At 55.7% G+C, this 56,306-nt stretch carries 59 protein-coding genes, 1 tRNA gene and 1 other RNA gene (2 of these 61 only partly in view); 25 read left to right on the top strand and 36 right to left on the bottom strand.

Going from position 1 to position 56,306, the window contains the following annotated elements; genetic code table 11:
* From KO486_RS07985 to KO486_RS07955, 7 genes are all read left to right on the top strand, one after another.
* Positions 1-174 carry the 3' portion of a YeeE/YedE thiosulfate transporter family protein gene (locus KO486_RS07985; protein WP_216036714.1) on the top strand. It extends 261 nt beyond the left edge of the window, so the window shows 174 of its 435 coding nt (coding positions 262-435); its start codon lies off the left edge, out of view; its stop codon occupies positions 172-174.
* 3 nt (positions 175-177) lie between these two features.
* Positions 178-609: a DUF6691 family protein gene (locus KO486_RS07980; RefSeq protein WP_216036713.1), complete on the top strand. Its 432-nt coding sequence runs from the start codon at positions 178-180 to the stop codon at positions 607-609.
* Positions 609-1,211, top strand: a complete 603-nt coding sequence (locus tag KO486_RS07975; protein ID WP_252734622.1) for a hypothetical protein — start codon at positions 609-611, stop codon at positions 1,209-1,211. The genes KO486_RS07980 and KO486_RS07975 overlap by 1 nt, the downstream gene beginning before the upstream one ends.
* A gap of 41 nt (positions 1,212-1,252) precedes the next feature.
* Positions 1,253-2,134 (top strand): MBL fold metallo-hydrolase, encoded by an 882-nt coding sequence (locus KO486_RS07970; protein WP_216036712.1) that lies wholly within the window; start codon positions 1,253-1,255, stop codon positions 2,132-2,134.
* Between the two features lie 15 nt (positions 2,135-2,149).
* Positions 2,150-3,823, top strand: coding sequence for a bifunctional protein tyrosine phosphatase family protein/NAD(P)/FAD-dependent oxidoreductase (locus KO486_RS07965; RefSeq protein ID WP_216036711.1), 1,674 nt, complete (start codon positions 2,150-2,152; stop codon positions 3,821-3,823).
* A gap of 54 nt (positions 3,824-3,877) precedes the next feature.
* Positions 3,878-5,590: a sulfate permease gene (sulP, locus tag KO486_RS07960; protein ID WP_216036710.1), complete on the top strand. Its 1,713-nt coding sequence runs from the start codon at positions 3,878-3,880 to the stop codon at positions 5,588-5,590.
* Positions 5,591-5,653: 63 nt separating this feature from the next.
* Positions 5,654-6,550: an MBL fold metallo-hydrolase gene (locus tag KO486_RS07955; RefSeq protein ID WP_216036709.1), complete on the top strand. Its 897-nt coding sequence runs from the start codon at positions 5,654-5,656 to the stop codon at positions 6,548-6,550.
* Here the strand turns inward: KO486_RS07955 and KO486_RS07950 are convergent.
* From KO486_RS07950 to KO486_RS07885, 14 genes are all read right to left on the bottom strand, one after another.
* Positions 6,547-7,605 (bottom strand): YeeE/YedE family protein, encoded by a 1,059-nt coding sequence (locus tag KO486_RS07950; RefSeq protein WP_216036708.1) that lies wholly within the window; start codon positions 7,603-7,605, stop codon positions 6,547-6,549. The two genes, KO486_RS07955 and KO486_RS07950, sit on opposite strands and share 4 nt — an antisense overlap.
* 68 nt (positions 7,606-7,673) lie before the next feature.
* Positions 7,674-8,897 (bottom strand): 5-aminolevulinate synthase, encoded by a 1,224-nt coding sequence (gene hemA / locus KO486_RS07945; RefSeq protein ID WP_216036707.1) that lies wholly within the window; start codon positions 8,895-8,897, stop codon positions 7,674-7,676.
* A 20-nt stretch (positions 8,898-8,917) separates the two neighbouring features.
* Positions 8,918-9,349, bottom strand: a complete 432-nt coding sequence (locus KO486_RS07940; protein ID WP_216036706.1) for a DUF302 domain-containing protein — start codon at positions 9,347-9,349, stop codon at positions 8,918-8,920.
* 90 nt (positions 9,350-9,439) lie between these two features.
* Complete coding sequence (locus KO486_RS07935; protein ID WP_216036705.1) at positions 9,440-10,708, bottom strand: NAD(P)/FAD-dependent oxidoreductase; 1,269 nt, start codon at positions 10,706-10,708, stop codon at positions 9,440-9,442.
* A 26-nt stretch (positions 10,709-10,734) separates the two neighbouring features.
* Positions 10,735-11,442 carry a c-type cytochrome gene (locus KO486_RS07930; RefSeq protein WP_216036704.1) on the bottom strand — a complete coding sequence of 236 codons (708 nt, stop codon included), beginning with the start codon at positions 11,440-11,442 and terminating at the stop codon, positions 10,735-10,737.
* Positions 11,439-12,701 carry a c-type cytochrome gene (locus KO486_RS07925; RefSeq protein ID WP_216036703.1) on the bottom strand — a complete coding sequence of 421 codons (1,263 nt, stop codon included), beginning with the start codon at positions 12,699-12,701 and terminating at the stop codon, positions 11,439-11,441. Before KO486_RS07925 ends, KO486_RS07930 begins: the two co-directional genes overlap by 4 nt.
* Complete coding sequence (soxC, locus tag KO486_RS07920) at positions 12,685-13,965, bottom strand: sulfite dehydrogenase (protein ID WP_216036702.1); 1,281 nt, start codon at positions 13,963-13,965, stop codon at positions 12,685-12,687. Before soxC ends, KO486_RS07925 begins: the two co-directional genes overlap by 17 nt.
* A gap of 8 nt (positions 13,966-13,973) precedes the next feature.
* On the bottom strand, positions 13,974-15,677 hold the full coding sequence (gene soxB / locus KO486_RS07915; RefSeq protein ID WP_216036701.1) for a thiosulfohydrolase SoxB: 1,704 nt from the start codon (positions 15,675-15,677) through the stop codon (positions 13,974-13,976).
* Between the two features lie 99 nt (positions 15,678-15,776).
* Positions 15,777-16,562 carry a sulfur oxidation c-type cytochrome SoxA gene (gene soxA, locus KO486_RS07910; RefSeq protein ID WP_252734678.1) on the bottom strand — a complete coding sequence of 262 codons (786 nt, stop codon included), beginning with the start codon at positions 16,560-16,562 and terminating at the stop codon, positions 15,777-15,779.
* A gap of 94 nt (positions 16,563-16,656) precedes the next feature.
* Positions 16,657-16,986: a thiosulfate oxidation carrier complex protein SoxZ gene (gene soxZ, locus KO486_RS07905; RefSeq protein ID WP_216036699.1), complete on the bottom strand. Its 330-nt coding sequence runs from the start codon at positions 16,984-16,986 to the stop codon at positions 16,657-16,659.
* An 18-nt stretch (positions 16,987-17,004) separates the two neighbouring features.
* Positions 17,005-17,421, bottom strand: a complete 417-nt coding sequence (gene soxY, locus KO486_RS07900; protein WP_216036698.1) for a thiosulfate oxidation carrier protein SoxY — start codon at positions 17,419-17,421, stop codon at positions 17,005-17,007.
* Between the two features lie 27 nt (positions 17,422-17,448).
* Positions 17,449-17,919 carry a sulfur oxidation c-type cytochrome SoxX gene (gene soxX / locus KO486_RS07895; RefSeq protein ID WP_216036697.1) on the bottom strand — a complete coding sequence of 157 codons (471 nt, stop codon included), beginning with the start codon at positions 17,917-17,919 and terminating at the stop codon, positions 17,449-17,451.
* Between the two features lie 104 nt (positions 17,920-18,023).
* Positions 18,024-18,587: a thioredoxin family protein gene (locus KO486_RS07890; protein WP_216036696.1), complete on the bottom strand. Its 564-nt coding sequence runs from the start codon at positions 18,585-18,587 to the stop codon at positions 18,024-18,026.
* Between the two features lie 14 nt (positions 18,588-18,601).
* Positions 18,602-19,339 (bottom strand): cytochrome c biogenesis protein CcdA, encoded by a 738-nt coding sequence (locus KO486_RS07885; RefSeq protein ID WP_216036695.1) that lies wholly within the window; start codon positions 19,337-19,339, stop codon positions 18,602-18,604.
* A gap of 46 nt (positions 19,340-19,385) precedes the next feature.
* On the opposite strand from KO486_RS07885, the gene KO486_RS07880 reads away from it, so the two are divergent.
* From KO486_RS07880 to KO486_RS07870, 3 genes are all read left to right on the top strand, one after another.
* On the top strand, positions 19,386-19,772 hold the full coding sequence (locus tag KO486_RS07880) for a hypothetical protein (protein WP_216036694.1): 387 nt from the start codon (positions 19,386-19,388) through the stop codon (positions 19,770-19,772).
* 112 nt (positions 19,773-19,884) lie between these two features.
* The gene (locus KO486_RS07875; RefSeq protein WP_216036693.1) at positions 19,885-20,220 is read left to right on the top strand and encodes a metalloregulator ArsR/SmtB family transcription factor; all 336 of its coding nucleotides are present in this window, start codon (positions 19,885-19,887) and stop codon (positions 20,218-20,220) included.
* 56 nt (positions 20,221-20,276) lie between these two features.
* Positions 20,277-21,332, top strand: coding sequence for a YeeE/YedE family protein (locus KO486_RS07870; RefSeq protein WP_216036692.1), 1,056 nt, complete (start codon positions 20,277-20,279; stop codon positions 21,330-21,332).
* A 40-nt stretch (positions 21,333-21,372) separates the two neighbouring features.
* On the opposite strand, the gene KO486_RS07865 is transcribed toward KO486_RS07870, so the two are convergent.
* The 13 genes from KO486_RS07865 to KO486_RS07805 form a co-directional block, all read right to left on the bottom strand.
* Positions 21,373-21,462, bottom strand: a tRNA-Ser gene (locus KO486_RS07865).
* A 68-nt stretch (positions 21,463-21,530) separates the two neighbouring features.
* Positions 21,531-21,905, bottom strand: a complete 375-nt coding sequence (locus KO486_RS07860; protein ID WP_216036691.1) for a hypothetical protein — start codon at positions 21,903-21,905, stop codon at positions 21,531-21,533.
* A complete protein-coding gene (locus KO486_RS07855) occupies positions 21,905-22,624 on the bottom strand; it encodes an alanyl-tRNA editing protein (RefSeq protein ID WP_216036690.1) in 720 nt (239 codons plus the stop codon). The genes KO486_RS07860 and KO486_RS07855 overlap by 1 nt, the downstream gene beginning before the upstream one ends.
* Complete coding sequence (locus KO486_RS07850) at positions 22,621-25,026, bottom strand: DUF3772 domain-containing protein (RefSeq protein ID WP_216036689.1); 2,406 nt, start codon at positions 25,024-25,026, stop codon at positions 22,621-22,623. The genes KO486_RS07855 and KO486_RS07850 overlap by 4 nt, the downstream gene beginning before the upstream one ends.
* Positions 25,023-26,060, bottom strand: a complete 1,038-nt coding sequence (locus KO486_RS07845) for a cysteine synthase A (protein ID WP_216036688.1) — start codon at positions 26,058-26,060, stop codon at positions 25,023-25,025. The genes KO486_RS07850 and KO486_RS07845 overlap by 4 nt, the downstream gene beginning before the upstream one ends.
* Positions 26,061-26,111: 51 nt before the next feature.
* Positions 26,112-27,245, bottom strand: coding sequence for an NUDIX domain-containing protein (locus KO486_RS07840; RefSeq protein WP_216036687.1), 1,134 nt, complete (start codon positions 27,243-27,245; stop codon positions 26,112-26,114).
* Positions 27,245-27,685 (bottom strand): TrgA family protein, encoded by a 441-nt coding sequence (locus KO486_RS07835; protein WP_216036686.1) that lies wholly within the window; start codon positions 27,683-27,685, stop codon positions 27,245-27,247. The genes KO486_RS07840 and KO486_RS07835 overlap by 1 nt, the downstream gene beginning before the upstream one ends.
* Positions 27,686-27,903: 218 nt before the next feature.
* Positions 27,904-29,313, bottom strand: coding sequence for a deoxyribodipyrimidine photo-lyase (locus KO486_RS07830; protein ID WP_216036685.1), 1,410 nt, complete (start codon positions 29,311-29,313; stop codon positions 27,904-27,906).
* Positions 29,314-29,321: 8 nt separating this feature from the next.
* Positions 29,322-30,305, bottom strand: coding sequence for an acryloyl-CoA reductase (gene acuI, locus KO486_RS07825; protein WP_216036684.1), 984 nt, complete (start codon positions 30,303-30,305; stop codon positions 29,322-29,324).
* Positions 30,306-30,324: 19 nt separating this feature from the next.
* The gene (locus KO486_RS07820; RefSeq protein ID WP_216036683.1) at positions 30,325-31,425 is read right to left on the bottom strand and encodes a dimethylsulfoniopropionate demethylase; all 1,101 of its coding nucleotides are present in this window, start codon (positions 31,423-31,425) and stop codon (positions 30,325-30,327) included.
* Between the two features lies 1 nt (position 31,426).
* Positions 31,427-31,903 carry a DinB family protein gene (locus KO486_RS07815; RefSeq protein ID WP_216036682.1) on the bottom strand — a complete coding sequence of 159 codons (477 nt, stop codon included), beginning with the start codon at positions 31,901-31,903 and terminating at the stop codon, positions 31,427-31,429.
* Between the two features lie 23 nt (positions 31,904-31,926).
* Positions 31,927-32,640 (bottom strand): DUF1326 domain-containing protein, encoded by a 714-nt coding sequence (locus KO486_RS07810; RefSeq protein WP_216036681.1) that lies wholly within the window; start codon positions 32,638-32,640, stop codon positions 31,927-31,929.
* A gap of 12 nt (positions 32,641-32,652) precedes the next feature.
* Entirely contained in the window at positions 32,653-33,405 is a 753-nt protein-coding gene (locus tag KO486_RS07805; protein WP_252734619.1) for a DUF2182 domain-containing protein, read from the bottom strand.
* A gap of 70 nt (positions 33,406-33,475) precedes the next feature.
* Here KO486_RS07805 and KO486_RS07800 point away from each other — a divergent pair, with 70 nt between their 5' ends.
* The 3 genes from KO486_RS07800 (at position 33,476) to KO486_RS07790 (ending at position 35,254) form a co-directional block, all read left to right on the top strand.
* Positions 33,476-34,189 carry a GntR family transcriptional regulator gene (locus tag KO486_RS07800; protein WP_216036680.1) on the top strand — a complete coding sequence of 238 codons (714 nt, stop codon included), beginning with the start codon at positions 33,476-33,478 and terminating at the stop codon, positions 34,187-34,189.
* A gap of 9 nt (positions 34,190-34,198) precedes the next feature.
* Positions 34,199-34,575, top strand: a transfer-messenger RNA (tmRNA) gene (gene ssrA, locus KO486_RS07795).
* 34 nt (positions 34,576-34,609) lie between these two features.
* The gene (locus KO486_RS07790; RefSeq protein WP_216036679.1) at positions 34,610-35,254 is read left to right on the top strand and encodes a DUF1194 domain-containing protein; all 645 of its coding nucleotides are present in this window, start codon (positions 34,610-34,612) and stop codon (positions 35,252-35,254) included.
* Here the strand turns inward: KO486_RS07790 and KO486_RS07785 are convergent.
* The gene (locus tag KO486_RS07785; protein WP_216036678.1) at positions 35,251-35,712 is read right to left on the bottom strand and encodes an Lrp/AsnC family transcriptional regulator; all 462 of its coding nucleotides are present in this window, start codon (positions 35,710-35,712) and stop codon (positions 35,251-35,253) included. The two genes, KO486_RS07790 and KO486_RS07785, sit on opposite strands and share 4 nt — an antisense overlap.
* A 136-nt stretch (positions 35,713-35,848) precedes the next feature.
* Between KO486_RS07785 and cysG the strand changes: the two genes are divergently transcribed.
* From cysG to KO486_RS07755, 6 genes are all read left to right on the top strand, one after another.
* Positions 35,849-37,246 carry a siroheme synthase CysG gene (cysG, locus tag KO486_RS07780; protein ID WP_216036677.1) on the top strand — a complete coding sequence of 466 codons (1,398 nt, stop codon included), beginning with the start codon at positions 35,849-35,851 and terminating at the stop codon, positions 37,244-37,246.
* Position 37,247: 1 nt separating this feature from the next.
* Positions 37,248-37,553, top strand: a complete 306-nt coding sequence (locus KO486_RS07775; protein ID WP_216036676.1) for a DUF2849 domain-containing protein — start codon at positions 37,248-37,250, stop codon at positions 37,551-37,553.
* Positions 37,546-39,210 carry a nitrite/sulfite reductase gene (locus KO486_RS07770; RefSeq protein WP_216036675.1) on the top strand — a complete coding sequence of 555 codons (1,665 nt, stop codon included), beginning with the start codon at positions 37,546-37,548 and terminating at the stop codon, positions 39,208-39,210. The genes KO486_RS07775 and KO486_RS07770 overlap by 8 nt, the downstream gene beginning before the upstream one ends.
* Positions 39,200-39,922: a phosphoadenylyl-sulfate reductase gene (locus KO486_RS07765; RefSeq protein WP_216036674.1), complete on the top strand. Its 723-nt coding sequence runs from the start codon at positions 39,200-39,202 to the stop codon at positions 39,920-39,922. Before KO486_RS07770 ends, KO486_RS07765 begins: the two co-directional genes overlap by 11 nt.
* Before the next feature lie 19 nt (positions 39,923-39,941).
* Complete coding sequence (locus KO486_RS07760; protein ID WP_216036673.1) at positions 39,942-40,358, top strand: DUF934 domain-containing protein; 417 nt, start codon at positions 39,942-39,944, stop codon at positions 40,356-40,358.
* Positions 40,359-40,434: 76 nt separating this feature from the next.
* Entirely contained in the window at positions 40,435-41,301 is an 867-nt protein-coding gene (locus tag KO486_RS07755; protein ID WP_216036672.1) for a ferredoxin--NADP reductase, read from the top strand.
* 69 nt (positions 41,302-41,370) lie between these two features.
* On the opposite strand, the gene KO486_RS07750 is transcribed toward KO486_RS07755, so the two are convergent.
* Entirely contained in the window at positions 41,371-42,408 is a 1,038-nt protein-coding gene (locus tag KO486_RS07750; RefSeq protein ID WP_216036671.1) for a hypothetical protein, read from the bottom strand.
* 214 nt (positions 42,409-42,622) lie between these two features.
* Between KO486_RS07750 and infC the strand changes: the two genes are divergently transcribed.
* A complete protein-coding gene (gene infC / locus KO486_RS07745; RefSeq protein WP_216037534.1) occupies positions 42,623-43,174 on the top strand; it encodes a translation initiation factor IF-3 in 552 nt (183 codons plus the stop codon).
* 97 nt (positions 43,175-43,271) lie between these two features.
* Here infC and KO486_RS07740 read toward each other — a convergent pair whose 3' ends face one another.
* From KO486_RS07740 to KO486_RS07730, 3 genes are read right to left on the bottom strand one after another with little or no spacing between them, the layout of a single operon-like run.
* Positions 43,272-44,261, bottom strand: a complete 990-nt coding sequence (locus tag KO486_RS07740; RefSeq protein ID WP_216036670.1) for a molybdopterin biosynthesis protein — start codon at positions 44,259-44,261, stop codon at positions 43,272-43,274.
* Between the two features lie 3 nt (positions 44,262-44,264).
* Positions 44,265-45,245 carry an XdhC/CoxI family protein gene (locus KO486_RS07735; protein ID WP_216036669.1) on the bottom strand — a complete coding sequence of 327 codons (981 nt, stop codon included), beginning with the start codon at positions 45,243-45,245 and terminating at the stop codon, positions 44,265-44,267.
* Complete coding sequence (locus KO486_RS07730) at positions 45,242-46,555, bottom strand: LysM peptidoglycan-binding domain-containing protein (protein WP_303435074.1); 1,314 nt, start codon at positions 46,553-46,555, stop codon at positions 45,242-45,244. Before KO486_RS07730 ends, KO486_RS07735 begins: the two co-directional genes overlap by 4 nt.
* A gap of 98 nt (positions 46,556-46,653) precedes the next feature.
* Between KO486_RS07730 and KO486_RS07725 the strand changes: the two genes are divergently transcribed.
* Together KO486_RS07725 and KO486_RS07720 are read left to right on the top strand one after the other, a co-directional pair.
* Positions 46,654-47,214, top strand: coding sequence for a TIGR00730 family Rossman fold protein (locus tag KO486_RS07725; protein WP_216036668.1), 561 nt, complete (start codon positions 46,654-46,656; stop codon positions 47,212-47,214).
* A gap of 255 nt (positions 47,215-47,469) precedes the next feature.
* A complete protein-coding gene (locus KO486_RS07720; protein WP_252734618.1) occupies positions 47,470-48,888 on the top strand; it encodes a pyridoxal-dependent decarboxylase in 1,419 nt (472 codons plus the stop codon).
* 360 nt (positions 48,889-49,248) lie between these two features.
* Here KO486_RS07720 and KO486_RS07715 read toward each other — a convergent pair whose 3' ends face one another.
* Positions 49,249-49,848, bottom strand: a complete 600-nt coding sequence (locus tag KO486_RS07715) for a superoxide dismutase (RefSeq protein ID WP_216036667.1) — start codon at positions 49,846-49,848, stop codon at positions 49,249-49,251.
* A gap of 237 nt (positions 49,849-50,085) precedes the next feature.
* Here KO486_RS07715 and KO486_RS07710 point away from each other — a divergent pair, with 237 nt between their 5' ends.
* From KO486_RS07710 to KO486_RS07700, 3 genes are read left to right on the top strand one after another with little or no spacing between them, the layout of a single operon-like run.
* Positions 50,086-51,975, top strand: a complete 1,890-nt coding sequence (locus KO486_RS07710) for a glycosyltransferase family 2 protein (protein ID WP_252734617.1) — start codon at positions 50,086-50,088, stop codon at positions 51,973-51,975.
* Entirely contained in the window at positions 51,972-52,994 is a 1,023-nt protein-coding gene (locus KO486_RS07705) for a glycosyltransferase family 2 protein (protein ID WP_216036666.1), read from the top strand. Before KO486_RS07710 ends, KO486_RS07705 begins: the two co-directional genes overlap by 4 nt.
* On the top strand, positions 52,991-53,818 hold the full coding sequence (locus tag KO486_RS07700) for a sulfotransferase domain-containing protein (protein ID WP_216036665.1): 828 nt from the start codon (positions 52,991-52,993) through the stop codon (positions 53,816-53,818). Before KO486_RS07705 ends, KO486_RS07700 begins: the two co-directional genes overlap by 4 nt.
* Before the next feature lie 43 nt (positions 53,819-53,861).
* Here KO486_RS07700 and KO486_RS07695 read toward each other — a convergent pair whose 3' ends face one another.
* From KO486_RS07695 to KO486_RS07685, 3 genes are all read right to left on the bottom strand, one after another.
* Positions 53,862-54,893 (bottom strand): ATP-grasp fold amidoligase family protein, encoded by a 1,032-nt coding sequence (locus KO486_RS07695; RefSeq protein WP_216036664.1) that lies wholly within the window; start codon positions 54,891-54,893, stop codon positions 53,862-53,864.
* A 111-nt stretch (positions 54,894-55,004) separates the two neighbouring features.
* Positions 55,005-55,529 carry a sarcosine oxidase subunit gamma family protein gene (locus KO486_RS07690; protein ID WP_216036663.1) on the bottom strand — a complete coding sequence of 175 codons (525 nt, stop codon included), beginning with the start codon at positions 55,527-55,529 and terminating at the stop codon, positions 55,005-55,007.
* Positions 55,522-56,306, bottom strand: the 3' portion of a protein-coding gene (locus KO486_RS07685) for a sarcosine oxidase subunit alpha family protein (RefSeq protein WP_216036662.1). 2,224 nt of this gene lie beyond the right edge of the window; only the last 785 of its 3,009 coding nucleotides appear in the window; the start codon falls outside the window, past its right edge — the gene reads right to left on this strand; the stop codon is at positions 55,522-55,524. The genes KO486_RS07690 and KO486_RS07685 overlap by 8 nt, the downstream gene beginning before the upstream one ends.

Raw genomic sequence — 56,306 nt, 5'->3', positions numbered from 1 at the left:
GTTGTTGGCGGCTTTCTTGTCGGGATCGGCGTGACCTTCGGGGCTGGCTGTACATCTGGTCACGGTGTCTGTGGCATGGCGCGGCTTTCGCCCCGCTCAATCGCTGCAACCATCACGTTTATGATTACGACCGCGATCACCGTCTATGTGATCCGTCACGTGTTAGGAGCTTAACCCATGCGCATGATTACTCTTTATCTGATCGGTTTGGTCTTCGGCATCGGCATATCGATTTCTGGCATGGCGAACCCTGCCAAAGTGCTGAACTTCTTTGATTTTGCAGGCACTTGGGACCCAAGTCTTGCCTTCGTCATGGGGGGCGCTGTGGTTGTTGCCTTTATCGGTTACCGGTTTGTGCTTAAGCGTCCTGCACCAATCATGTCCGAACGGTTCATGCTGCCCACACGCAGCGATCTTGACGGCAAACTGATCGGTGGCTCTGCCCTGTTCGGGGTTGGCTGGGGGATTGCCGGGTTCTGCCCGGGTGGCGCCCTGCCTGCGATTGGCACTGGTAACATCAACGTTCTGATCTTCATGGCCGCGCTTGTCGCTGGGATATTTGCAGCCAAGGCGCTGCAATCCATGAATACAACCAAACAGGCCGCGTGATGAACTGGCTCACCAACAGCCCCGTTCGCAATGGCGTTGCTTTGGTGGTCGTCGTTGGTCTAGGTCTTGGCGGGGCTCATCTTGCCTCGTCAGACCAAGCTGCAGGGCATCACGACCGCATGATGAACAGTCACGTGCATGATGGCGCAGGCCATGATGAAGTCACGATGCCCGGATTGCGAGGCGAAAACGCAAGCCCGCAGGAAAGTGCAGAGCTTGAGGTCTTGTTTCGCAACTTCGACACGATCACGCGCGACGTTGAGAACTTGCCAGACGGCATACGCACGGTCACGCGGTCGTCAGACCAAACCGTGATGGATCACTTGGTGAACCACGCCGTTGGCATGATCGATCGGGTTGGCCAGATGGACGACCCAAAGATCAGAATTCAAAGCCCGACGCTGGATATCTTCTTTCTGCGTGGGGACCGGATCCTCTCTTATATCGAGATGACGGACGACGGCTTGGTCATCGTTCAGACCTCAGAGGATCCAGAAATTGTGGCGGCCCTACAGACACACGCCGCCGAAGTGACCGCCATGTCCGATCGCGGCATGCAGGCGGTGCACGAAATGATGATGGAACGCGGGATCAGCCACTAGATAGCTGAGCTGCCCGCTAGAACTAAAATGGAGAAACACAAATGACTTATCCAATCGACATGTCCGTCAAACCTGATGTTTCGGCACACTTTGACGAAATGACAAACACGATCACCTACATCGTGAAAGACCCCAACAGCAATCACTGCGCTATCGTGGATAGCGTCATGGATATCGATTACGCAGCTGGCCGCATCACCTATGAAGCCGCTGACCGCCTGATCGAAGAAATCAACTCCCGTGGTTTGACTGTGGACTGGATCATCGAAACGCACGTCCATGCGGACCACCTGAGTGCGGCCCCCTACTTGCAAGACAAGCTGGGCGGCAAAATCGGCGTCGGTGAAAAGATCATGGTCGTTCAAGAAACGTTCGGCAAAGTCTTCAATGAAGGCACCGAATTTGAACGTGACGGGTCCCAGTTTGATGCGCTGTTCAAAGACGGCGACACTTATATGATCGGCTCCATGCAGGCGTTTGCCATGTATACGCCGGGTCACACGCCTGCGTGCATGGTGCATGTTGTCGGGGATGCGGCCTTTGCGGGCGACACATTGTTCATGCCCGATGGCGGCTCTGCACGTGCAGATTTCCCGGGCGGCGATGCGGCCACGCTTTATGATAGCATCATGAAGGTTCTGTCCCTGCCTGACGAAACACGCCTGTTCATGTGCCACGACTACGGCCCGAATGGTCGCGCAATCGAATGGGAAACCACAGTAGCCGAGCAAAAGGCAGAGAACATCCACGTTGGTGGCGACAAAACCCGTGAAGATTTCATCAAGTTCCGCACTGAGCGCGATGAACAGTTGGCCATGCCAAGACTGATCATCCCGTCCCTTCAAGTGAACATGCGTGCCGGAGAAGTCCCAACGGATAAGGACGGCAATCCGATGCTCAAAGTACCGGTCAACGCTCTTTAATCAGGAATAAATAACATGGAACTCAAACCCCTCACGGCGAACCTATCTGTTAGCCCGCAAATCCTGCCGTCCGAGCTGAAGGCAATCAAAGATGCCGGATACCGCGCCATCATCTGTAACCGTCCCGACGGCGAAGGCGCTGATCAGCCAACCTTTGACGAAATCTCTAAGGCGGCCAAAAAGCTGGGGCTTGAGGCCACATATATTCCGATCGTTGCAGGCAAAGTCTCTGACGAGGATGCGTCGGACTTTGACAGTGCATTGAACACCCTGCCCGGCCCAGTGCTTGCGTACTGCCGGACGGGGACCCGTTCCGCGACGTTATGGTCGCTATCACAGGCTGAGCAGCGCAGTGTTGCTGATATCCTCGCGGCGACCAAAGGTGCGGGCTATGACATGGGCGGCGTTGTGCGCCGCATCGTCAATGGCGGCAAAACGCCAACTGATACAGGCGACGCCAGCTATAGCGTTGTGATTGTTGGCGCCGGCGCGGGTGGCATTGCCGCCGCAGCCAGCCTGAAGTCCCGTAAACCCGATCTTGAAATCGCGATCATCGACCCTGCCGACATTCACTATTACCAGCCAGGATGGACAATGGTGGGCGGCGGTATCTTTGACCCCGAGGACACATCGCGCACCTTGGGGTCTCTGATCCCCAAAGGCGTTCACTGGATCAAATCTGCGGTTGCCGCGTTTGAACCGGAAAACAACGCCGTGATCCTCGATGGCTGTCGTGTGGTGAAATATGACCGCCTGATCGTTTGTCCTGGTATCAAGCTGGATTGGAACAAGATCGAAGGTCTTGTCGAAACACTTGGTCAGAACGGCGTGACATCCAACTACCGCTACGACCTTGCACCCTACACGTGGAAGATGGTTGAGGGCATGAAGGAAGGCCGTGCGATCTTTACGCAGCCCCCTATGCCGATCAAATGCGCAGGTGCGCCACAAAAGGCGATGTATTTGTCTGGTGACGCATGGCACCGCCGTGGTGTTCTGAACAACATCGACATCCAGTTCAACAATGCTGGCGGCGTGCTGTTCGGGGTAAAAGACTACGTCCCTGCCCTCATGGAATACGTTGAAAAATACGACGCCTCGCTGAACTTCTTCCACAACCTCGTGGCCGTTGATGGCGCTGCCAAGAAGGCATGGTTCGACGTGTCCAAGCCGGACACGCCTGTTGAACGCGTCGAGATGGAATTTGACATGATGCATGTCTGCCCACCGCAAACAGCCCCTGACTTTATCCGCGTGTCGCCTTTGGCGGATGCGGGTGGTTGGGTCGATGTTGACCAATCCACCCTGCGCCACAAGACGTATGACAACGTCTGGTCCTTGGGTGACGTGATGAACGCGCCGAACGCAAAGACGGCTGCGGCTGCGCGCATTCAGGCGCCAGTTGTGGCTGACAACATCATTTCGGACATCAACGGCGGCAATCCCGTTGCGCAATACAACGGCTATGGCTCCTGCCCGCTGACTGTTGAGCGCGGTAAGATCGTTCTAGCTGAATTCGGATACGGCGGCGTTATGCTCCCGAGCTTTCCAAAGTTCATCGTGGACGGCACAAAGCCAAGCCGCGCTGCGTGGTTCCTGAAAGAAAAGATGCTGCCTCCGATCTATTGGAAAGGCATGCTGAAGGGCCGTGAATGGATGGCGAAACCTGAAAAGATCGTCGCCAAGTAAAATCTACTCAGGCCTCCGCGCTCATGCGGGGGCCAGCAATCTACCGAGCACACCATGAAACCTGATCTGACACGCTACCTCCCCATTCTGACGTGGGGGCGGACCTATGATCGTTCTGCCCTGTCCAATGACCTCGTTGCGGCCTTGATCGTTACGATCATGCTCATCCCGCAGTCGCTGGCTTATGCGCTTCTGGCAGGTTTGCCAGCCGAAGCCGGTCTTTACGCGTCTATCGTGCCAATCCTGCTTTATGCGGTGTTCGGAACAAGCCGCGCCTTGGCTGTTGGACCTGTGGCTGTTGTGTCGTTGATGACGGCCGCCGCGCTGAGCAATATCGTCGAGCAAGGCACCATGGGCTACGGCGTTGCGGCGCTGTCACTAGCGGCTTTGTCGGGCATCATCTTGTTGGCGATGGGGCTTTTCCGGCTCGGGTTTATTGCGAATTTCCTGTCTCACCCTGTTATTGCTGGGTTTATCACCGCCTCAGGGATCATCATCGCCGCAAGTCAGCTGAAGCATATCCTTGGGATTGATGCGCACGGTCACAACCTGCTTGATCTTGTGATCTCTCTGGTCAAACACCTGCCCGAGATTAACTGGATCACCACGATCATCGGCATCCTCGCCACTGGGTTCCTGTTCTGGGTGCGCAGTGGGTTGAAGCCCCTTTTGGTCAGCTTTGGTCTGTCCAGCGGATTGACAGGTGTGTTGGTCAAAACAGGGCCTGTTGCTGTTGTCGTTTTTACGACCCTCGCAGTTTGGCTGTTTGGCTTGGCAAACTTTGGCGTCAAAATCGTTGGCGAAGTGCCACAAAGCCTGCCGCCCTTGACCCTACCCTCCTTCTCACCGGCCCTGATTGGGCAACTGCTTGTGCCTGCGTTCCTGATTTCCATCATCGGTTTCGTTGAATCGATCTCTGTGGCGCAAACCCTTGCAGCCAAGAAACGACAGCGCATTGACCCTGACCAAGAACTTATCGGGCTTGGTGCGGCCAACATCGGCGCATCCCTAACGGGCGGCTTCCCTGTTACGGGTGGGTTTTCCCGCTCTGTGGTGAACTTTGACGCCGGCGCTGAAACGCCCGCTGCGGGTGCCTTTACGGCGATCGGTCTAGCCATTGCCGCCCTCGCCCTGACGCCGTTGATCTATTTCCTTCCCAAGGCCACTCTGGCCGCGACGATCATCGTCGCCGTGCTGAGCCTTGTGGACTTCTCGATCCTGAAACGCAGTTGGGACTACTCAAAGGCAGACTTTGCTGCCGTTCTGGCCACCATCCTGATGACCCTCGGGTTGGGCGTGGAGATTGGCGTTTCCGTTGGTGTCGGATTGTCGATCCTGCTCCACCTTTATAAAACATCGCGCCCTCATATTGCAGAAGTCGGCCAAGTCCCCGGCACTGAACACTACCGCAATATCCTGCGCCATGACGTTATCACCGACCCGAGCGTCGTTAGCTTACGGGTGGACGAAAGCCTTTATTTTGCAAACGCCCGTTATCTTGAAAATAAGATCCACAACCGCGTTGCAGGCGACAAAGGCATCCGTCACGTGGTCCTGCAATGCGCTGCGATCAATGAGATCGATTTCAGCGCGTTGGAATCCCTTGAGGCGATCAACGAAGCACTCAAAGAGATGGACGTGAAGCTGCACCTTTCCGAGGTCAAAGGCCCCGTCATGGACCGCCTGGAACGTGGGCATTTCTTGTCGGAACTGACGGGCAAAGTGTTTTTGTCGCAATATGACGCCGCCAAAGAACTGACAGCCTGACATTGACCTAAACGCGCAACCCCCTTACACATTCACTATTCAGAATGTGTGGGAGGACGCAGCATGACCCTTACGAGACGACAGTTCACGACCCTTGGCGCAGCGAGCCTGCTTGCCAGCCCCGCATTTAGCCAAACAATGATCGGCGCAAACAAGATCACATCGATTTCGGACGGCAATCTAACTCTTCCAGCTGGCATGATCTTTGATCACGTCCCCGAAGCCACACTTGCGCCCTTGCGGGAAAAATATGGGCTGACGGACGTTCTGACGCCGCCTTGCAATGTGACGCTGCTGCAAACAGGCGATCGCAATGTGTTGTTTGATGTGGGCGCTGGGTCAGAATTCATGTCCTCGGCTGGGTTCATCCTTGATGCGTTGGATGCAGCGGGCCTTTATCCCGAGGACATCACTGATGTCATCTTTACCCACGCCCACCCCGATCACATCTGGGGTTTGGTTGATGATTTCGACGACCTTCTGTTCCCGAATGCGACCTACATGATCGGACAAAAGGAATGGGACTATTGGACCGACCCGAACACCGTGGACACCATTGATAGCGGGCGCACCACCTTTGCGGTTGGCGCGGCACGCCGCCTTGCGCGGATTGAGGATAACATCACGTTCTTTAACGACGGGGATGAGGTTCTTTCTGGTGTCGCAGCACGTGCCACGTTCGGCCACACGCCGGGGCATATGGCGTTCGAAATACGCAATGGCTCTGATGCGCTGATGGTTCTGGGGGATTGTATCGGCAACCATCACATGGCGTTTGAACACCCCGCTTTGATCACAGGATCAGACCAAAATGGCGACCTTGGCGCTGCCACACGGGTTGCCTTATTGGACCAACTGGCGACGGATCAAATGCAAGTCTTGGGCTTTCACCTTGCGGGCAATGGTATTGGTCGGGTGGAGCGGATGGGCGATGCCTTCCGGTTTGTTCAAGACAGCTAAGCCGTGCGGCGCAGGGCCGTTGATTGCATCAAACGCCGTGTCGCCATAGCGCCGAGCCACATGCAGAACACCGCAACCCATGCTGTAAGCGCAAATATTGCCCCGCCGGACATCCCTGCTCCGACGGCGCAGCCACCCGCAAGCATGCTGCCAAACCCCATCAGTGCCGCCCCGATCAGGTAGAGCTCCATTGGTGTATCCGCGCCGAAGCGTTGGATTTTCCATTCACCTGTCAGCAGTGCGGCAAGCCCCGCGCCCGCGAACACACCCAGTACCAGCCCCACACCAAAGCCCATCGGCATGTCACGCGCCGCGACAAGCCCCATGAGTGTATCCGTTGACGGTCCGGTGAAGGTCACGGACGTAATGGGAACCACTTCAAAAGAAGACTGCGCGACCCAATAGGTGCCAATCCAGCCCAACGCGACGGCAAGTCCAACAAGCCCCGCCGCGATCATATGGGATAAGCGGACCTGTGAGCGCACCGCGTACCAGACCGACGCCGCCAGTGTGACGGCGGCAATGGCGGCTGCTGCCCCCGCGCCTATTCCCAACAAGTTCAACATGTCGCGGGCTTCGCCTCCGGGCACTTGCCACAGGCTCGATAGGGCTTCGCGGGATGGCGCCAAGATGCCTGTCAGCGACGCCTGCGCGACGATTGTGAGAACCAGCCCTGTTACGATGGCTCGCAGATTTCCTGTGGCCGACAACACCAACAGACGGCTTGCACAGCCCCGCGCAAGGATCATGCCAGAGCCAAACATCAGCCCACCAATGATCGCCCCCGACAGGCTGCCGACGTTGGCCAGTTGACGCGCGTCGCTCACGCGCAGCCAATCCATAGCGATTGCGAATTGGACGGAGAAAACTGCTGCGGCAAAAGAGATGAACCAGATGCTCAACCTTGGGCCGGGTGTTGCATCCGCGACCTCAACGGTGGCGGCGCGCAGACAGAACCGTGAATGCTGTGCTGCTGCCCCAAAAAGAATGCCAACCAAGGCCCCGACTGCCAGCAGCACCGCGCCTTCACCGTAGGTTTCTAACAGGTTTTCCATAGCGTACCTTCTGTCTCTAATTCCAAATGGAATACAGAGCGTTAGCGCCGCGCGTTAAGGTAAAACCTTTATTGCGCAGCCATTGGTATCCGCGCCAACTGACACTGCCCCCAAAGATCTTCGAGCGCCGTAATTAGGTGATCAATATCTTGTGCGCTGTGCACTGGTGACGGCGTAATACGCAGCCTTTCTGTGCCCTTTGGAACGGTTGGATAATTGATCGGCTGAATATAAATACCGTGATCGCGCATCAGCACGTCAGACAGGAACTTACATTTCACCGGATCGCCAACCATCACGGGAATGATGTGGCTTGGGTTGTCGATGTGGGGAATGCCAGCCGCTTCTAGGCGTTCACGCACTTCGGCAACTTTGCGTTTTTGATCCGCACGTTCAGCCCCGCTCGTTTTCAGGTGACGCACAGAGGCCGCAGCACCAGCCGCAACAGCAGGTGGTAACGCCGTGGTAAAGATGAACCCGCTCGCGAAGGACCGCACAAAGTCGCACAGCTCGGTTGAGGCCGCGATATAGCCGCCCATAACGCCAAATGCCTTGCCCAACGTGCCTTCAATGACGGTCAAACGATCCATCAGACCGCGTTCTTCGGCAACGCCACCGCCGCGTGGGCCGTAAAGGCCAACGGCGTGGACTTCGTCGAGGTAAGTCATGGCATTGTAACGATCTGCCAGATCGCAAATCTCTTTGATCGGGGCGATGTCGCCGTCCATTGAATAGACCGATTCAAAGGCGATTAGTTTCGGGCGATCAAGCGGTTGCGCGGCCAGCAATTCCTCAAGATGCGCGAGGTCATTATGACGCCAGACCTGACGGTCCGCTTTGGAATGACGAATGCCTTCGATCATGGAGGCGTGGTTTAGCGCATCCGACAGAACCAAACAGTTCGGAATACGTGCCGCCAGCGTGCCAAGGGCCGCCCAGTTGGACACATAGCCACTGGTGAACAACAGCGCTGCTTCTTTGCCGTGCAAATCCGCCAATTCGCGTTCCAACAACACATGGTGGTGGGTCGTGCCGGAAATATTGCGTGTGCCGCCTGCCCCAGCGCCGACGGTATCCAACGCGTTGTGCATTGCGCCTAAAACATCAGGATGTTGGCCCATGCCAAGATAATCGTTTGAACACCAAATGGTGACGTCACGCTTTTGCTCGCCGTTCCGATTGACGGCTTTAGGGAATGCCCCACGTTCGCGCTCTAGATCCGCGAACACGCGGTAGTTGCCTTCGTCGCGCAAGGCGTCAAGTTCGGCGCGAAAAAATCCAGTGTAGTCCATATCAATCCTATGCGCTTAGCTTAGCCACCCAAGGCGTCTTGTGCGATTTCATCCAGAAGCGATTGCACTTTCTGCATCTCGCCTTCGGGGTAATTTCTAAAACCAATCATGACTTCACCTTCACGTTCGGCAACAAAGATACCGTACGGACAATGGGCAATGTTCATTGGGTCCGCTTCCATCACTTCACGTGACAAGGACGCGGAACAGAAGACGAAAATATCAGCTTCGGTGAACAGCTCAACATCGCTGCCGACGTCTTCACCTGTCCGGTTCAGCATTTCGCCCGTGTGGCTGACGTAATCGATAACCAAGCCCTGCCCGATGATCGCATTTTCAACTGCAAAGGTCGCGTCATCAAAGGTTCCATCGAACGTATAATGTGTCGAGCCTTCGGCGGCTGCCATAGTACCAGCCGCAGTAAGACATGCTGCAATAATAAAGTTTTTCATGAGGTCCTCCCTTGTGGCGTTAAGGAACGCTAAATCACTGGGTTGGACCGGACCTTGATCTAGATCAGGGTCCGGTCCGCTTTTTTGGCCTTAGCCGAACATGTCGGCCGTGATGCCGTCATACCAACCTACGGATTCTTCGTAAGTGGCCTGACGCACATCCGCGCTTTCACCCGTTTCAGAGATAAAGCCATCAACCTTGGCGATCTTCTCTTCAGTGGCCTCATATGTCGCGCCGACTTTGACACCGTCGTTGGTGTCGATCAGCGACCAGCATGTGTTGGCGAAACGAGCTGGGAACACAGTGGACCCCGTCAGCGCACCGCGCACAGCATTGGCACAGACTTTGGCCTGAGAGTTGGCGGAGAAGCCGGACTTTGGCATATCACCCTGTGCACAGGCATCGCCCAGCACGTGGATGTTTTCATCCATCTTTGAGGACAGATCGGCCGCGTTAACAGGAGCCCAGTTGCCTTCAGTGATGCCGGCGATGTCAGCAATCTTACCGGCCTTCATGGCTGGGATCACGTTACAGACGTCAACGTTGTTTACATCGCCGTCAATACTCAGCGTCATGGCGGCAGGATCAACTTCGACGTCTGCGCCGCCAAAGTCCGGCCCGACGCGTTCAATCATACCCGCGTAGTGGGTGCTCCAACCTTCTTCAAACAGCCCCTGTTTTGAGAAGTTTTCCTTCGGATCCGCGATCAGGATCTTGGCCGTTGGATTAATCTCTTTCAGGAGGTGCGCGACCATGCTGATCCGCTCATATGGCCCAGGAGGGCAACGGAACGGGTTTGGCGGCGCAACCATCGCATATGTGCCGCCAGCTGGCATCGCTTCGATCTGCGATTTCAGCAGTTCCGTCTGGGAGCCCGCTTTGTAGGCGTGTGGCATCGCGTTCTGCGCGCTCACGTCCCACCCCGCAACCGCACCATCAACAAAGTCGATGCCCGGGCTTAGGATCAGACGATCATAGGGAATGGTGTACCCACCGGCTGTCGTAACGGTCTTGGCATCGCGGTCCACGCCGGTCGCCCAGTCGTGCACAACGTTGATACCAGCAGATGCCAGCGTGCCGTAAGAATGACCCAAGCTGTCGATCTCGCGGAAACCGCCAAGGTACAGGTTCGAAAAGAAGCAGGTGTAATACGCACGTGTCGGCTCAATGAGCGTGACGTCGATTTCACCGTTGCTGTCTTTTGCGATGTAGCGTGCAGCCGTGGCGCCTCCCGCGCCCCCGCCAACAACAACCACACGTGGTTTACCGTGACCATCTGCACGGGCGAACGTCGGCGCAGCGAGAGTACCCGCAGTTGCCGCCGCTGTGCCAATAAAGGCGCGTCTGTTAAATTTCATAGTTTCCTCCCTTTAGTGACGCCGTATTAGTTGACGTCTTCAAAATATGCGGCGAGTGCCGCAATCTCTTCGTTGCTTAGTCGCTGAGCCATCATTTGCATGACGGGATGCGTGCGAACGCCATCCTTGTAGGCATGCATCGCGACAACGAAATCTTCTGTCGGCCAGTGTGTGATACTTGGAATACCTGTCGCTGCTCCGCTTGACTGATGACAAGACGTGCACTCCCCCGACAGGTATTCGCCGTATGCAGGATCCCCGACAATCGCGAGGATTTCTGGCGCAACTTCATGGTCAACGGCAACAGCCGTTGGTGCGGATTCTGGAATGTCCTGCGGGTTGTCCGAGTAAAGGCGCAAATACGCGAGAACATCATCACGTTCTTGCTGGTCCTCGATACCGCGAAAACTCATCCGCGTTTGCGACACAAGTGCGCGCGGATCGTGGATATAGGCGTCCAATGTTTCATAAGTCCAAACCAACCCACCGGTCGCAGCTCGCTGAAGACCGTCTGAATAGCGAAAATCCTCGGATTCAGCTGCAGGTCGATCGAAAATGCCATTCAGATGCGGCCCAACGCGGTTTACTGCGCCTTCACCAACCTGATGACACCCTGAACATTGGCGAAACAAAGTGGCGCCGCGTTCAGCGTCACCCCCTGCCTCTGCATGTGCGACAGTCGCCCCCGTTGAGAGGGCGACAGCCAAAACCGTCGTAATGCGCAGTCCTATCATTCAGCACCGGCGCTCTGAAGATACGCAAGCAATGCGGCGTAATCTTCAGGATTGCGAAGTCCACGGAACGACATTTTCGTGCCAGGCATCGCGGCCCGTGGATCGGCGAGATACGCATCAAGCGCCTCTGCAGTCCAAACGTCACCGGTTTCTGCTGCGTCTTTGAAGACATTGGAATAGCGGAAGCCATCAACACCACCGATTGTGCGACCGATAATCCCGTTCAGCTGTGGGCCTGTGCGATCAGATGCACCAGCACCAATTTCATGGCAAGACTGGCACTGACGGAACACGCCTTGGCCCGCTTCGATCAATGCAGGATCAGCGGCGGCTTCGACAACTTCTGCCTCTTGGGGCGCTTCAGCCGCCATTTCGGTTTCCGTTTCCGGCTCAGCCATTGAGTGCTCGGCAGAGGCTTCTTCTTCGGTTTCCGGGGTCACATCAACAACGGAAGCACGCATTGTGATTTCGACGGTTTCCTTACAGTCGCTCATGCAGGGCTCAGCGCTCCAATGGGCATATTCCAGTTCGGCACGGTCATCCAGAACGAAGCCGCCCGCGTTGGGCATTTCAACGTCAAGGAACGTCTCGTTGCTAAGAACGAAGTCATCATCAACCATGTCGTTGGAATAGAGGATGTAAGCAACGATCGCGTATGTATCGTCCGCTGACAGCGTGCCCGCCGCGCCAAACGGCATGGACCGGTTGATGTAGTCAAACGCGGTGGACAGATATGGCCAGTAAGACCCGACAGTTTTTACAGGGTCTTCATCGGCCAAGGTCCCAAAACCACCCGCAAGAACGGGCCAGTTCCCCGACCCTTCTGCGAAATCACCGTGACAGGACGCGCATTGCTCAACGAAGACTTCTTCGCCGGTCCAAACGTCACCGCTGCCAACAGGCAATCCACGACCATCAGGCAGAACATCAACGTCCCACGCGGCAACTTCTTCTGGCAATGCTTCGCGGCCAAGGTTGAACGGTGCATCAGACGCAGGTGCTGGCTGCGTTAGCCCACCACCGCTTGCGACAGCCGCTTCCAAGGCATCACGCTCAGCCATAAGTTCGGTGATCTCAGCATCGGCAGCCTGAACCTTCGCAGAGGCCGTTTCGGCACCTGCTTGGCTGGAGGCGAGCTGTGCTTCAAGGTTTTCAATGGTTTGCGCACCGTAGTTCTTTGTTGAGATGCCATAAGCCACCCCAACAATAAGTGCCGTTCCACCCAGTGCGGGGGCGAATAAATTAAGAGACTTCGACATTCTCGGCGACCCCTTCTTCGTTTACATACCAAGTCTGGATGCAGTTGTTGTGATAGACAGAATTCTCACCGCGCGCTTCGCGCAGTGCTTCTTTGGTCGGCTGGACGTAACCTGTTTCATCAATCGCACGCGATTGCAGGAACATCGGACTGCCATCCCATTCAATGTCGAGGTAGAAACGGGTCAAGGCTTTGGTATCGCCCTGTTTTCCAAGACGTGCCGTCTGCCAGTTCGCGCCGCCATCAGTTGACACATCAACGCGGGTAATTTTGCCATGGCCGGACCAAGCAAGGCCGGAAATGACCAGCGGACCTGTGCCATGGGTGATCGGCATTTGCGGGCTGGGTGATGTGACAACGGATTTCGCATCCATTTCCCAAGTCCATTTACGCGCTGTACCATCTTCATAAACGTCGGTGTACTTGGACGTCTCTTCGCGGCTTTCAACGGCAGCATCGGTGACTTCCATCCGGCGGATCCATTTGACCCACATGTTGCCTTCCCAACCTGGTACGACGAGGCGAACTGGGTAGCCGTGCTCCATCCGCAAGGCCTCGCCGTTGGCTTTGAATGCAACGAGCACGTCGTCCAAAGCTTTCTCCATGGGAATAGAACGGCCGTTGGACGACGCATCGGCGCCTTCGACGTAGACCCATTTGTCAGACAGATCACCTGCCGCATCGAGGCCCGCTTCGGCCAGCAACGTGCGCAGCGGAACGCCCGTGTATTCCATGTTGTGGATCATACCGTGGGTGAACTGCGCGCCGTTTAGCTGTGCGCCCGCCCATTCCATACCGGTGTTGGCCGCACATTCGCAGAAATACACGTGGTTTTCCCGCGGCAAACGTTCCAAGTCGGCGTAGGTGAAGACCAGAGGACGATCCACCAAGCCGTTGATCATCAAACGATAATCGTCTTTCGTCAGCTCAATTGCACCGGAGTGGTGACGTTCAAACGCGCAGCCCTGCGGTGTGATCGTCCCCTCAAGCGCGTGGATCGGCGTAAAGTTGATCGACGAGATCGGAGACGCAGTCAGCCACGCCACATTGCGGCGCACGACGTCGTCCTCATATTTGATCGGCAGCCCGTATGGCGTTTCATCAACGCCGTAGCCGGTAAAGGTGGCCCAGTCTTGCAGTTCCGTAATCAGCGGATCGGGGGCATCTTGCGCTGCCGCCGTCCCCGCCACTGACCCTGCAGCGACCGCCGCAGAGCCGCGCAGGAATGCGCGTCGGGATGTTTTTGCGAAGTCATCCATGTTCATTGCTCTCCTTATGCACCAACCACGTCGACACTCGTATTCGGTGCCACACTCACGGTGCCTTGATTTTTGATATAATTTTCAACGACATCCCAGATAGGCGGACCTTCTGTGCCTTCGTTGACAGACGCCCAACCCGCGACCATGTAGGTCTTGGTGGGGTCAATGGCTTCACCGGTTTTCAGTAGCGTCAGATTGCTGACCCGCTCACCGATTGGTTTGTTGATATCGATCCGATACCCCATGCCACCAATGCGGACCATGTCGCCGCCTTGCTGGTAATACGGGTCTTCGTTGAACAGATTATCTGCCACATCTTCGAGGATCGTATGAATGAATTCACCCGTCATTTCAGAGCGATAGGCGTTTGGATATGTCATGGAGGTGACGTTCCAAAGGTCTTCACGCGTAATGTCCTGACCCGGCATAATGGACGGCCCCCAACGCACGCCCGGCGACATCGCAATGTCGGCCTCGCGTTCATTGATCAGCGCATCGCAGATCAGATCATCCCATGACCCGTTGAAATTCCCACGACGGTAAAGCGTCGTGTCATCAGCGGTACGGCCCAGCACTTCGGTCAGCTCAGCCTCATAAGGGGCGCGTTGATCGTCGATGACCGCGGTCACTTCGGCGTCGGGTTCGATCACGTCGCTGAAAATCGGGATCAGCTTGTGGCGGAAACCCATCATCTTGCCATCACGAACGTCGAGATCAACGCGGCTGACGAATTTACCGTTAGAACCGGATGCGATGATGATGGTGTCGCCAACCAATACAGGTTCTGGAAGCGCATCATGGGTGTGCCCCGCAAGGATCACGTCGATCCCTGTGACACGGCCGGCCATGGCTTTGTCCACGTCAAATCCGTTGTGAGACAGGCAAACGACCAGCTCGGCCCCTGCTGCGCGCACTTCGTTGACCATTTCCTGCATGCGCTGATCGCGGATACCGAAGGAATACTCAGGGAACATCCAGCCCGGGTTGGCGATTGGCATATATGGGAAAGCCTGACCGATCACAGCGATCTTAACGCCGCCCCGCTCAAAGAACTTATACGGTGCGAAATCTTCTGCTGGTTCGTCCCATTCACTGTCGAAAATGTTCTGGCCAAGGGCTGCGAACGGCAAATCGTTGACGATATCGCGCACACGTCCGCTGCCCAATGTGAATTCCCAATGGAATGTCATTGCATCTGGTTTCAGCATGTTCATGACGTTCACGACGTCCTGACCTTCGGTGTGATAGCAGGTGTAGGACCCGTGCCATGTATCGCCACCATCCAAGAGCAACGCATCAGGGCGCGCTGCACGAATTTGGTTCACAACAGTCGACACGCGGTCCATGCCACCCATCTTGCCATACATCTGGCCGAGGGCAGAAAAATCGTTGTATGTCAGAGCGTAAGCGGACGGACTTCCATCTTCAATACCGTAGGCACGGCGGAAATCTGCGCCTGTAATATGTGGAACGGCGCCTCTGTTACCACCAACGCCGAGGTTAATCTCGGGCTCGCGGAAATAGATCGGTTTTAACTGCGCGTGAATGTCCGTCACGTGGATCAACGAAACATTTCCGAACGTATCAAACTCAAGCAGTTGATCTTGCGTCAGCGCCTGCTGCGCGGCCAATTTGCCCCATTCACCGAAGCCTGATGCGCCGTAGATTGCGCTAGCGGCCATGCTGGCCTGCAAGAAATCCCTGCGTGAGATCATTGTGCTATCCTGTTGGTTAACAGCCCCACATATGCGCAAAGCTGAATGTATTTAATGAAAGAAAGGCCCGCGCAAACCAATGCGCGGGCCTAAGGGAACTTAGTTACGAACGGACGGGCCTTCGATCGAAAGACCGTTGCCGCGTGACATTACATAAAGCTCAAGTGCGACGAACTCTGGGCTGCCAACCGAGTAGGTTTCGGCCCGAGTATCGCGAACACAACCGCGGAAGCGGGAATGCACACCGTTCAAACGTGCGTTTTTCAGACGGTAAGTTGGAAAACCGTTGATCTGACCTTGGCTTAGGTGGTCGGCACGAATGTTGTTGCCATAGTTGTCTTCGTGGCAATTGGCACAAGACAGATCAAGCTGGCCGGTACGGGTGTAATACAGATCACGCCCCATTTCCCATGTCGCTTGAGCTGGCCCGTCAATTGCGACGTTCACCGGCATTCCGCGAGACACGGACGCCAACAAAGCCGTCATGTTCAACAGCTCGGATTTGTCCAAATTCCACTCTTCGGCACCCATCTGCTCTGTGCGGCAGGCGTTGATTTGCATGGAAATTGTGCGGACTTCTTCGGTGGCATCGTTCCACTTCGGATAGGTTGCCGCGACGCCTGCCATTTCTTCAGCGTCACCGTGACAGCTTGCACAGCTTTCGCCTGCCTCGCCCTCAACCGTGTTCCAAAGGTCATGACCGGAATCAACGAAGATCATACCCGGGTTTTCAAAGTCATCCGCTTGAAGCGCTTGAGTTTCGGTTGCCCGATAGACCCAGCCCGAGAAGATTTCATCAAGGTTTTCAAGATGATCCGGAGCCGGAGCCCGAACCGTAATCTCGATTTCACCATCGATAATTAGATTTGCGTCTTCGTCAGCCATGACAGTCCCGAACGGGACCGTCAAAGCTGCACAAATTGACGCAGTTGCTAGAAGTTTGGTTTTCATATTGAAGCCCCTCCCCGGCTGCAAACGATCAGCTGACCGCGATTTCTTTGGTTTCTGTGTAGACGTCACCATCATCATCGTACCAAGTGAAAACAAACGAACCGCTTTCTGGAACAACTGCCTCGAACTCGACGAACGGGTTCGTGGAAATCGCTGGTTCCAAAGTGACGTCAATCACCATCTCGCCGTTAAATTCACATGTGAAACGGTTGATGATTGAGCGTGGGATCGTGTTGCCATCGCCATCTTTGCGCTGACCGGATTCCATTGGATGGGAAATCAGCGTTTTGATTGTGATCGTTTCGCCGGCCGTTGCATCACGAGGGACGCGGACACGGGGTGTTACGTTATCTGCCATTGTCTTAGATCCTCTCGCTTAGCCGCCGCAGCCGCCAATAGTAACTTTAACCTCTTGGGAGGCCTGAACGAAGCTGCCGTCTGGCATCCGTGCGATGGCGACAACGTCTTGCGTGCCGGCCAAACGGATCCGAGTAGACGCAAACTGGGACCCGGCAAGCGGACCAAAGTTAAACGTACCAACAGCGGGTGTTGGGTTGCCTGCGGCCAAGATCATAATGGCTTCTGCGCCGGGTGCATTCACTTCGACGGGCACTGTGTTGCCGTTTTCAGCGATCTCTGGCGCAACCAATGTGATGCCTTCGCTACCGACGTCTGCGCCGCCTGTGAAAGCTGCGATGTCGGCATCGACATCTGCGAATGCTTTGAATGGTAGGACGGTCGCGATTGCGGTGCCCATTGCCATCCACAGCGTATTTCTACGTGTAAAGTTCATGATGTCTCCTGTTGTCGTGAACACTGATTAATCTGTCAGCGTCATTAGATATGCGACTACGTCTTCAATTTCTTGAGCGGTCAAAAGCGGATCAAGTTCGCCCTCAGCGGCGCGACCTGTGTATGCGTCACCTGGACGGGTGAACCCGTCCGTGCGGTAAAATGCTGGCATGACTGACTCTGGGAAAACATTCTTTGCGTTGGCAACGATGCCGCGCAAATCTGCTTCGGTCCAGCGATCACCAGCTCCGTCGAGCATTGGCCCGACTTCACCGTGGAACGGATAGTCTTGAAGTGCTGTTACTTCGTGGCACGCAATACAATTGCCCTTGCCACGAGACACCATTACTTCGAGGCCGCGCGCTGCGTCGCCTGCCTCACCACTTAGCGATACTTCGATTTCGCCGTAGTCACCGAACGTGACGTCGTTCGGAGCCGTCTGCGCGTAGGCAAACGTGCTTATGCTCGCAGCGGCGGCTGCTAGAACAATACGTTTCATGGTCTCTCCCTTGGTCGTCTCCCTGTTGTATACCGTAGCGCACGATCCCGTGAACTCGCAACAACAAAATCGACTTTATGAATATGAATCACCAGTTTGGTAAATTATTCAACAATTCCGCGCTCTTGCAGGATGCGTGCATGGTAGCGCTGGAACGATTCATCCCCTGCGTAGTGGCCTTCGCGAACCCAGTTGAGAAGATTGAGTGTTGTCCACCGACCAAAGGCCCCCGGCAATGTGACGATCGTTGACTGCGAGGCAATCGCGCCTTCTGGCACTTCTGGCGGGAAGAACATCAGCATCGGCGTGAACTGAGCGTTCCAGCGTTCGACCATGTCTTTCTCGGGCAGCGTTGTACCATCGAAATCTGTCACTTCGACATCACCGAACATGTTCAATTGCACGACGTAGAAACTGTCATGCAAGGCCGCATCGATCTCGGGGTCAGGATAGACGTTTTCGTGCATCCGTGTGCAGTAAATGCAGCCGCGTTGTTCAATGATCACCAAAAGCGTCTTGCCTTGTGCGACCGCTTCTTCGTGATCTTCGCGCAAATCTTTAAACGTCTCTTGGATCCAAGCGGCCTCATGTAGACCATCATCCCCGACCTCAGCCGCAAAGACCGGTGTTACCATCAAGGCCGTAGCCAAAAGCAAATTACGAAACATGTCGTGTCCTCCCTCTATCCAATTGTAGCAAAGCCTGGGAACATCTTGATCAGCCAATCCGCGATCAGGTTCACCGAATTTGTCGCGATCAGGATCGCAAAGACGATCAACATCGCGCCCATTACCTTTTCAACATAGCCCAACAGGGCGCGGTTGCGCGCGGCCCAACCAAGGAACGGCCGTGCAAACAAGGCCGCAACAATAAACGGCGACGTCATCCCGAGACCGTAAACAAACAAGAGCGCCCCGCCCTCCCAGATGCTGCCCATGCCACCTGCGATCATCAGGATCGATGCAAGTGCCGGACCGACGCACGGCGTCCACCCAAACCCAAAGGCCAGCCCCATCAGATACGCGCCAACCATCGATGATGGCGCAGCAGAGCTTTCGACCCGTGCTTCACGGTAAAGCAGCGGAATTTTCATAATTCCCAGAAAATGCAAACCAAACAGCGTCAGCACCGCAGCTGCGACCCAGCGCAATTCCTGTTTCCACTGGCCAAACATCCCGCCAACGGCGGTTGCCCCCATGCCCAGCAAGACGAAAATCGTTGTCACACCCAGCGCAAAGGCAATGGCGGAAAAGATGAGACGCCGCTGTGTGCCGGGTGGAAATTGGTCATCCCCGCGCAGCTCACTCATGGACAGGCCAGCCATATAACTCAGGTAAAATGGCACCATCGGCAAAATGCAGGGTGTAAAAAACGACAGCAAGCCCGCAAAGGCTGCTCCCAAAAAGGTGATCTCAAGCACAACCAACATCCTTGCAGCAGTGATTCATTCATATTACAATAGTTGAATGTATAAAGCTTTGGCTACCCTCTTAATTGCACTCGCCCCGTTTGTCGCAGCAGCAGACACACAACTCATGATGGCAGAAGAGCCGGGCTGCATTTGGTGTGCCCGCTGGAACGCCGAGGTCGGCGATGCCTATCACAAGACCCACGAAGGCAATGCTGCCCCACTTCGGCGCGTCGACATTACGGACCCAATTCCAGAAGACATCACATTGGCGCGCTCCGTTAATTTCACACCGACATTTGTGCTGCTCGTTGACGGCACCGAGGTCGGACGGCTTGAGGGTTACGCAGGGGAAGACTTTTTCTGGGGCCTGCTCGGTGTGCTTTTGAACGAGAATGACATCGAATTTGAACAAGCTGACCCTAATTCCGACGGGCAGTTATGACACATTTCGTTAATTATTTGGCTTCCCGCTCTCGCCAAGTCAGCGCCATAGGCGTAAGAGACACCCACCGATTTAGATGAAGTTCGTCCAACAACTTAAGTAGATACCGACGATGGCCCTACCCGTATTCAATGACACCATGAGCGACGATGAGCTCGACACGATGTTGAACAATGCGACAACGGCGACCAACTTTCTCAAGGCTATTGGCCATGAGGGTCGGTTGATGATCCTGTGCCACCTTGTGACGGGCGAAAAATCAGTCACCGAACTCGAAGATCTCATCTCTGCACGCCAAGCCGCCGTGTCCCAACAACTGGGGCGTTTGCGCCTTGAAGGTCTCGTCACACCAAGGCGCGATGGCAAGACCATATACTACAGCTTGACGGATGACCGCTGTAAGCGGATTATCTCTGTAGTCTACGATTTGTTCTGCAATCAGGACTAACTGGTCGCGCTACTACCATTTCACGACCATTGGGAGCCATTTGGGAGGAGACACCGATGCTTGACGCATGGGGTGATGGGAACGTTGCAGCACTTGCTGGGGCGTTCGGGGGGATACTGCTTGGCCTAGCGGCACGGTTGGGACGTTTCTGTACACTTGGCGCAATTGAAGACGTCGTTTACGGCGGCTCGGATTTGCGTATCCGGATGTGGGTACTGGCTATTGGCGCAGCAATTGTAGGCAGCTTTGGCCTTATTGGGCTTGGCCTAATCTCTGCAGAACAGTCTTTTTATCTTGCGCAGTCTTGGTCCCCGATCGCCACAATCGTCGGTGGTTTGGTGTTTGGCTATGGCATGGCCATGGCGGGCAACTGCGGTTACGGCGCGGTCGCGCGCTTGGGCGGCGGTGACCTGCGGTCTTTTGTTATTGTGGTCGTGATGGGAATCTCTGCCTATGCCACTATTTCCGGTCCTGGCGCTGTTTTGCGTGTAGCGTTGTTTCCACCGCAAGGGCCCGCTGACGCTCCGCAAGGAATCGCGCATCTGCTCGGCGGGCTGACGAATGCTCCTGTTGCGGCGGTCGGGATATTGATTGGTCTGTGTATTGTCGGCATCGCGCTTTGGACGCCTACCCTGCGCGGCAAACCAAAAGAGGTGTTCTGGTCTGTCATGGTCTCGTTGGCGATTGTCAGCGCTTGGGCCTCCACCAGTTGGATCGCCGCAAATGGATTTGATGGAGTATCCGTCGTCAGCCACACCTTTGCTGCCCCTGTGGGCGAAACGATCTTTTACATCATGACGTCAAGCGGCCAGACGCTTAGCTTTGCAATTGGTTCAGTTGCGGGCGTTTGGGTTGGGGCTTTCATCGGCAGTCTCATCAAAGGGCATTTCCGCTGGGAAGCTTGTGAAGACCCACGCGAATTGCGCCGCCAGATTATCGGTGCGGCTATGATGGGCGTGGGTGCTGTCGTCGCCTTGGGATGCAGCATCGGCCAAGGCCTGTCAGCCTTTTCGCTTTTGGCGTTTTCCGCCCCGCTGGCGTTTGCCTCTATTGCCGCAGGCTGCTGGATCGGCCTGCGCCACTTGATCGAAGGGTTCTTGCCAGCGGAGTAATCCGACAGCAATTCAGCGGTCTATAACGAATTGGGGGAAGTGGCGGACAGACAGGGATTCGAACCCTGGAGACGGTCTCCCGCCTACACACTTTCCAGGCGTGCGCCTTCGACCACTCGGCCACCTGTCCGTAGGGGGGCGTTTAGCCAATAATGGGTGGGCTTTGCAAGGCCCCTTTGTGCGAAAAATGTTTTATTATCAGCCGTGGCGCATCTGCCGCGACGCAATGAAGAAAAGTAGCGCCAAAACCAGCTCTGAGACGGCGGCGAACAGAATGGAAAACCCAGCTGTTCCGCTCAGGTAATGAAAAACGCCCGTCGCTGCGACGCCGCCCCAGACCCCTGCCCCGATCAGGCATAAAGTTGATGCAACCGGCCCCGCCGCAAGTCCGCGAGCCGCCCAGATCAATGCGCCCAAACCTACGACCACGGGGCCGAGCCGTTGTGCGGCAAATGCCATGTCAGGCGCAGCATCGGGCACATAGAGCGACAGATAAAGCATCGGCGCAAAGATGAGCACCAGACCTAGTAGAGCGGCAAAGATGCCAACGACACTCATCAACGGACGATACATCAGGTTTCCAAATGCAGATACACGCGGCGGTTCTGCTTTCCCTTCTTTTCGACCTTGCCAAGACGAACGGTTCCGATTTCTGACGTGTACCGCACATGAGTCCCGCCACAGGGTTGTAGATCGGCGGTGTTTTCACCTTCGCCAATTCGGACCAGACGCACGCGCCCTGCCCCTTTGGGCGGCTGCACGGACATGGTTTTGACCAATCCGGGATTGGCCGCCAGCTCCGCATCCGTGATCCATTCCGTTGATATCTCGAAATCGCAAGCGATCAGCTTATTCAAGGTCGCCTCAAGCTCGGCTTTGTCTTCAGGCGCTTCGGGCATGTCAAAATCAAGCCGCCCTTTGTCGACGCCAATCGATCCACCGGTCACGGGCAGCGGGATCACGACAGACAACAGATGCAGCGCCGTATGAACGCGCATATGGTGGTGACGGCGTTCCCAATCTAGGGTTTGCGTCACTTTACTACCGACCGGCGGCAGAGGGTTGGGTTCGGCAGGCACAAGAATGATGCTGCCGCCATCGCCTTTGACCGCTGTTGCGATGTCGATCTTGCCGCCTTCCCAGGTCAAGGTTCCGGAATCGCCGGGCTGGCCGCCGCCTGTGGGGTAAAAGATGGTTTCATCCAGAATGATCCCGCCCTCATCTGTCACGGCAAAGACCTCGGCGGAGGCATCGCGCTTATAGGCATCATCAATAAAAAGCGGCTTACTCATGTGTCAGGCTTTTCTTTTGGTGGTGTTTTCTTTGCTGGCTTGCGAGCCGGTTTGGCCCCGAAGTCCAAGGCCTCTGGGTTGCGGAACCAAATGTCACGCTGGCCGAACGGGATTTCTATGCCTTCTTCGACAAAGCGTTTTGCTATCGCGTGGTTCATTTCTGACTTAACGCTGAGGACGTAGTTCACATCCCGCAGGATCGCTCTGATTTCAAAATCAAGGCTGTCTGCGCCAAACCCTTGGAACACTACGGATGGTGGCGGGTTCAACAGGACCATTGGGTGCGCCTCTGCGATCTCTTTGAGGATGCCCGTAACCATTTCGGTATCGGTGCTATAGGCCACCCCAACCGGAACGATAACCCGCCCGACGTTGTTGCCGCGCGTCCAGTTCGTCACCTGATTGCTGACCAAATCCGCGTTGGGCACGATGACGTCGGTGCGATCAAAGGTTTCGATCCGTGTAGAGCGCACAGAGATGTCGCGCACATAGCCCATCTGACCGCCCACCTCGATCCAGTCGCCTTGGCTGATGGGGCGCTCAATCAACAAGATGATACCGGCGACAAAGTTCGACACGATGTTCTGCAAGCCAAAACCAATGCCCACGGACAAAGCCCCCGCGACAATCGCAAGGCCGCTCAGATCAATGCCGGCTGTGGTGATGGCAACCACGGCCGCCAAGAAAATCCCGATGTATCCCATGCCGGACACAACCGCATTTTGCCCGCCTGCATCCATCTTGGTACGCGGCAGAACCGTTGATCGTAACGCGCCCTGCAGCAACCGGGTGATCGTGTACCCAATGACAAAGACCACTGCGAGCAGAAGAAAGCTTGTCGGGGATATTTTCGTGTCTCCAATTGAAAACCCTTCCCGAAAGCGGGTCCACAGCTCTGTGATGTCGGTCATCTGTGCGCCCCAGATCAGTGCCAGAACTGGCAAGGACACAAGGATCAACAAAAAGCCAATCAAAACCGGAATGAGAGCATCTTGGGCGCTGTTTTCGCGTTTTGACAGGAGCGTGTAGACGTCCACTGACAGGCGTTGCAACAAGATCAAAACGCCAAGTACATACAGCGTTTGGGCGGCGGGTTCAGTGATCAACTCGAACGCATTGGAATACCCAAGCGCTGCAAAGATCAAACCAGCAATTGCCGCCACCATCAAACCGCGGCTTATGATCGCCCGCAGCGCGACGCGGAAGGAGCGCGGCGCATCCTCGGCGTCGGGAGATGATGTACGTCTCAGCACATGCCCCAGCCAATAGAGCGTCCAAGCCAAGAGCGCTCCCACAGGGAACAAAATCACCGCGCTCGCTATCGTATTGAGAGCATTGGCATCGGCGTAAGTTCGCACCATGCCAAACGCCATCAGCATATAGCCCAGCGTGATAAAGCGGCGATGCGCACGCGCCGATACTTCTGGCTCAAGGTTAAGAGGATGGCTCTCAGGGGCTGAATTGGTCGGCATCAAGTGGCCTGCCAACCAGTGCGCAAGTATCGGGAGCAACGCCAGCCCCGGGATTGCGTCGATCAGGACCGATGTGCGCCGCCCGAGCATTTCGGTCGTGTCCAGCGCTTGCGCCAAGGCCAACACGCCGAGATACGGCAGGACAACCTGCCCCAAAGACAAAGCAAAGTCCCAAACGCCCTGCCCCCGCAACGATTGCGCCCCAAAAAGTCCAGACACCCAACGCACCCATGCGCGTCCACGCGTAATCAGAACCAGAGCAGCGGCCAACAAGGCCAGTATTGCGGGCAAATTATTGAAAAACTCAGTCTGACGGCTGGGGTTTTCGACCTCACCCGTGATTTCTGCCCCAATAGAAACAAAGGATGTTGATACAGCCGTCCATGCGGTGGACCAGCCAGACGGCACCAAGGGCGACTGGGATCGTTCGGTAAATTCATCGGTCTGACGATCCCGCAGTGATGTATCGATCTCTCCGATCAGGCCATCCGCTTGGGCGTAGGCTTCCGCTGCAAGGACCACGGGGGCTTGAAGCTCACTCAATTGCGCTGTGAGTGTCGCTCGACGGGACGCAATGGCGAGGTCTTCGTCGCTGCCGTCTTCTGGCAAAGCCCCCAGCGCGGTGATCTGGGATTGAACAGTATCAATGCGCCCCGCATTGGCCGACTGAAGTTCCAAGAAGGTATCCCGCCAATCCGCCAAATCAGAACGCAATTCACCCAGTACCGAATTTGACGTTTGCCCGTTTTCAACGGCGACTTCGACACGACCCGCCAAAGCCTCCCACTCTGCCTGATCGGCAAATGTGTCAGCTAGAGTTGTTGTCTCAACAACAGTCGCATCCGTTGTTTCGACGTCAATAACGGCGTCATCCTGCGCAAGGAGCGGAGCAGCCCAAAGCGCGATCAGCAGAGCAAGGACGCGTTTCATACGTCTTCAAATACCGTTGGGATCACAGCCGGTTCTTTGTCCAGCCAGCTTGGCACGGGAAGACCCTTTTCGCGCAGAAAATCAGGGTTATACAGTTTTGATTGATACCGCGTGCCATAGTCACACAGGATCGTCACAATCGTATGCCCCGGCCCCATTTCTTTGGCCATACGCACAGCCCCTGCGATGTTCACACCAGATGATCCGCCAAGGCACAGGCCTTCGGTTTGTAATATGTCAAAGACGTAAGGCAACGCATCCTTGTCATGGATGTTGTAGGCATAGTCCGGCTTCAGGTCTTCGAGGTTCTTGGTAATCCGAACCTGACCGATCCCTTCGTTGATCGACCCGCCGTCGGTCATGCTCAACTCGCCATTTGTGTAATAGTTATAAAGCGCGGCCCCGTCTGGATCCGCGATACCGATTTTCACGCCCTTCGGCTGCAACGCCATAGCGACACCCGCCAAAGTCCCGCCCGATCCAACCGCACAGATAAACCCATCAACGTTGCCGTCCGTTTGCTCCCAAATCTCGGGACCAGTGGTCTCGATGTGGGCCTGACGGTTGGCGACGTTGTCGAACTGGTTCGCCCAGACAACGCCTTCGTTGGTCGTGCGCGCCAGTTCTTTGGCCAAACGTTCAGAATAACGCACAAAGTTGTTGGGGTTGCGATACGGCGCTGCTGGGACTTGCACCAGTTCGGCCCCCGCAAGGCGCAACATCTCTTTCTTTTCCTCGGACTGGGTTTCAGGAATGACGATAACCGTCTTGAACCCCATCGACGCGCCGACAAGCGCCAGACCGATGCCTGTATTACCCGCCGTGCCTTCAACGATCGTCCCGCCGGGGCGCAGCTCGCCTTTGGCGATGGCATCTTTGATGATGTAAAGCGCCGCGCGGTCCTTGACTGATTGACCCGGATTCATGAACTCCGCCTTGCCCAAAATCTCGCATCCGGTTTCTTCGGACGCGGCGCGCAGACGGATAAGGGGTGTACTGCCAACGGTTTCGGCGAGATCGGATCGGATTGTCATATTGGAGCCTTTCACATTTGTAATAAGGTGTAGGCGACAGGTCGGCGGCCTTCAAGCAGCAGCGCGCAAACGGTCACGATTTCGTGCCAGCCAATGCCCCACGACCAGAAGCGGCAAAAGCCGGAATTTGCCAGCATTCAAGGCCTCGTCAAAGTCAGCCCAATCCATAACATAAGACTGGATGTCCTCATCTTCGGTGTCTTCCCCGCCGCGCCCCTCAGCCCCGTCAGGCAGATCACACAGGCCAACATACAGATAAAAATGTTCAGTCGTGGTGCTTGGACTTGGATAAGCCGCCGACACGCAAGTGAGATCACGTAGAGTGATGCCTGCCTCTTCTTTCGCTTCGCGAATTGCGGCCTCTTCTGGAGTCTCACCGGGGTCGATTATCCCGGCGACAGGTTCGATCGTCCAGGGGTTCGCGTCCCCGCGCAAATAAGCGCCCGTGCGAAACTGTTCGACCAACAAGACACGATCACGAACAGGATCGTAGGGCAGGACAATCGTTGCATCCATCCCGACAAAAACAACGCGATTAACAGGCTGTGACATCGCCCCATCAAAACGGCGAAACGCGAGATCCACCTCTTCGACATTAAAAAAACCAGAATAACGGTTTTGCGACTTCAGCAGGCTCACATCCCCCTGCACCATGTCACCGCGCCCCACAGCGGCATTGTGCGCCGTATTCTTAGCCCGCAAACGAGACGCGGCCCGCGCCATCATCTGTTTATAACGTCGGCCCATCGTTTCTGCGGGGGTCTGATCGATCCCTGACATGGCCTCGCGGGCGGTCAGGGTCGTCAATTCGCCCATCGCAGTGATCCAACCACCGCGGTCCCAGCTTTCAGCGGGGGTCCAAAGGCCAGCGTCTGGAAGATAGGCCGCCACGTCACGGGGTTGATGGTCCGCGTCCAGCACAACAAATTCAGTGCGATTATAACCGAAGGCTTTTTCGTAATAGTCCAGTCGGGATAAGGCTTCATCGCTCAGACCGGATACAATCACGCCCTCAGCGACACCGCCTTTGGCTTCGTGCAGAATTGGAAACACCTGCCCTTTGACGCGGCTCACTGTGAAATCGACACGCGTTGCGAATTCAACACGGCTGCGCACATCAAGATCACCACTCACCACTTCTAATAGCGGCATGTGGAGCAGTGTTCCAAACAAGAACAGGTCCATTAAGTGAACCTTTTTCCAAAGAATTCTACGATCATCGCCGCGCCAATCCCACCGATCAACAATGTGGTAATGATCTGTGCGGTCATAATCATAGCACCGTGCTGGACGAACATCTCAAAGACGGCCGTTACGGCCTCACCGGGGCCGTCATAGCGGCGGCGTAAGGATTGATCGAGCATTACAAGAATGGAATTAAAGAAGTTTGCAGAGACAACCAAGGCGATTGTCGCGGTCAGCCCGTAGCTGAACGCTGCCGTATATCCGGTTCCCGCGCGAGACCCTGCAATCGTCCATCCGACCCAAAAGCCAAACACAGTGTTGATCTCTTGAAACCAGCCCAAATTGGTGCCTTCGGGAAACAACGGTACAATCAAGATCGTCGTGTACCACGCAAGCGCCCCGTAAAGGATTGCCCCAACTATTCGTCCCATCGTCGGCATTGTACTGCTCCTTGGTCTTCGCAGGATGCCAGACAATAAAACACTGATCTACGCCAGCTGTGTCAGGTCATCGCGATTTGCGTTCCTTCGCAAATACCCCCCCGCACGCCCTCCACGCAAGAGGCGAGGCAAAAGTTCCGCAATCTAGTGAGGCATCATCAACGCCAGCAGTTGCGAAATGTCCTGCGTTTTGGGGCGGGATTTGCGATTTAACCCGCTCAGGCTGTCCTCGCTTGATACGCGTCGAGCGCACGCGCTCGCCCCTCAGCAAGGCCAACGACCGGTTCTGGGTAAGCGTCATCCTGTGACAAGCCCCAAGCCAACGGGATTGCGTCGTAATAAGACAACGACGTCGCGGACGGGTCACCCTGCCCTTCAGCAATCCAGCTCGGCGCGTATTTACCTTTGGGGTCAAACTTGCTGAGCTGTGTGACGGGATTGAAAATTCGAAAAAACGGTGACGCATCCGGCCCTGACCCAGCGGCCCACTGCCATCCCATTGCGTTGCTCGCGGGGTCCCAATCAATCAGGCAGTCCTCAAACCATGCCTGCCCAATCCGCCAATGGGTCATCAGATGTTTGGTCAGATAAGACGCAACAATCATGCGGCCGCGATTGTGCATGATACCTGTCACATACATCTGCCGCATGGCCGCATCGACAAATGGAACACCCGTGCGCCCCTGTTTCCACGCGATCACCTCTGGTGTGTCTTGGGTGTTCCACGGAAAACTGTCCCAGCCAGTTTTCCAATTGCTGTCCAGAATATGCGGCGTGTGATGCATCAAATGGTAGGCAAACTCGCGCCAGACCAGTTCCTTGCAAAAAACTTCGGCACCAGACACCCCGCGATGGATCGCAGCCCACCCTGCATGCCAACAGGTCGCGGGGCTGATTTCCCCATAGGTCAGGTTTTCTGACAGACCGGATGTGCCATCCACGCTCGGATGATCACGATCTGTCGGGTAATTGGCGGCCTTGTGTTCTATAAATTCGGCCAACCGGTCTTGCGCCGCCGCTTCGCCTACACGCATATGAGGCGCAAGCACATTCGCGCCGCGCTTCATTGCGGCCCCCATTGCCCAATCCGCCAGATCGTCACTGTCAGGAAACACGGCAGGCGCAGGCACGTTTGAGGGCGCAGGCACCGGTGAAGCAACATCACGACTGCGCACGGCCTTCCACATCGGTGTGAAGACCTTGTAGAACCCGCCCGTTTTCGTCTCGACCGTCCATGGCTCAAACAACAAATGCCCGGCAAAAGACCGCGCCTCGATGCCGATTGATTTCAGATTAGATTTGACCTCAGTGTCGCGGGCTTTGGCGGCGGGATCATAAAGCCTGTTCCAGTAGACAGCCTCTGCCCCAGTTTCGGAAATCAGTTGACGCAAAACCTCCAAGGCATCGCCACGCCGCAAGACTAACTGCGACCCGAGGACCCCGAGCGTTGTTGCAAAGACACGTAAACCTTCGCCAAACCGAAATTTAGCGGCAGCCCCAAGACCGTCTATCAACGCATCGTTGATAAAAACAGGAATGACCGGCCGGCCCGACGCAAGTACCGCATTTAATGCGGCATTGTCCGCCAAGCGTAAATCACGTCGAACCCAATAGATGACCGGCTTCATATTATTCCTTAAGCATTTACATCAACGACCACACGGCCCCGAACCTGCCCTTTTAGAATATCACGGCCCAAGGCTGGAAGATCGGACAGAACGGCAGGTTGCACCATCGCATCCAGCTTATCCATCGGCAAATCCTCGGCAATCCGTTCCCACGCGCGCAGACGGTTGTCATAGGGCTGCATCACACTGTCGATGCCGAGCAAGTTAACACCGCGCAGCAGGAACGGAATAACCGTCGCCGGAAGCCCTGCACCACCGGCCAAGCCGACTGCCGCCACCGATGCCCCGTATTTCATCTGACCCAGAACGCGTGCCAGCATTTCGCCGCCAACGGCATCCACACAGCCAGCCCAAGTTTCAGCCTCAAGCGGGCGTTTTGTGGTTTCATTCAGCTCTTCACGGGCCACGATCTGGGTCGCACCAAGTGATTTCAGGTAATCAGCAGTTTCAGGTCGCCCCGTTACGCCTGCAACCTCATGCCCAAGGCCCGCCAATATCGCAGTCGCGACAGACCCAACGCCACCCGCAGCGCCTGTGACCAAGACAGGACCATCTTTGATGCCGTGATCCTCAAGCGCCATGACCGCAAGCATCGCGGTGAAGCCCGCCGTCCCGACGGCCATCGCCTGTTTTGTGTCCAAACCGTTTGGCAGTGGCACAAGCCAATCCGCCTTGACGCGCGCCTTTTGCGAATAGCCGCCCCAATAGGCCTCACCGACACGCCAGCCCGTCAACACGACCTTGTCGCCTGCCTTATAGCGTGGATCATCCGAAGCCTCGACGGTGCCCGCAAAGTCGATACCCGGAACATGCGGGTAGTTGCGCACCAACCCACCGCCTGGCCCAATGCACAGCCCGTCTTTGTAGTTCACCGTGGAATATTCAACTGCAACAGTCACATCGCCCTCAGGCAAGCGATCTTCGCCAATTTGCTGAACAGATGCGCTTGTTTTGCCGTCGTCGTCTTTCTCTACCACCAAAGCGTTGAACATGGGGTTCTCCTTTAACTGTCTAAATCCAAAAGGTTTCGTTCACGACTGCCGGAAACACTCCGGCTTGCGTAACGACATCTACGTCTGTCTTTGGGTCCCAATGGGTCATGCGAACCATGCCGATTGCGACGTTCGTTTCAAAATCAGGCGACCTTGCGGATGAGGTCACGGCCCCAACCTGCATTTGCCCGTCCATTATGGGCCATGCTCGATCGCACGGCGGCAAATCGCCTTCGATCCTCAGTGCGCGAACCTGTTTTACGGGCCCCTCTTTGGACACCCGCAACAAGGCATCGCGCCCCACACAGCCAATTGCAGTTTGTGTTGAACAGAAACGCCCAAGACCTGCCTCGTGGGGGGTATTATCCCGGTTCATGTCATTGCCGTAGGACAACAGGCCACCTTCGATCCGTTCAATCAAGTTCGGGCAGCCCGCATGGACATCCAAATCACGCCCCGCTTCCATCAAAGCATTCCAAAGCGGCATACCGTTTTGGGTCCCTTCGACATACACTTCAAAGCCGCCTTGTTTGGAATAGCCCGACCGCGCAACAACCATCTGCTGGCCTTGAAAATCAAACCGCCCGTAGCGGAAGAACCGCAAGTCCCGCACGGCGTCACCAAAAACACGCGCTGCAAGCTCATCTGCTTTGGGGCCTTGAATGGCCAAGGGCGAAACATCGGGTTCATCCACAAGAACATCCAGACGAAGACCGTAGGCCAACCCCTTGACCCAGTACAATAAATCACTGTCGGCAATCGAAACCCAATAGCGGTCTTCGTCCAGCATAACGGCCACCGGATCGTTCAGCATTCCGCCCGTTTCATCGACCATCGGCACGTAATAGCACATGCTGGGCAGCATCCCGCGCAGATCACGCGGCGTGAGCATTTGCATCAGCCGCCCCGCATCAGGCCCACGAATTTCCACCTGTCGTTCGACAGAGACATCCCACACCTGCACAGCGGACTTCAGGTGGTGATAGTCCTCTATCACACTGCGGAAAACCGTAGGCAATAACATATGGTTATAGACCGTATATCCCTTAACACCTGCCGCCTCGACGCCATCCGAAAACGGTGTGCGGCGCAGACGGCGCGATCCTGCTATCGTTGCCATGTCAGATCTCCGGCATAAGAGGCAGATCACTGCCAATTGGCGTCATACCCGCGGCCGTCATCATTGCGTGAACCTGCCCGCGGTGGTGCGTTTGATGGTTAAACAACTGCATCACACACAGATCCTTTTTCTTTGACATATCAGTTCCATAGACCTTGGAATACCAACTGACATCGCCACTCAGGTCGATCGCTCGCAGCCCGCGTGCCCATTCAACAATAGCCCCATCCATTCGGAACCTCTCAGTTGCCCAATCGGTCGGGTTGGCGGTGTGGCTGACGCCGACATCATCACTGTCTGGGGCGGCGATGGTTGGTTCGAACCTGTTCATCCAAAGTTTGTCGATCCAAAGCAGATGATTGAGCGTGCCGAAAATCGACCCAAAGAACGCGCCGCGATCAAGGCGCAAAGCATCTTCGTCCATCTGCTTAACAAGATCACGCAAACCATTGTTTTGCCAACGGTTATAGCGCGCCATCGTTTGACAAAAAGTCGGCGTTATCACGGCTTGGGACCTTTCCAATCGATGGCACAGATTTCAGCGGATTTACCGGACAAATCCCAAACGCGGCCATAGTCCCGCACCTTGGATTTCAACCCACGCGCCGCAATCACGTCCGAACCCATCCAGTATTTGGTATTCGTCATCACCACAGGTTGATCCGGATCGGCCCCCGTTAGCATTTCGATCTCACCTTGAACCTTGCGCCCGATGTAAAGGCCCCGCTTCGTGCCCTCGCGCATGATATCGACCTTCTCGCGCTCAGCGCCGATGATCTCGCTCACCAGAACGGTGAACAGCCCAGTCGTGCCCCCAGCCGCGCCAGACAGGATCTGCAGCAACCCGTTGTAGGCCTTTTGCGTGGCTTTCTCATCGATATAGACCGCAACCTTCCAGTTGCCTTCGGCCATACGGCCTGGAATCTCGGCCAAAAGCCCAATGTTGATCCCTGAGAGGTCTTCGCCCTCAAAATGCCCCTCATCGATAGCGATTGCCATCCATGCCTTACAGTTGCCCTCGGTCGGCGGATGCTGCCCAAGGCTCACAACGCAGGGGCAAAACACCGTACAATTACAGTTCAAGAACAGCTCGCCCTTGATCGCCCAATCCGTTGGGCGTGACTTACGGCGCAAAGGATGGCTGTCCATCTTACTGTCGATCCGCTGACTTACAGGCAAGCGATCCGCGGGAACCTTGGTCTTTGACTTACTCATTGTTAATCCTTCCTATCCGAAAATCACGACGGCCACTCCGGCGCCGATCAGGGCAACCCCTAAGGGCCGCGTCAGCCAAGCGCCCAAGTCAGGCAGCTTTTCAAACACCATCAGGACTGTCGCCAATCCCATAAACGCAAGGCTCATCACGCCGCCCACAAAGGCAAGCAGCATAAGCGCCCAGCAACATCCAAGACACACAGCGCCCAACCGCACCCCCATGCGCCAAGGCCCATCGGACCAATGCTGCATGAAGAACGCGAATGGCGCGCGGCACTTGCGAACGCAGGCCGCTTTGAACGCGCTGAACTGATAAGCCCCCGCAAGAACCAGCAATCCGCCCGAAAGAACCACACTGACGCTTAGGCCCGTTTGATCCAGCAAACCCAGCCTCCAAAGCGCCATTTGCGCCACCGCTGCAAGGGCCGAAAACACCAACCAAACGGCAAGGTATCCACCCACCAGACGGCCAAAATCACCGCGTGATCCGGGCAGGTCATCAAAGGTGGCAAATGCGGGCAATGCCGTGGGCAACATCATCGCCGCCGACATCAAGGCCCACATCGCCGTAAGTTTTAGCACGCCGGCGGCATCTGGTGTGACGCGACATAGATCAGCCCAAAACTGCGCACCGTAAATCTGTGAAAGCTCTCGCAATTCTGCGGGTATGGCCATCAGATACAAAGCAGCCCAGCCCGCCAACACGATGCCAAACAACACCAGCCAATGCGGTGCGCCCATTCCTCTGATCCATTCAGCGCGCATATGTCCTCCCCGACATGAAGTGCGACTCAATCCTTGCCAAACAAATGTCAGACAATTAAATGTCTGACAAATGAAAAATGCACCAGACCTCTCCGCCCAGATCGCCAAGTCCATTCGTGACGCCATTGTTTCAGGCGATTTGCCTGTAGATGAACGTTTGCCAAGCGAGGCCGAGCTAAGCGAACAATTTGACGTATCGCGCTCAACCGTGCGTGAGGCGCTTAAACGATTGGCGGCGCAATCGCTCATCCGCACCCAGCGGGGCGCAACAGGCGGCGCTTTCGTAAATCGGCTTACGTTTCAAGACGCTTACGGCCAGCAAATCACAACCTCTGCCCTGCTGCTGAGCATGAATGACGTCGATTTCGTCACCGCCTGCGAAGCCCGATTTGCACTAGAACGCGCCTGCGCCCCGCTTTCGGCACAACGCAGAACCGCGGATCACTTAGCGACCATGAGGGCCGAAATCACCCGACAATCCCAACCAGGCCTAAGCGACGAAAGCTTTTGCGCCTCAGACGTCGCGTTTCACCGCGCTTTGGTGGACGGTGCTGGCAATCCGGTCTTGTCGTATCAATTGGCCGGCGCTGTTGAGGCGATCGAACCGTTGATGAACATGATCACCTTCACCGCGCGCAGTCGCGATCACATCGTCGCAATGCACACACACATTGCCGACGCTCTTGAGGCATCTGATGCGAAAACCGTCGATAAGCTCTTGGCGGAACTGGCGGATTATACCACCGAGCTCGGCCAATCCGTGGCCTCGGCCAGCGCAAAGTAGCCCGACTGCCCCCTTGTAAAGCGCCATCAGCCCGCCTATTTATGGAATGTCCTTCGGGACTATGAACATAAACGCGCTCGCAATAAGCGGATCGGACCCGGGGGCGGTACCCGGCGTCTCCACCAACACCCAACCGTCCGTCAGGGCATGCGGGAAACGGCTCATTTGGCCAGTCTGGGGACGAAATAGGATCGACGAACGTCTAAAGGGGTTAGCTTTGTTTCGGTGAGTTACCACCGTTATCGGTACGTTTAAGCTAGTTGCAAATGACAACAATGCTCGGGTTGCTCTCGCTGCGTAAGCAGTGCGAAATATCCAAATTTAAGCCCCTACGCTTTGCAGCCTAGGGCGGGGTTCGCAGGTACCTGGCAACAGAAACCTGCACTTCCCACACCAAGATTTATGCGCCACACTGCCCTGATGAAGGGATGGTTCACTGCATTCATGCTTACGACATCGCAGGCTTTCGCTTGTGACACCGCCCTTCTGTTGACCATCGACGTTTCCAATTCAATCGACGGCGCTGAATACGACCTGCAAACAGACGGGATGGCCGACGCGGTTCTCGGCGCTGAGGTCTCCGAGGCGTTGATCCAAGGACAAGTGGCTGTTGCAGTCATGCAGTGGTCGGGCGTTGGGCACCAAGAGGTGTCGATCCCGTGGCGCCAAATACGCTCAATCTCAGATGTTCAGGACTTTGCCGTGGACGCCCGCACTATGCCGCGTGCCTTTGTGCAGTCTGACACGGCCCTTGGGGACGCGATTTATTTCGCGTTGGATCAGTTCAACAACGCCCCGACCTGCGACCGCCAAGTCATTGATATTTCAGGCGATGGCACACCAAACGCCGGCAGTGACACCCGCACCGCAGCCCGCGAGGCAGAGCGGCGTGGCGTCACCATCAACGGCATCGCTATTGAAAGCATGGGGGTCGCGATCACTACATTTTTCACCCGCGCAGTGATCACCCGCGACGGTTTTGTAATTACAGCGCGGCGGCACCGCGATTACCCCCGTGCGATCCGTGAAAAGATCCTGCGAGAGGTCTCTCGCGTCTTCGGCTAGAGCGGCAAAGCCACCGTCGATTTGATCTCTTCCATGCTGAGAAGCGCCGTGACGTTGAACACCCGCACCTCGGAAATCAGCGCCTGATAAAACACATCGTAAGCACGGGCGTTTTTGACCCGCACTTTCAGGATATAATCAATGTCTCCTGCCAGCCTGTGTGCCTCTTGAACCTCATCGCGTTCCATCAAGGCTTTCAAGAACTTAGCCTGCCAATCCGCTTCGTGTTCCGACGTGCGGATCAGGACGAAAAAACACGCTTCAAACCCCAGCGCTTCGGCATCCAGCATGACCGTTTGCTGGCCAATCACCCCCGCCTCGCGCATTTTGCGAATCCGGTTCCAAACCGGGGTCTTTGAGGACCCAACAGATTTGGCAATTTCGTCCAGAGATTGGCCTGCATCCGCTTGCATGGTGCGTAGGATTTTCCTGTCTAACTCATCTACCCGAACATCCATTCGCTTTTCCTTCCGAAACAGAAATTATCTGACTGACCTCACCAATACGGCGAACAAACGTCCCTTTCAACCGTCCATATAGCGCAATTGACGGAATAATATTCTATATTGACCCCAAGCAACCGGAAAGACCGTCATGAACCACTTCCCTATCTTCCTCGCCACGCAAGGGCGCCGCATTGTCCTTTCGGGCGGTGGCGACGCGGCATTGGCTAAATTGCGCCTGCTGCTGAAGACCGAAGCCAAGGTGACAGTTTTCGCGGCGAACCCCGCCCCTGAACTGCAAGCATGGGCCGCAGCGGATCAATTGACCTTGATCGAACGTTCCATGGATGTGGGCGACACCCTGTGTGCCGCATTGTTCTATGCCGCCGATGAAGATGCGACGGAAGACGCGCGCACAGCTGCCATCGCCCGCGCAGATGGTGCGCTTGTGAATATCGTAGACAATTTGCACGACAGCCAGTTCATCACACCGGCCATCGTTGACCGCGATCCTGTGACCGTGGCCATCGGCACCGAAGGCGCAGCCCCTGTGCTGGCCCGCGCGATCAAAAAAGACCTCGAGGAAAAACTCCCCGCCTCGCTTGGCACGCTCGCCCGCATCGGCAAAGGCTTTCGCGCCATGGCTGAAAAACTGCCATTCGGTGTCGCGCGACGTGATTTCTGGGCGGAATACTACGACACAGCAGGCCCGCGTGCGATTGCACATGGCAAGGCCGAAGTCGAAGTCGCGCTTGATCGGTTGCTGGATAAGCACCTGAACACACAGGCCAAAGCGGGCCATGTTGATCTGGTCGGCGCGGGCCCCGGTGACCCAGACTTGTTGACACTGAAAGCGCGCAAGGCCCTCGATAAGGCCGACGTTGTCATTTACGACCGTCTGGTCACGCCGGAAGTCCTAGAACTGGCCCGCCGCGAAGCGATCATGATCGACGCAGGCAAAGAAGGCTTCGGCAAAGCCATGGCGCAGGACGATATCAACGCGTTGATCGTCGAACATGGTGCGAATGGCCATCATGTTGTGCGCCTTAAGGCTGGCGACCCAACTGTCTTTGGCCGCTTGGACGAAGAAATCGAAGCGATTGAGGCGGCAGATCTGTCTTACACAATCGTGCCCGGCATCACGGCGGCCTCTGCAGCGGTTGCTGGTATCGGCCAAAGCCTGACGAAGCGCGGTCGCAATTCTGCGGTACGTTTCATCACGGGCCACGACACCAAAGGCTACGCGGATCACGACTGGCGCGCACTGGCCGAAGCAGGCCAAGTCGCGGCGATCTATATGGGCAAGAAATCTGCGCGTTTCGTGCAAGGCCGCCTGCTGATGCATGGCGCAAACCCTGACACGCCCGTCACAGTCATCGAAAACGTCTCACGCGCGGATCAGCGCGTCTTGGCGACCACTGTGGCGGAAATGGAACCGACTATTTCTGCTGCGGGGCTGACTGGCCCTGCCCTGACATTCCTGGGGCTCGCGCCCCGTGCGGCCGTCGCCGCGGTATCTTCTTACGACCTACAACAGGAGGCCCTATAAAATGGCCCGCGCATTCACACCTAAAGTGATCACATCCAACCTTTTGATCGAGGGCGATGCGGTTTGGTTCACAGTCAACGACACATGGTCCGGCGATATCGCCGACGCCGAGTTCATGACAGACGAAGCCCATGCCGATCTGCGCCTTCTTGAAGCAAACACACAGAAAAACGTGATGGTTGGTGCTTATTTGGCTGATGCCAAGCTGGGCGAAAACGGCCCAGAGGCCACCCACTTTCGCGAAGAATTCCGCACACGCGGCCCATCCAACTACGCGCACGGCAAACAGGTAGAAACAAATGTATAAATACAACGACTTCGACGAGTCCTTCGTCCGTGAACGCGTCGCGCAATTCCGCGGCCAAGTGGAACGCCGTATTGATGGGTCTTTGACCGAAGACGAATTCAAACCATTGCGTTTGATGAACGGTCTGTACCTGCAGTTGCACGCCTATATGCTGCGCGTGGCGGTTCCTTATGGGACGCTGAACAGCAAACAGATGGATATGCTCGCCCACTTGGCTGAGACATATGACAAAGGCTACGGCCACTTCACCACACGCCAGAACATTCAATACAACTGGCCCGAGTTGAAGGACGTGCCTGACATGTTGTCAGACCTTGCTGACGTGGAAATGCACGCAATTCAGACCTCCGGCAACACGATCCGCAACGTGACGGCTGACCACTTTGCTGGCGCCGCTGCTGACGAGGTCGCTGACCCGCGCCCAGTGGCTGAATTGCTGCGCCAGTGGTCCACAGACCACCCTGAGTTCCAATTCTTGCCGCGCAAGTTCAAGCTTGCTGTGACGGGCGCTGCGGCCGATCGCGCTGTGATCAAAGCCCACGACATTGGTATCCGCATTCTGGAACGCGACGGTGTTCGTGGTTACGAAGTGCTTGTGGGTGGTGGTCTTGGCCGAACACCAATGATTGGCAAAGTGCTGCACGACTTCTTGCCAGAAGCTGACTTGCTGCCCTTCATTGAGGCGACCGTTTCCGTTTGGAACCGTCTTGGTCGCCGCGACAACAAGTATAAGGCACGCATCAAGATCACCGTGCACGAGCACGGCATTGATGAAATCCGCCGTTTGGTGGACGAACGCTTTGCTGAAATTCGACCAACCTTTAACGGCGTTGATCAAGAAATCCTGCGCACGATTGTGTCCCAATTCGCTGCACCAGACTTCAAAACCGCCAGCACGGACGGGTTTGAAGCCGCGCGCCTTGCCAACCCAGCATTTCACAGCTGGACGGATACAAACCTGACGGCGCACCGCGCGGATGGCTATGCAATCGTGTCGATTTCAATCAAGAAACACGGCGACACGCCGGGGGATGCGACCGCAGACCAGATGCGCGTTATGGCTGACCTTGCGCGTAAATACGGCCACGACGAGCTGCGCATCAGCCATGAGCAGAACGTAATCCTGCCGCACGTCCATAAATCCGACCTTCCAGCCCTTTACGGCGAATTGCGGGCCGCTGATCTGGCGACGGCGAACATCGGGCTTGTGTCCGACATCATCGCCTGCCCCGGTATGGATTACTGTGCGCTTGCAACGGCGCGGTCTATTCCAGTGGCACAGCAAATTGCGACCCGCTTTGACGAGTTGAAGATCGAACATGACATCGGTGAGCTGAAGATCAAAATCTCGGGCTGCATCAATGCCTGTGGCCACCACCACGTGGGCCACATCGGTATTCTTGGTCTCGATCGTGCGGGTGTTGAAAACTACCAGATCACTCTGGGGGGCGATCACACAGAAACCGCCACCGTTGGTGAACGCGCTGGACCGGGCTTCTCTGCGGACGATATCGTGCCGGCCATTGAGCGCCTTGTGATTGGCTACATGGATCTGCGCGACAGCGCCGATGAGACCTTTATCCAAACGTACCGACGCCTTGGCGCGGCGCCGTTCAAAGACATTCTTTACCCGAAGGAGGCTGCAAATGCCGCTTGATGGACGCTTAAGGACGCTGAACCGCATTTATGAGGGCAAAGACGCCGTCGATGTGCTCGACTATGGCTTGAAGAGCTTTGATGACACGGCTCTTGTTAGCTCGTTTGGCGCTGAATCCGTCGTGCTTCTGCACATGGCCGCGCAAATCGACCGCGATGTGCCTGTTCTGTTTATCGACACCGAAATGTTGTTCGCAGAAACGCTGACATATCAACGCGACGTGGCCGCCCATTTGGGCCTGCGCAATGTGCAGGTTATTCGCGCCTCCCGTGAGGCCGTTTTTGAGCGCGACAATGAAAACCTGTTGCACCTGCACGACCCTGACGCCTGCTGCCATCTGCGTAAGACGGAACCGCTGGAAAAGGCCCTGCAGGGCTATGACACTTGGATTTCCGGTCGCAAACGGTATCAAAGCGGCAGCCGTGCGGCGCTCGAGTTCTTTGAGATCGAACGCCCGCTGGGCCGCCTGCCTCGTACCAAGATCAACCCACTGGCCCATTGGGACAGCGACGATCTGCGCGCCTATATCAGCGATCACAACCTGCCGCGCCACCCGCTTGTGGCGAAAGGGTTTCCGTCTGTTGGCTGTACACCTTGCACCACCCGCGTCGCGGCTGGTGAAGACCCGCGTGCGGGTCGCTGGCGCGATCAAGGAAAGACGGAATGCGGAATTCATTTTGGCAGTGGCAAAGCCCAACGTCAAAGCGCGTAAGGCGCGAAAGGACAAAACAATGACTGTAATTATTACCGATACGGGATTTGGCGCCGATGATTGGACCACCGAGTTCGTGGCCCTTGATGCACTGGTTGCAAATGACTGCGGCGCAAAAGCCCTTAATCTGGCATCCGACGCTGAACCAAACGACATCGCCGATCGACTTAACCACTTCGAGATGATCCGCGTGGATTTCCCAAGTTTTGCAGACGGCCGTGGCTTTACCATCGCCGCCCAATTGCGCCGCATGGGGTTCACGGGTCGTTTGCGGGCGCGTGGCCATGTGATTGCCGATCAATATGCCATGGCACGGCGGTCCGGTTTTGATGAGGTTGAAATCTCTGATGATCTAGCTGCACGCCAACCAGAACCACAGTGGTTGGCCCGCGCGAATTGGCAAGCCCATGATTATCAGGCGCGCATGCGCGGGTAGTCGCCAGCCCCCCCTTTAACTGACATAGATCAACGCGTAACAGAGGGGCGCGGGCTAAGGCTCGTGCCAAAGACACATGACAGAGATGACGCCCGTGCCAAATTCAACGACTGATACCGCAACCGCACCCAAAGCCGTTCCCGCCCTGCCCGATGCGCAGACGGTAACGGACGTAAAACACTACACTGACCGCCTGTTCAGTTTTCGCTGCACACGCCCCGCGTCTATGCGGTTCCGTTCGGGTGAATTCGTAATGATCGGTCTGATGGGTGATCCCCACCCCGAGACTGGCAAAGTGAAGCCGTTGTTGCGAGCTTATTCGATTGCCTCACCCAGCTGGGATGAAGAACTGGAATTCTACTCCATCAAGGTTCAAGACGGCCCGCTGACGTCTAAATTGCAGCACATCAACGTCGGTGACGAAATCATCCTGCGCCCGAAACCTGTTGGCACTTTGGTGCACGATGCGCTGCTTCCGGGTAAACGCATCTGGTTCTTCGCGACAGGTACTGGCTTTGCGCCTTTCGCGTCCCTTCTTCGTGAGCCACAGACCTATGAAGACTACGACGAAGTCATCATCACGCACACCTGCCGTGAAGCGGGCGAGCTGACCTATGGCCGCGACCTGATCGAGGCTTTGAAGACAGACGAGCTTTTGAACGAAGTGATTGGCGAAGGGTTCTGGAAGAAGATCAAGTACTACCCGACCACGACACGCGAAGAGAGCCCTAAAATGGGTCGCATCACAGACCTGATGAAGTCTGGCGAAGCTTTTGAAGACCTCGGCGTGCCGCCCTTGAACCCAGCAAGCGACCGCGCGATGATTTGCGGCAACATGGCGTTCAACCTCGAACTCAAAGACATGTTCGAAGAGTACGGCCTTGTAGAAGGCGCAAATTCCAACCCGCAGCACTATGTGGTTGAGAAAGCTTTCCTCGACTAAATCATTGGTACAGAATGCAAAAAGGGCCGCTCGATTGAGCGGCCCTTTTCGTTTGTTATGCCGGAAGGCTTACATGCCAATTGCAGCTTTGATCTGATCGATAACGCCAGACACAAGGTCAGGGTTGTCGCCAGCAGCGCTTACAGCGGCCTTAAGCGGTGTGGACACCAATGCGCCAAGGTCAGACCCGTCGATCCATTCGTTTACCTGATCGGCGTTGAATGTTTCTGGTGTCAGCAGGCTTGTAATGTCGATGCCATCAGTTGCGGCGTCGACAGCCGCTTCAGTTGCTGCTTCAGTTGCTGCTTCAGTTGCAGTTTCAGTCGCAGCATCAACAGCTTCTTCAGCAGTGTCCGTAACAACGTCAGTTGCCGCGTCTGCAACGTTTTCAGTTGTGTCAGCAACAACGTCCGCCGCATCGGATGCCATTTCAGTCGCGCCTTCAACAACGTCGCCAGCGGTATCTGTAACAACGTCTGCCGCGTCAGATGCCATTTCGGTTGCGCCTTCAACAACGTCGCCAGCTGCGTCAACAGCGCCTTCAGCTGTGTCAGTCACAACGTCTGCTGCGTCGGATGCCATTTCAGTCGCACCTTCAACAACATCTCCAGCCGCGTCAGTCGCCGCATCAACAGCGCCTTCAGCTGTGTCAGCAACAGCGTCAGCTGCGTCGGATGCCATTTCGGTCGCACCTTCTACAACGTCGCCAGCTGCGTCAGTTGCCGCATCAACAGCACCTTCGGCTGTTTCAACAACAGCATCAGCCGCGTCAGATGCCATTTCAGTCGCGCCTTCAACAACGTCGCCAGCCGCATCAACAGCGCCTTCTGCAACGTCCGTTACAGCGTCAGCCGCGTCAGATGCCATTTCAGTCGCACCTTCCACAACGTCGCCAGCTGCGTCGGTTGCCGCATCAACAGCGCCTTCAGCCATGTCAGCAGCGCCTTCAGCTACGTCGCCAGCCGCGTCCATTGCGCCTTCAGCAGCATCGCCAGCCATTTCAGCCGCGCCGGAAAACACCTGCGCTGGGTTCTTGCCGTTCACGCCCCACTGGAAGCCAAAAAAGCCCAGTACTGCGATAACGATAATTGCGATCGTACCTCTCATGATCTTCGTCCTTTAAATACATGGCCCCCAAACTGGACCTCGGCGCGAGGTATGTCATGCTGCGCGTGCAAAGAAAAGCGGGAAGCGGCGCCCAGCATTCCCCCTATGCGATTGTTCGCGCCTTACTGGGTGATTCCGACGTTTGCGCCTTGAAGTGCGCCCGTCGCGCAGTTAGTTCTAGGCACCAAGGCAAAACAATTTAAGGACAAGTCCAATAGCCCGCAGACCTCATAATGCGCCGCCACAGCGCGACACCGGCCCTCGTATCAATGATCGCATCCGTGCATCCGAAATCCGCCTGATTGGCGCTGAGGGTGAAAATGTCGGCGTTGTTACGCCCGAACGCGCCATGGTAATGGCCGACGAAGCAGGCTTGGACCTGGTCGAGATCTCTCCGAACGCATCGCCGCCCGTGTGTAAAATCATGGACTTTGGGAAATTCAAATACGAAACCCAAAAACGCGAAGCCGAAGCGCGCAAGAAACAAAAGATCATTGAGATCAAAGAGGTCAAATTCCGGCCAAACACAGATACCAATGACTACGACGTCAAAATGCGCAATGTGTTCAAGTTTTTGGATAACGGCGACAAGGTAAAGATTACCCTGCGCTTCCGTGGTCGTGAAATGGCTCACCAGAACCTTGGCCGTGAGTTACTGGAACGTGTTGCAGAAGACACCAAAGAACACGGTAAGATCGAGAACTTCCCGAAAATGGAAGGTCGCCAGATGGTTATGATCATCGGACCGTTGCCGCAAAAAGGCTAAGACGCCTCCCCGTTCGAATTCGAACCAGATCAATTTCGAGAGCGCCGCACTTTGTTGTTCGGCGCTCTTTTCGTTTGCGATTGGTTCTTCGTCGGGCTTAGTCGTTGTTGATCTCGGGCATGGTGCTCAGCAGGCCGCCAACCCCCATTGCGGCAATCACGTCGCCGTTGCAGGGCAAACCGCACAGTATCCGTTCTAATACAAAATCAGCGCCGCTCACCCCAAGAGCACGCGCGCATGTCGGCAAACCGATAACTGGCACATCACGGATGTGGCCCGTGAACAAAAGATGACCGGGGTTTACCGGCATTCCAAAATGCAGAACCTCTCCACCTGCGGCGCGCAGTGCGCTAGGGGCAACGTCATGTTCATCCAAGGTCGCTGCGGCCGTCAAAAGAAAGATCACCTCCCCTTTTGCCCGGGTCAATGCGTCGGTAATTGCGGCGGGGGTATCGTGCGGGATGTCAACAACCTCCTGCAGGGAGCATCCAAGGCGATCCAACCTTTCATCAAGGGAGCGGCGACCATTGGGATGATGGCGCGCGCCCGCATGATGGGTTTCAATCAATGTGGCCCGCGTCAGTTCTGCCGGACGGACTTTCATGGCTGGCGTCGTGCCCGCCACGGCATCACACGCCTGATCCAAACTGTCCCTGCGCACCCCGTAGGACATGACACTGATATTGGCGACAACCACACCAGCCGACACCCGATGCAATTTTGGCAGTGTGGCCAGCGCAATACGTGGTTCAATTCGGTTCAGCGCAGTGAGCCGCTTGGCGTCAAGTTCAAGCAGGCCTGCGCGATGGGCGCGGATGGTGATGGTTCCCTGATTCACCTTACTTAGATAAAGACCTGCACGGTCAGGATTTGGCACCAGCGCCTCAGCCAGTCGGCACGCGGCGTCGTTTTCGGGGATGTCGTCGTCGTCCCGTCGGACAACTGAGACCCTGTGCAAACCGAAGGCCGCAAGAGTTTCCAGATGCCCGTCCCCAAGAACGATTCCTTTGCTCAGACTAGCTATGGGGACGCCATGCGCCAAAATCGCGCCAGCGGCTTCGGCCAATGGAACATCTCCAAACCTCATGACTTAACCCTTATGCAGAATTTGCGTGATTTCGGCCATAATGCTCACCGCGATCTCTGCGGGTGCGCGACCACCGAGGTCCAGCCCAATCGGCGCATGAATTCGTGCAATATCATCGTCATCAAACCCGGCCTCCTTCAGGCGTTCCACTCGTTTTGCATGGGTCCGTGTCGAGCCCAAGCATCCGAGGTAAAACACATCAGTTCTTAAAGCGGCCTTAATCGCGGGGTCATCTAATTTGGAATCGTGGGTTAGCGTTACGACAGCACTGCGGCTGTCCAATTGCGCCGCGTGAAGTGCCGCGTCAGGCCAATCGTCGCTTAGCGCGACATCTGGAAACCTGACAGCGGATGCGAACGCGGGGCGCGGGTCGATCAACACAACATCAAAGCCGCAGGACTTTGCCATTGGAACCAAGTGTTGCGCGATGTGAACGCCCCCCACCACAAACACCCGAAGCGGTGGGTTGTGAATGGCGACAAATGTCTTGTCGCCCTCCTCCAGCCCCGAGCGGTTTGATTTGAACCGATCGGGAAAACGTTCCGGTCCGACCAAAGACCGCGCGCCACTGTTCAGATCGGCGACATAACCGACAGGCAGACGGGTATTGATCGCTGTGCCAAGGTCTTCGAGGACGTCCAATGGCATAGCTCCTTGTCCTGTTCCGCCAACGGGTTCGACCAAGATTTTCACCCGGCCACCGCAGGCCAACCCTACGGCAAAGGCGTCCTCGTCACTGACGCCGTATTCCAGCATTCGAGCCGCGCCGTCCTCCAGCGCATCCAGCGCCTCGGTGACGACAGCGCCTTCGACACAGCCGCCAGAGACCGATCCCATCATGTGTCCATCTTCACGGATCACCAACTGGCTTCCGGCCCCGCAAAGAGCTGAGCCCCAAGTCTCGAGAACAGTCGCTACGGCAACGTTTTGACCCGACCTGGACCACTCAAGAGCATGCTGTAAAACATTGTTATACTTTATCAATTTCCATTTCCCGCGTCGTCGCGTGGCATCGTAAAGACTTGCCCCGGATAGATAAGGTTCGGGTCGCGGATGCTCTCTCGGTTGGCCTCAAAGACCTTCACATATAGCACCCCGCTGCCGTAGCGTTCTTCGGCAATGGCCCATAACGTGGCCCCCGGTTGCACGGTTCGCGTTGCGACCGTGAAGTCTGGGTTTGCGACGTCCGCCGCCATGGCCTCAACGACGTCTTCGGGGGCTTCGCGCAGGAACGGTGTTTCGATGCGGCTTACGACAGCGCCCTGAGCGTCCAATTCGTCAATCCGCAAAGTATATACGCCAGTATCAACGTCCGGCAGATCCCCGCGCCAGCCGCCATCGGCATCTACCGGCAAACGGCTTATGGGCGCGTTGTCGACATAGAACTGAACGAACCCGTCCCCAACGGCACGTCCTTGCAACACGACTTCGCCGTCGGGGTCATAGGTGATCGCATCCAAAGCGACCGAGGACATGACCTCGGGCGGGCTGTTAGATGCGATTGCCGGCTGTACAACGTCCACACCGTCTTCGGTTAAGGCTAAGACCACAGGGGCCGCGGGTGTGACCGTCTCGGGTTGCTCGTCTTCCTCGACTAAAACTGCCTCCGCGGGTTCGGGAAGCTCAGGCTCAGCTTCTGAAGGCTCAGGAAATTGCTCGGGCTCGCTTGTGGTCTCATCCGTCGTTTCCGGCGCTGGTTCCGGTGTTGCTACTGCCGTTACATCCGCAGCCGCAGTTTCTATCGGTGCGGGGTTTGCATCCAGAATGAACCTGCGGTCAGCGAGACGTGCAGCACCGTCAGGATCGCTTTGGAGTTCCATCACCCTTGGGGTTTCGGAATACCCGATGAAACCAATCACAACAAAGGCCCCATCCGCGTCTGCATCCGCCCGTACGAACTCCGTTCCGTCAATCAAGATGGCGACGGGTTTGTTTGGTTCGGACACCCCCGACACCAACAGACTACCGTCCGCTTCGAAACGCCGATCCGTAAGTTCTGGCGCGCGTACAGGCGCTACCTCAACGACATCGCCATCGGTTTCAACTACCGCATCATCGGCTTCAACAGCCACATCATCGGTTGCAGAAACTTCAGGCTCAGGTGCCGGCTGAACATCTTGTTCGGTTGGATCAGCACTGTTTTGGGCAACGGGAACCTCTGTTACTGGCATTTGTTCCACAACGTCGTCTTGATCGGCTGTGGCCAAATCCGGCAGTGGCCGCAAATAGATCGCCACTGCGATTGCAACAACGACAGCCCCGCCGCCAACAATTGAAAGTGTCTTAGTCTGCACGAAAATTCTCCCCACCCGTTGGCAGACACTAGCAACGCAGCTATCACGGGTCAAAGCTGCTGTGCGCAGCATCCGTTAAACGTGACTGGAGCTATTCTGTGGCCGCATTACCTTTTTCCGTTTGTGTTTACTGTGGATCACGCGATGGCGCTGATCCGGCCTATGCCGAAGCCGCCGAAGATGTAGGCGCGATGCTGGCCGCCAAAGGCTGGAGATTGGTCTATGGCGCAGGCGACGTCGGCCTTATGGGCCGCGTTGCCCGTGCGGCACAGGCGGGTGGCGGCGATACGTTTGGCGTCATCCCCCAACACCTGATGGACTGGGAAGTCGGCAAGACAGACCTGACGACCTTCATCATCACCGAGACCATGCACGAACGCAAAAAGGTCATGCTGATGAATGCACAGGCCGTGGTGGTTTTACCCGGCGGCGCTGGCAGCCTTGATGAACTGTTCGAGGCCCTGACATGGCGTCAGCTAGGCCTGCACGACAAGCCTGTGTTTATCCTGAACACCAACGGATATTGGGACAGCCTGCTGGCGTTGCTGGACCAAATTGTCGACCAAGGTTTTGCAGATGCCAGCCTGTTGGAGTTCCTGACAATTGTGCCCGATGTCAACGCTTTGGCTGAGTTGCTGGCTGATCACGCCCGCCCTTAAGGCGCGTGACATAAGCGCCCCAAGCCAACCGCAGCGAACGGCAGCTTTGAGCCCATTGTGATGGATGCTGTGGTCTGCACCAAAGTCCGCTCTTATGGAGACAGCCTTCCAGAGAAAAGCGGTTTTTCATTAAGGTGTGCAGCAGATTAAATCGAAGCATGCTATTGGAAGACCTTAACCCTAAAGCGGCTTGAATCTCAGACCCGTGATGCCCTAAAGCCCCTCAAGACCATCCGTCAAAAAAGGGATCTTGCTATGACTTCAGAAGGAACACATCTGGACCCGAATGACTGGGATGATTTCAGCCTTGAGATGCACAAGTTGATGGATCAGTGCTTAACGCGAATGAAAAGCGCGAGAGATTTTCCGTGGCAACCTAAGCCCGACAATCTTGCGACCTGCCTCTCCTTGACACCCGAGGCCATTGGCGTCGGCCCTAAACAGGCATTCGCGCAGCTGACCGACGACATCATGCCCTACGCAACAGGCAACACGCATCCACGTTTCTTTGGTTGGGTGCATGGGGCCGGACTGCCCGTTTCTGTTGGGGCCGAGTTGGTTGCCGCCACAATGAACAGCAACTGCGGTGGCCGCGATCATGGTGCTATCGAGGTCGAGCGGGCCACGTTGGATTGGCTACTTGGAGTTTCGGGATTGCCCGAGAACGCATCTGCCATACTGACAACCGGCACGTCGCAAGCGACGATCTTAGCCTTGACCGCAGCGCGCAATCATCGATTTGGTCATGATGTTCGAAAGACCGGCATTCAGGAGCTCCCAAGGGTTGCCGTCTATGTGCGCCGGGGGACCCATTCGTGTATCGGTAAGGCGCTTGAGGCCATGGGTTACGGGACAAATTCAATCCATGTTGTCGATACTGACGATGATATGAAAATGGATATTGCGTCATTGAAACGCGCTGTTGAAGAAGACAGATCCGTGGGTCGCGTTCCTTTGGCGGTGATTGGCACAGCGGGCTCGGTTAACACAGGTTCATTTGACAATTTGAACGAGATTGCGGATTTTTGTGCGGATCAAGATGTCTGGCTTCACGTGGACGCCGCCTTTGGATTTTGGACGCGTCTTGCGGATCATCCTTGGGCGCAGCTTGTAGACGGGATGGAACGGGCAAACTCGATTTCTTGTGACTTTCACAAATGGATGTCCGTTCCTTACGACTGCGGGGCCTGCATGATCTATGATCGCACCCTGCACTTTGACACGTTTACGTCACGCCCCAACTACCTTGAACAGCAAAAAGAAGGGCTGGGAGGAGGCGATCTATGGTTCTGCGATTATGGGCTGGAACTGTCGCGCGGATTTCGCGCACTTAAGGTCTGGACCGCGATAAAATCGATCGGAACACAAGCCTTCTCCGCATCCATTTCTGATAACTGCAAGCAAACCGCGTTGATGGCCGAACTGGTCGAGACGTCGGATGTGTTGGACCTTTCATTTCCCGTCGCTTCTAATGTTTGTTGTTTCTATGTCGCCTATGGAGACGTGAACGAAATCGCAGCCGAGCTTCAACTGTCTGGTGATGCAGTGTTCTCGACGACCGTCATCAAAGGTAAGGCTTGTCTCCGTGCGGCCTTGGTCAATCATCGCACAACATCCGAGGATATTCGTCACGCGATCCTCGCCGTTGAAGCTGCTGTCCGACGCCACAGATAACGCGTGGCTCAGGCCAAAGTATTTGAGCATCAGGTCACGTATGCTAGCAAAGAACTTTTTGATTAGGTTCAACGCGATAACGTGCCATTTTGAGCCATAGAAAACACGTCCTGACTTAATCTCATGGAAACGTTTCATTGCCCTTTTGCCCGTGCCAATGTGTTCGCAAAGTCAAACAGCCAATGGCATGCTCGAGCATACTTGGTCTCCCTCTGCAATCGGACGGTGGTATAGGAAAACCCGAAAGCGCCCCTTAGAGTAGCCGCGGCGAAAGCTAACCTGTCCATATAGCGGCCATTCTCCAAACGCAAAAAGGCCCGCCAAACGGGCGGGCCTTTCGTTATTCTGGTCTTCATCTTATCACATGCGGGATGCGACGTTTTCCCAGTTCACAAGGTTGTCGAGGAAGTTTGTGAGGTACTTAGGACGCGCGTTGCGGAAGTCGATGTAGTAGGAATGTTCCCAAACATCACAGCCCAGCAATGCAGTCTGACCAAAGCACAGTGGGTTCACGCCGTTTTCAGTCTTGGTAACAGCCAATGACCCGTCAGCGTTTTTCACAAGCCATGCCCAACCGGAACCGAACTGGCCCGCGCCTGCTGCGGAAAACTGGGATTTGAAATCATCAACGGAGCCAAAGCTCTCTTTGATGGCTGCTTCCAGCTCGGATGGCATGGGAGACGCGCCCGGGCCCATCATTTCCCAAAACTGGTTGTGGTTCCAAAGCTGGGAGATGTTGTTGAAGATGCCGTTCTGCGCAACAGCAGATGCATCATATGTGCCTACGATGATTTCTTCGAGGGATTTGCCAGCCCATTCTGTTCCTTCAATCGCCTTGTTGCCGTTCGTGACATAAGCGTTGTGGTGCAGGTCGTGGTGGTATTCCATCGTTTCAGCGGACATGCCTTTGTCGGCAAGTGCATCGTGAGCGTAGGGAAGATCTGGAAGTTCGAAAGCCATCTGTAACCTCTTTGGTAAAAATCTTTGTCTGCCCCGTAACAAAGCTGTTGGAGCGCGAACGTCAAGGTTGTTTGCATCAAAATGGTCGCATTTGGCATTGTTTCCCCCTTAGCGACAGTGGACTTGAGGGGTAAGGTCGCTATGCTACGGCTTAAGGCCGGAAAAATCGGCACCAGCGCGGAAATTGCGCAACGAGAGCAGGTATATTGTGAATTCTAACCAGCGGGGCCGCATCTAATGGCCAAACATACGTACACCATCCTTTCTATGATGAAGGATGAAGGCCATTCACTTGTCGAATGGGTCGCCTACCACAAACATATCGGTTTCGATAATATCTGCGTTTACACCAACAACTGCGGTGATGGCACGGATAAGATGTTGGTCCGCCTGCAAGAATTGGGTTGGGTTCAGCACTTTGAAAACGAAGTCCCCGAAGACAAGAAGCCGCAACCAAACGCGCTGATGCTGGCCACCAAGAACGACGAAGTCATGGATTCCGAATGGATCCTGACGATGGATGCCGATGAATTCCTGTCCGTTAAGGTCGGGCGCGGCTGGGTCAGTGACCTTGTTGAAAGGATGGATGAAGACGCTGATGCCATGGCGATCACCTGGCGGTTCTTTGGGGCCAATGACATCACCGACTGGAACCCCGGTCTGGTGATCGAGAACTACACCCGCGCGGCCCCTGACATGTTCAAAAAGGGTTGGGGCGTGAAGACGATCTTCAAACCCTACCGCGACATTAAGCTGGGCATCCACCGTCCGCACATTAAGAAAGCCAAGCAAGAACCTGCAAACGCTAAACTTTTATTTGATCAAAAATGGCTGAACGGGTCCGGCAATCCGATGCCTGACGAGTTTTCGCTGTCAGGCTGGCGCTCTACCAAGCCTACACTTGGCTACAAATGGGCCGAACTGAACCATTACGCTGTTAAGTCCTATGAGGCTTATTTGCTGCGCCGCGTGCGGGGCAACGTAAACAACAAAGAAGACAAATATAACGCCGCCTACTTTGCTTTGTTTGATCGCAACGAAGAAGAGCACATGAACGTGACCCGCCACGCGCGCGGCACCAAAAAGAAAATGGCGCAAATCCTTTCTGATCCGATCATGCGCGAGCTACAGGACAAAGCACTAGAATTTCACGCTAATCGCGTTGAAATGCTGCGGACATCCGGTGAATACGACCAATGGCTGAAGGATCTGAAAGAAGCATCCGAAGTTCCGCTTGATAAGCTCGATGAGGTTCTGTTCGTCCAGCACCTGCCAAAAGAATGGCAGCAAAAGGTCAAAGAACTGCAAGCCGCAGGCATTCCGGACAAAAAGATCGCCAAGATGATCGCTCAGACCCAGACCGCCAAAAAGGGCGATACGCGTAAAGCGTTGCTTGAAGCGGCTGGCGAAAACGCGGAAGAGAAGCTCGATGCGCACCAGTTGAAGGATAAGTCGTCCAAAGGGGACACGCTGGACAATCCGTTTCTGAATACCGATGCGGCGGCGGGACTTGGCGTGCCATTGATGAATGAACGCACCCAAAAGATCGCATTGGCCGCCCAAGCTGCGGACCCGAATGACGCGTCCAGTGCACGCCTTATCGCAAAGGCCGAAGCCGCGCGAAAAGCAATGGCAGCTGCACCCAAGCCTGTGAGCGAAGCCCCTAGTACTGCAACGATCGACCTCGACCAACCTGCCCCGTCGATTGACAAGATCGTCGCGGCCTCAACGGTTGAGGCGTCTACCACAATCGAAAGCCCGCAGGATACGGTTCCAGTTCCAACTGATGTGGCAGCAAAGAAACCGGCCCCAAAGAAGCCCGCACCGAAAAAGCCGGCAGCGAAGAAACCAGCGGCCAAGAAACCGGCTGCTCGTAAAACACCTGCGAAGAAGCCAAGCACCACCTCGCGGCGCAAAACACCGGCTAAGCCTGCGGCCTCCAAGGCGACGACGACCAAGTCCACAGCAGCGAAAGCCACCACGACTAAAACAGCAGCTGCAAAATCGACGACGGCAAAGAAGTCTGCGACGAAAACCGCTGCAAAGACCACAAGCACTGCCAAAACGACCGCCAAGAAACCAGCGACCAAAAGTACCGTCGCGCCCAAGAAAGCGACATCCAAATGAGCACTGCTCCCAATACTGGCCGTAAAGTTCTTGTCTCAACGATGAAGAACGAAGGCCCCTATCTGCTGGAATGGCTGGCCTATCATAAATCCATCGGAATCACCGACTTTTGCATCTTTTCAAATGATTGCACGGACGGCACCAATCTGATGCTGAACCGCTTGGACCAGATGGGCGTCGTGAAACACTACGACAACCCGCAAGGTCCGCGCATGGATCCGCAGCGATCTGCCTATAGCCGTGCCAACAAGTTGGAGTGGGTCAAATCCGCCGATTGGGTGCTGATCGTGGATGCGGATGAATTTCTGAACATCCATGTTGGTGATCGCAGTATTGATGCGTTGATTGACGCCTGCGGCAGCCCTGACGCGATCTCTGTGAACTGGCGCCTGATGGGCAGCCAAGGGCAGTCCAAAATGTCCATCGACCCGTTTAAAGGGGAACTGGTCACGGAACGTTTCACCAAAGGGTCCAGCTTTGAGGACCCTGAAAACGGCCTCGTGTGGGGCTTCAAAACATTGTTCCGCCCCGAAAAGTTCAGCTACTTCGGCGTTCACCGCCCCAAGTTTGATCGTAAGATTGAAGTCACGCCCGGCATGGTCACCTGGACCAACGCCGCAGGCAAACCTATGGGCGACAAATATCTTGAAAAGGGCTGGCGCGGTAATTCCGAGAACGTCACCAATGAATTCGCGCAAGTGAACCACTACGCGATCAAATCGCGTGAAGATTTCTTGCTCAAACGTCTGCGCGGTACAGCCAACTCAAAGAACAAAGACCGCATCGACATGGAGTATTGGGACAAATACGACATCAACACCCATGAAGACACAACGATCCCGACAGATAGCGTGCGCGCGCAAATGGATGAATGGTTGAAAGACGCCGATCTGTCCGCCCTTGCCCGCGCGTGTGTGGATTGTTCCCAGCGTGTCCTAGATTACCAGCTTACGGTTCCTGAATTCCGCACATTCATTGATACCGGCCATTTTACCCCGATGAAGGACAAGGACTCATGACGCCTGTGACCAAAACAGACGCACGCTTTCTTTGCGTCGGCACCCACCACAAGACGGGTACAATTTGGATGCGCAAAGTTCTGCGCGCGATCAGCAATGACCAAAACGTGCCGTTCATGCAGTGTTACCGCGCCAAGAAACTGGCGGAGGCCGCTGAAACGGGTCCGCAGATCATCGTCAATTGGTCGTCTTCATTTCCACAACAGTTGTTGGAGATGGGCCATTCGCGGTTCATCCATATAATTCGTGACCCGCGCGATGTGCTGCTGTCTGGCATGCGCTACCACCGGATTGCGCCGCTGGGGAATGAAAAATTCCTGCGTGAAAAGCGCGATGAATGGGGCGGAAAGAACTATCAGGACCATCTGAACGCCCTGCCCGACGATCATGCGCGTTTGATGTTCGAGATGGAGAACAAACACGACAAGACCGTGCAGGAAATGCTCAACTGGCCGTATGAATATGGTGTGCCAAATGATCGTGTGGCCGACATCAAGTATGAAGACCTGATTGAGGATACGGACTGCGCGATCTTCCGTGGGATGCTTGAAGAGTTCAACATTGATGGCATCGATATCGACAAGGCGGTGCAAAGCTATTGGGACCTGTCCTTGTTTGGCGGCTTGGCCAAGAAGGATGATCGTGAAGATCGTGTCGCGTTGCATGTATCATCCGGCAAAAAGGCGCAGTGGGTTACCAAACTGCCGCGCGAGATCGCCGAACCTTATGCGGAACGCTACGCAGACGCGCTGAAGGCGCTTGGCTATGCTGAAAACTCTGACTGGGTGAACGAATGTTTGCCCGCAAAAGAAATCGCGGCCTAGGGCCGCGATCGTCTTATTCTTATTCGCTGCAAGGCGCGTGGATCTAGGTGATCCGCGTGACTTCTGGCATCTTTCCATCCCAGAATGAACAGAGATATTCGTCCAACTCAGCCGATTGCACGGCGCGACGGCCTGCATTTGGCAAGAACGTCAGCTCGCCCAAAATGATTGATTTGTTCTGAACATAAAGATCAACGCGGCAATACTGGAACGGTGACCCGAGTTTGATCGCTGCGGCTTGTGCGGCCTCGGTCATCTCGGGCAGCGGCACTTCGTTCAGGTTTTCCCGCAGGAATTCATGGGGCATGTAGTTCAGCTTTTCGTCATAAACGGGGTTATGACGGTCTTCGGTGCCAAGGCCCACGTCCAACTGTAACAAAGCCGAGCGGCCGTTAATGATGTGAAAGCGGAAATCCTGAAGCGGGCCATCGTCTGGATTAGAGGTCAGGCTTTTCTCAAGGAAAACTTTGCGATCGATAAAGCGATACCACCACTGGCACGAGTTTTCACCGTATGAGGTGTTAAGCCAACGATCCGCCTCACTGCGGATATGGGTCATTTCCTCATCAGAGCAAGGAATGGTGACTTTGATGTTATACGCACTGCCGTGGTTCGCCTTGAAATAGTAAACACCCGGCGTGATGCCATCGAAATTCACATCGTTACCGCTGTCCCACGACTGCACGACCTGCGCGGTGCTGACCTGATCGGACAGCGAAGATGGAATGAACTCACCCACGTGGAGCTTATCTGCCGGCTGGACCTTGGGCATTGGCATGGTGATCGCGTGCAGAACATTCATCGCGGCAAAGGATTTCGGCTGATAGAAATCAGGCCACTCACCGATGCTGTTACAATAGCCGCCGATCCCGCGACGTGCGATCTGGCGAAACTGCTTTGTCTTCAGAATGCTTTGTGCCGTCATGTAGTCACGGCCGTCTTTGACGTTCGTGGTCTCGGCGAGGTTCTGTTCATTCCACTTCACAAAATCCGTAACATATTCAGGGATGTAGCGTGGTCCCACCTTGGAGATCGGGCGGTTGTAATAGTGGTACTGCTCGTAGAACTTTCGCATCTCGTTCCAACCTTTATTCGTCGCACTCGGCATAGGGCATCGAAAAACGCACGATTGTGGCCAATTTCGCCAGTAATCCTTGTGCAGCCCCTCGTATTGTCTCTGTCCTGTCTACAGTGCGCCCGTCTTGCTGGCCAGTGCTGAGCGTTGCAAAACGCCCTCTGCGTAATCGGCAACCGAGCGGAAACAGACCACATCAAATCCTGTGTCATGTCGCCAGAACGCGGCCGCCACCTGTGCCAACCGTGTGCGTCGAAAATCCCCGATTGCAAAGCTGTCTTTGTGCAGATCGACGGGACACAGGCGCGCCAAGACTTCGTTTGCGTCTGGGCCTGTGATGCTGAACACGGCACGGGCATCTGACACATCGACTGTCAGGTAGTGCGTACCGCCCATGTCAGAGGCGATTTTGTCCACCGTTGAGGCGACATCCGCGTAAGGTACCATCAACAACAACTCGTCCGGGGACATCCACGCGACGCCCTTGTGCCCATCGCCCGCAATCCGACCCGACTTGGGGACGGCATGGCCTGTTGCAGCCTTTACGGCCCGTTTAAGTTTTGCCGAGGTAAAATCACCGCGCAGTGTGATCATGCCGCGCGCCGGTGCGCGGCTCACTGTTGCCAGATCAGACATTCTGTTTCTCCCCTGCTGGGTCATAGAAAACCGCATTCACAATCTTGGCCTGAACTTGTGTGCCATCCGTTTTGGGGAAGGTAATCACTTCACCCATTCGATCCGGGCCGTTGTGCACGAGGCCCATGGCGATCCCTCGTTCCAGATTTGCGCTGTAATACGTGGATGTGATGCGCCCTTGAACATTGCGCTGCCCATTGGCGTTTGTCCCATCAGCGACCGCATAGGCTCCATCAGGGATCACCGACCCGTCTGTGCTTTCAAGCCCGACCAGTTTCCAGCGGTTCGGATCAACCATATGGCTGCGCAGCTGCCCGCGTTTGCCCAAGAAGTCCTCTTTCTTCTTAGAAATGGCCCAACTCAGCCCAAGATCTTGCGGGATCACGGTGCCGTCGGTCTCGTCACCAATCATGATGAACCCCTTCTCGGCCCGCAACACATGGAGCGCTTCGGTCCCATATGGCATCACGCCAAACTCTTGGCCCGCCTCAAACAGCGCATCCCAGAACGCCTGCCCCTCGCTGGCCTTAACAGCAATTTCATACGACAGCTCACCCGAGAACGAGATGCGATAAGCGCGGCACTCAAACCCACCGATCCTACCATCAGCCCACTGCATGAATGGCAAAGCATCCGCACTGACATCCATGCCGCCCAGTTTTTCCAGCACTTTGCGGGCATTGGGGCCAACAACCGCGATCTGTGCGTATTGTTCGGTGACATTGGCCACGTAGACGTCCCAATCCCACCATTCGGTCTGCAACCATTCTTCCATGT

Origin of the sequence: Octadecabacter sp. B2R22 (genome assembly GCF_018861045.1) — a bacterium.
Taxonomy (GTDB): domain Bacteria; phylum Pseudomonadota; class Alphaproteobacteria; order Rhodobacterales; family Rhodobacteraceae; genus Octadecabacter.
This window is presented reverse-complemented; position numbering and strand designations above follow the sequence as displayed.

Bases quoted from the DNA above. Each gene is read 5' to 3' on its own strand.
- sulP (WP_216036710.1), top strand. From the start codon at position 3,878: ATGAAACCTGATCTGACACGCTACCTCCCCATTCTGACGTGGGGGCGG.
- KO486_RS07700 (WP_216036665.1), top strand. From the start codon at position 52,991: ATGACGCCTGTGACCAAAACAGACGCACGCTTTCTTTGCGTCGGCACC.
- KO486_RS07815 (WP_216036682.1), bottom strand. From the start codon at position 31,903: ATGGCGCGCTATAACCGTTGGCAAAACAATGGTTTGCGTGATCTTGTT.
- soxX (WP_216036697.1), bottom strand. From the start codon at position 17,919: ATGAAACGTATTGTTCTAGCAGCCGCCGCTGCGAGCATAAGCACGTTT.
- KO486_RS07760 (WP_216036673.1), top strand. From the start codon at position 39,942: ATGACTGTAATTATTACCGATACGGGATTTGGCGCCGATGATTGGACC.
- KO486_RS07750 (WP_216036671.1), bottom strand. From the start codon at position 42,408: ATGAGAGGTACGATCGCAATTATCGTTATCGCAGTACTGGGCTTTTTT.
- KO486_RS07925 (WP_216036703.1), bottom strand. From the start codon at position 12,701: ATGTCGAAGTCTCTTAATTTATTCGCCCCCGCACTGGGTGGAACGGCA.
- KO486_RS07690 (WP_216036663.1), bottom strand. From the start codon at position 55,529: ATGTCTGATCTGGCAACAGTGAGCCGCGCACCGGCGCGCGGCATGATC.
- KO486_RS07970 (WP_216036712.1), top strand. From the start codon at position 1,253: ATGACTTATCCAATCGACATGTCCGTCAAACCTGATGTTTCGGCACAC.
- KO486_RS07800 (WP_216036680.1), top strand. From the start codon at position 33,476: ATGAAAAATGCACCAGACCTCTCCGCCCAGATCGCCAAGTCCATTCGT.
- KO486_RS07980 (WP_216036713.1), top strand. From the start codon at position 178: ATGCGCATGATTACTCTTTATCTGATCGGTTTGGTCTTCGGCATCGGC.
- soxC (WP_216036702.1), bottom strand. From the start codon at position 13,965: ATGAACATGGATGACTTCGCAAAAACATCCCGACGCGCATTCCTGCGC.
- KO486_RS07830 (WP_216036685.1), bottom strand. From the start codon at position 29,313: ATGAAGCCGGTCATCTATTGGGTTCGACGTGATTTACGCTTGGCGGAC.
- KO486_RS07950 (WP_216036708.1), bottom strand. From the start codon at position 7,605: ATGGAAAACCTGTTAGAAACCTACGGTGAAGGCGCGGTGCTGCTGGCA.
- soxA (WP_252734678.1), bottom strand. From the start codon at position 16,562: ATGGCTGACGAAGACGCAAATCTAATTATCGATGGTGAAATCGAGATT.
- KO486_RS07875 (WP_216036693.1), top strand. From the start codon at position 19,885: ATGGCCCTACCCGTATTCAATGACACCATGAGCGACGATGAGCTCGAC.
- KO486_RS07860 (WP_216036691.1), bottom strand. From the start codon at position 21,905: ATGTATCGTCCGTTGATGAGTGTCGTTGGCATCTTTGCCGCTCTACTA.
- KO486_RS07870 (WP_216036692.1), top strand. From the start codon at position 20,277: ATGCTTGACGCATGGGGTGATGGGAACGTTGCAGCACTTGCTGGGGCG.
- KO486_RS07850 (WP_216036689.1), bottom strand. From the start codon at position 25,026: ATGAAACGCGTCCTTGCTCTGCTGATCGCGCTTTGGGCTGCTCCGCTC.
- KO486_RS07880 (WP_216036694.1), top strand. From the start codon at position 19,386: ATGTATAAAGCTTTGGCTACCCTCTTAATTGCACTCGCCCCGTTTGTC.
- KO486_RS07805 (WP_252734619.1), bottom strand. From the start codon at position 33,405: ATGCGCGCTGAATGGATCAGAGGAATGGGCGCACCGCATTGGCTGGTG.
- KO486_RS07705 (WP_216036666.1), top strand. From the start codon at position 51,972: ATGAGCACTGCTCCCAATACTGGCCGTAAAGTTCTTGTCTCAACGATG.
- KO486_RS07845 (WP_216036688.1), bottom strand. From the start codon at position 26,060: ATGACAATCCGATCCGATCTCGCCGAAACCGTTGGCAGTACACCCCTT.
- KO486_RS07975 (WP_252734622.1), top strand. From the start codon at position 609: ATGAACTGGCTCACCAACAGCCCCGTTCGCAATGGCGTTGCTTTGGTG.
- KO486_RS07765 (WP_216036674.1), top strand. From the start codon at position 39,200: ATGCCGCTTGATGGACGCTTAAGGACGCTGAACCGCATTTATGAGGGC.
- KO486_RS07890 (WP_216036696.1), bottom strand. From the start codon at position 18,587: ATGTTTCGTAATTTGCTTTTGGCTACGGCCTTGATGGTAACACCGGTC.
- KO486_RS07940 (WP_216036706.1), bottom strand. From the start codon at position 9,349: ATGAAAAACTTTATTATTGCAGCATGTCTTACTGCGGCTGGTACTATG.
- KO486_RS07755 (WP_216036672.1), top strand. From the start codon at position 40,435: ATGACAGAGATGACGCCCGTGCCAAATTCAACGACTGATACCGCAACC.
- KO486_RS07935 (WP_216036705.1), bottom strand. From the start codon at position 10,708: ATGAAATTTAACAGACGCGCCTTTATTGGCACAGCGGCGGCAACTGCG.
- KO486_RS07740 (WP_216036670.1), bottom strand. From the start codon at position 44,261: ATGAGGTTTGGAGATGTTCCATTGGCCGAAGCCGCTGGCGCGATTTTG.
- KO486_RS07720 (WP_252734618.1), top strand. From the start codon at position 47,470: ATGACTTCAGAAGGAACACATCTGGACCCGAATGACTGGGATGATTTC.
- KO486_RS07955 (WP_216036709.1), top strand. From the start codon at position 5,654: ATGACCCTTACGAGACGACAGTTCACGACCCTTGGCGCAGCGAGCCTG.
- KO486_RS07965 (WP_216036711.1), top strand. From the start codon at position 2,150: ATGGAACTCAAACCCCTCACGGCGAACCTATCTGTTAGCCCGCAAATC.
- KO486_RS07840 (WP_216036687.1), bottom strand. From the start codon at position 27,245: ATGGACCTGTTCTTGTTTGGAACACTGCTCCACATGCCGCTATTAGAA.
- KO486_RS07835 (WP_216036686.1), bottom strand. From the start codon at position 27,685: ATGCCGACGATGGGACGAATAGTTGGGGCAATCCTTTACGGGGCGCTT.
- soxZ (WP_216036699.1), bottom strand. From the start codon at position 16,986: ATGGCAGATAACGTAACACCCCGTGTCCGCGTCCCTCGTGATGCAACG.
- KO486_RS07775 (WP_216036676.1), top strand. From the start codon at position 37,248: ATGGCCCGCGCATTCACACCTAAAGTGATCACATCCAACCTTTTGATC.
- cysG (WP_216036677.1), top strand. From the start codon at position 35,849: ATGAACCACTTCCCTATCTTCCTCGCCACGCAAGGGCGCCGCATTGTC.
- KO486_RS07715 (WP_216036667.1), bottom strand. From the start codon at position 49,848: ATGGCTTTCGAACTTCCAGATCTTCCCTACGCTCACGATGCACTTGCC.
- KO486_RS07710 (WP_252734617.1), top strand. From the start codon at position 50,086: ATGGCCAAACATACGTACACCATCCTTTCTATGATGAAGGATGAAGGC.
- KO486_RS07695 (WP_216036664.1), bottom strand. From the start codon at position 54,893: ATGCGAAAGTTCTACGAGCAGTACCACTATTACAACCGCCCGATCTCC.
- KO486_RS07930 (WP_216036704.1), bottom strand. From the start codon at position 11,442: ATGATAGGACTGCGCATTACGACGGTTTTGGCTGTCGCCCTCTCAACG.
- KO486_RS07785 (WP_216036678.1), bottom strand. From the start codon at position 35,712: ATGGATGTTCGGGTAGATGAGTTAGACAGGAAAATCCTACGCACCATG.
- KO486_RS07820 (WP_216036683.1), bottom strand. From the start codon at position 31,425: ATGGCAACGATAGCAGGATCGCGCCGTCTGCGCCGCACACCGTTTTCG.
- hemA (WP_216036707.1), bottom strand. From the start codon at position 8,897: ATGGACTACACTGGATTTTTTCGCGCCGAACTTGACGCCTTGCGCGAC.
- acuI (WP_216036684.1), bottom strand. From the start codon at position 30,305: ATGTTCAACGCTTTGGTGGTAGAGAAAGACGACGACGGCAAAACAAGC.
- soxB (WP_216036701.1), bottom strand. From the start codon at position 15,677: ATGATCTCACGCAGGGATTTCTTGCAGGCCAGCATGGCCGCTAGCGCA.
- KO486_RS07790 (WP_216036679.1), top strand. From the start codon at position 34,610: ATGAAGGGATGGTTCACTGCATTCATGCTTACGACATCGCAGGCTTTC.
- soxY (WP_216036698.1), bottom strand. From the start codon at position 17,421: ATGAACTTTACACGTAGAAATACGCTGTGGATGGCAATGGGCACCGCA.
- KO486_RS07855 (WP_216036690.1), bottom strand. From the start codon at position 22,624: ATGAGTAAGCCGCTTTTTATTGATGATGCCTATAAGCGCGATGCCTCC.
- KO486_RS07810 (WP_216036681.1), bottom strand. From the start codon at position 32,640: ATGAGTAAGTCAAAGACCAAGGTTCCCGCGGATCGCTTGCCTGTAAGT.
- KO486_RS07770 (WP_216036675.1), top strand. From the start codon at position 37,546: ATGTATAAATACAACGACTTCGACGAGTCCTTCGTCCGTGAACGCGTC.